The sequence below is a fragment of the Alloacidobacterium sp. genome, from assembly GCF_035631355.1.
Taxonomy (GTDB): domain Bacteria; phylum Acidobacteriota; class Terriglobia; order Terriglobales; family Acidobacteriaceae; genus Alloacidobacterium.
Window position 1 is genome coordinate 1 of the sequence record NZ_DASQIX010000069.1, and the last position, 57,671, is coordinate 57,671.

The window sequence follows — 57,671 nt, forward strand, 5'->3', positions numbered from 1 at the left end:
TCGGCAATGGCCAGCGCCGGCATGATGTGGCCGCCTGTGCCGCCACCTGCAATCAACACGCGCACAGCAGCTACTCGATCTCCCGCGTGATATTTAGCAGTACGCCCATCAGCGCCAGCATGATGAAGAGCGATGTTCCGCCATAGGAGATGAACGGCAGCGTAATGCCCTTTGTTGGGACCAACGCGAGCACAACGCTGATGTTGAAGAAGGCTTGAATGAGAATCGTGGCCGTAATGCCGAAAGCGAGAAAGCGCGCGAACGGATCTTTCGAGAGCATGGCTGCGCGAATACCGCGATAGCCAAGAACGATAAACAGTCCCACGACGATGACCGCTCCAAGAAGACCTAGTTCTTCGGCAATGTTGGCAAAGATATAGTCCGTGTGCGGCTCAGGCAGATAGAAGAGCTTCTGCCGCCCCTCCATGTAGCCAAGACCATGCAATCCGCCTGTGCCAACGGCAATCAGTGACTGAATAATATGAAAGCCCTTGCCCAGCGGATCGGCCTCAGGATTGATGAAGGCCAGCATCCGGTCACGGCGCCACTTGACGCGGAAGAGCATGAAGTAGAGTACGGGCAATGATGCGAACACGGCATAGCCGAGGTACTTCATCTCCATGCCGGCAAGATAAAGCATCAGCGCGGTGACGCCGAAACACACCAGCGCAGTGCCGAAATCCGGCTCCTTCAGGATCAGTGCAATGAAGACAAGACTCGGGAGCGCCGCCGGAAGAATCGTGCTGCGCCAGTCATCGATCGTTTGCATCCTGTTTTGCAGGAACCACGCGAGAAACAGCACCAGCGCCGGCTTGGCCAGTTCCGACGGTTGAAAAGACAGGATGCCGAAACGAATCCAGCGATGGGTATTGTGCGAATCGCGCATGAGAAACGCGGCCAGCAGGCACATCACCGTAATGGCAACTGTGGGGAAGACGACAGTGGGACGGTTGTATTTGCGATAGTCCACCTGCATCAGCAGTGTCATGGCGAATAGTCCCACTGCCGCCCAGATGGCCTGACGAATGACAAACGTGTATGGCGAGCCGAAGCGTTCCTTGGCCATAACCGCCGAGGCGCTGAAGACCATCGCCAGTCCAATGACGACGAGGACCAGCGTCATGCAGAACAGCAGCTTGTCAACGCCTACGCGTTTTGCCATACACCCTGTCTCGCGTGCACCAGTTCTTTGAAGACCTGCCCGCGATGCTCGTAATTTTCAAACTGGTCGAAGCTCGAACACGCCGGCGCGAGCAATACAATCTCCCCCGGCTGTGCGGCTTCGGCTGCTTTGGTCACTGCCTGCTCTAACGTTCCGCAGCTGACCACCGGAACAGAACCATAAATATGGGTCTCTATTTTCTCCGCCGCTGCGCCAATGGTGTACACCGTCCTCACCCGCTCTTCGAGTAATGCGCGAAGCTGGCGGTAATCGGAGTTCTTGTCCTTGCCGCCGAGAATGAGGTGAATGCCGCCGGGAAACGCTGCGATGGCCTTCGCCGCCGCATCGACATTCGTCGCCTTCGAATCGTTGTAGTAGTCAACGCCATTGATCTCGGCGACAAACTCCAGCCGATGCTCGACTGCCTTGAAAGACTCGACCGCCTTGCGAATGACTTCAGCTTCTACGCCTGCAAGCCGCGCAGCACATACGGCGGCTAGCACGTTCTCGACGTTGTGATGGCCCTTGAGGGGGATATTTTCGACTTTCAGAATGAACTCAGGAGCGGCCTGCTCCGAGGCGCGATAGACGATCGCCCCTTCGTGAACAAATGCGCCCTGCCGCACCACGCGCTTTGCACTGAACCAGAAGATGCGCGATTTTGCGCGGGACGCCATGCGCGAAGTCACATCGTCGTCGGCATTTAGGACGAGAGCATCTTCGGCAGTCTGGTTAGCAAAAATGCGTTCCTTGGCCGCGGCATAATTCTCAAACGATCCATGACGGTCAAGATGGTCTGGCGTTACGTTCAGAATCACGGCAATTTCAGGACGGAAGCGTTCGGTCGTCTCGAGTTGGAAGCTTGATACTTCAAGCACGGACCAACCGTCCTCGCGGCTGCCGTCAACCAAAGCAATCACAGGCACGCCGATGTTGCCGCCTACTTCAACCTGCAGGCCGCCGGCTTTGAGAATTTCGCCGCAAAGCGCAGTCGTTGTCGTCTTGCCGTTTGAGCCGGTGATGGCCAGCGATTTGCCTTTAAGATACCGTGATGCCAGCTCCACCTCACCCAGAATCGGCAGACCGAATGCCTTCACCTGCACCAGCTCCGGCGTGTCGAGTGGCACGCCCGGGCTGACAACAATCAAATCCTGACGGCGAAAAGTCAGCAGCCCGTGGCCGCCGGCTTCAACGGCGATGCCTTCTTCCAGCAGCGCGGGAATGTCTTTGCCCAATTGCTCGGCACTGCGAATGTCCGAAACCGTAACCTGCGCGCCTCTGCGCCGCAGAAAGAGCGCGGCCGCCAGGCCGGACTTGCCCAGACCTACCACGAGAACCTTTTTGCCTTTAAATTCCATGCTCTTTCGATTTTCCGGCCCTATTAGCCATTCTGTCACGCGCGCGGTGAAATTTAACGAAGCTTCAGTGTGGTGAGTGCCAAGAGCGCAAACACCAGCGCGCCAATCCAGAAGCGGGTAATGACCTTCGACTCCGACCACCCCAGCAATTCAAAGTGATGATGCAGCGGCGCCATCTTGAAAATGCGCTTCTTGCGAAGCTTGTAGCTGCCCACCTGCAGAATCACCGACAAGGCTTCCAGCACGAAAATGCCGCCGATAAAAGGCAGCAGCAGTTCCTGCTTGATCGCAACCGCTACCGTGCCGATTGCGCCGCCTAGCGCCAGCGAGCCCACGTCTCCCATAAAAACTTCTGCCGGATGCGCGTTGTACCAGAGGAAGCCGATGCTGGCTCCCACCATCGATCCACAGAAGATGGAGAGCTCCCCTACCAGCGGCATGCGCTGCAACTCGAGATAGTCGGCAAAAACCACATGGCCGCTCACATATGTCAGCACCGTAAGCGCGCCTGCCGCGATGATCGTGCAGCCAATCGCCAGCCCGTCGAGGCCGTCCGTAAGGTTCACGGCATTGCTCGAAAACACAATCACCAGCACCGTGAATACAACAAAAGGCAGGAATGCCAGCAATCCAAAGTGTGGAATGTGCCGAAGCGCGTGGATGGCGAAATCAGGCTGCAGGCGCTTGACGAAGGGTACGCTCAGTTTGGTTGAATAGATGCCCCGTGTCTGCATGGCGACCAGCGAAACCGAGATCGCGAGGCTGGCCAGAATCTGATAGCCCATCTTGGCGTGCGCCGTCAGGCCAAGGTTCCGGCGTTTGACGACCTTAATATAGTCATCCGCAAAGCCAATGGCGCCGAAAGCGACGGTTGATCCCATCACCAGCCATACAAACGGATTTGATAGGTCGGCCCAGAGTAATGTGGGCAGCAGAATGGCGATGCAGATGAGCACGCCGCCCATGGTTGGCGTGCCAGCTTTCTTCTGGTGCTCCTTAGGTCCTTCTTCGCGGATGTACTGGCCAATCTGGAACTCGCGCAGCTTCTCGATCACATACGGCCCGATGATTAGCGCGATTAGCAGCGCCGTCATCGATGCAAATGCGGTGCGGAACGTCAGATACCGGAAGATGCGGAATGGTCTGAAGTATGGAAAAAGCTTCTGATACAGGAGCCAGTAGAGCAAACACTTCCTCCGGCGTAATTATGGGTTCCCTGCGTGCGTGGTTTTCGCACGCAGGGGTGGAAAATCGAGGGGTTTCTTGTTCATCTTACAGAACTACTTTGTTTCAACTTATCCAGCACACTCGGGCACCTGAGATCTTTCAAGAGGTTGTCCATTCGATCAAGCGGAGAAGCTGGATGTGGCGAACACACAGTTTTTCCGGAGAGATCGAATAGACTATCACCAGAATGCCCGACTCACGGTGTGGAGTCGAGAGCAAACGGCCCACATGGCGCTTTCGACCGGCTGCACCGCTCACGACTTCTTCGCCAGACCCGCGCTGCTGACCGACAACGGTTCCAGTTACCGCTCTCACCGCTTCCGGGCTGCCTGCCAGATTCTGGAAATCAAACACCACCGCACCAAACCCTACCGCAAACTACCGGAAAGCCGAACGCTTTATCCAGACTGCCTGCGCGAATGGGCCTACGCCAAACACTGGACCCATTCCAACCAACGAAACGCCTGCCTGCAGCCCTGGACCGACTACTACAACCGCCAAAGACCTCATGGTAGCCTCAACTACGAACCACCCATCTCTCGCTCCGAGATCGGGACAACCTCTTAATCTTCTACAGGCACCCCGTCACCCGTCTTAACCTCTACGGGCACCCGGTGCTCTTACGAAATAGTATTCAGGAACTTGGTATACTTATATTTCAGAGGAAAGACTTGTTGTTCCGCAGCGCAAGGCCCTGGTTCAGGGTCTTTTTTGCTGTGATGGTGGAGCATCGGGTCGCGCCCGTTCGCGTCTAATCGAATGGACGTTCTATCACTGAATGGGACATTTACTCGACACCATCCAATCACCGGCTGACATTAAGAAACTCTCCGTCGCCGAGCTCGAATCGCTGGCGCAGGAAATCCGCGAGACATTAATACAGACGCTTTCGAAGACGGGCGGCCATCTGGGGCCGAACCTCGGCGTTGTGGAATTGACGCTGGCCATGCACTACGTCTTCGATACACCGACGGACAAATTTGTCTTTGATGTGAGCCATCAGGCGTATGTGCACAAGCTGCTCACGGGACGGCGCGAGCGCTTTGAGACGATCCGTCAGCCGGGCGGGCTGAATGGCTTCATGCTGCGCACGGAAAGCGAGCATGACATCTATGGCGCGGGACATGCGGGCACTTCGCTGTCCGCCGCGCTGGGCATGGCGGTCGCACGCGACCTTGCGGGCGGCAAGGAGCATGTGGTCGCGCTGGCCGGAGACGCGGCCTTTACCAACGGCATCTCCTTTGAAGCGCTGAACAACATCGCCGACCAGACCAAGCGGCTGATTGTTGTACTGAACGACAACGAATGGTCGATTGACCGCAATGTTGGCGCGATTGCCCGCTATCTGCACAAGATCGTCACGAACGAACACGTGACGCACCTGCACGACAGCGCGGCGCGTCTTCTGGAACGGCTCGGCAAGACGGGCAAGACTGCGGTGAGCGTAGTGCGGCGCGCTGAAGAAGCGGCGAAGGGCATGTTGTGGCCTTCGGTCTTCTTCGAGGAGTTTGGCCTGACGTATTATGGGCCGCTCGACGGGCACAACATTGGCTTGCTGATTGAGACTTTCCAGTTCCTCAAGGCACAGGACAAGCCTGTGCTGCTGCACGCCATTACACAGAAGGGACGCGGCTTTCAACCGGCACTCGACAAGCAGAAGAAGTTTCATGGTCTCGGACCATACGATCCGGAGACAGGCGAGACCAAGCCTGCGGGGCAGCAGACCTATTCGGAGGTCTTCGCGAATACGCTGGTCAAGCTGGCCAATGAGAATGAGAAGCTGGTCGCCATTACTGCGGCCATGCCGAATGGAACGGCGCTTGACCTTTTCCGTCCGCATCATCCTAAGAAGTATTTCGACGTTGGCATTGCCGAAGAACACGCCGTGATCTTTGCGGCGGGCATGGCGACGCGTGGTTACAAACCTTTCTGCGCGATTTACTCGACGTTTTTGCAGAGGGCCTTCGATCCTATTGTTCACGATGTGTGTTTGCAGAAGCTTCCGGTTGTCTTCTGCATGGACCGTGGCGGCTTGAGCGGCGACGACGGCGCAACACACCACGGATTATTCGACATCAGCTATCTACGCGGCATTCCGAATATTGTGCACATGGTCCCCAAGGACGAAGATGAACTGGCGGACATGCTCTACACGGCCATGCTGCATGAGGGGCCGAGCGCGGTGCGCTATCCGCGTGGAACAGGGCCCGGCGCATCGGTCAAGGAGCATCCGGTTGCTCTTCCGATTGGAAAGGCTGAAGTCATTGTCGATGGCGATGACGTGGCCATCTTTGGCCTCGGCGCACTGCTGCCCATGGCGGGTGAACTGGCGGCGAAGCTTGAAACGAAGGGGCATTCCGCCGCGGTTATTAATCCGCGCTTCGTCAAGCCGCTCGACCGCGATGTGCTGGAGCGCTATGCGCGGCGGGTTGGCGTCATTGTTACATTCGAAGATCACGTTCTCATGGGCGGCTTCGGCAGCGCAGTAATGGAAGTGCTGAACGAAATGCAGTTGCCGGTTCCGGTGGTCCGCATTGGCTGGCCCGATCGCTTTATTGAGCATGGCAAAGTTGAGCAGCTTCGGGCGCGTTACGGCGTCAGCGTGGAAGCGGCGATGGAAAAGCTTGCGCCTTATCTCAAGAAGATGTCGCCTGCCAGGGCGTTTGCTGGATAGACCGGCAGTCAGCAACAAAACAGCATCCACTAACGTAGCGGGAGTTTCACATTACGAAGGATTGCCGACGCTCGCGCCCCGACCCACTATGATGAAAAGAGCGCATGACTGAAGTACAGAATCTGAAAGGGAAGCCAGGCGTCAAAACGCGCCACAAGCACGACCGCTGGATCCAATTAATCGGCGGGTTCAAGCTTTTGAAGGGCGTGCTCTTCATCCTGCTGGGGATTGGCGTACTGAAGCTGGAGCACCGTGACATTGTCGACGTGCTGACGCGCTGGTTGACCGACTGGCACTTCGATCCGGAAGGCAGGTTTGTGAACCTGCTTCTGGATAAAGCTGCGCTGATTGACGCGCACCGCATCAAGCAGATCGGCATTGCCATCTTTTGCTATGCGGGCCTGGATTTTCTGGAAGGTACGGGGCTAGTGCTGGAAAAGACCTGGGCCGAATACCTCACGCTGATTCTCACCGCGTCATTTCTGCCATGGGAACTATACGAAATTCTGCGCCATCCAACCTGGGTAAAGGCGACGCTGACGCTGGTGAATGTGCTCGTGGTGGTATATCTGGTGTTCTATGTGCAGCGCAACCTGCGGTCAAGGGCCGAGCATCGGGGTGAAGAATAGGCGAAAAGGCCTAGCGTGACTTTTGTAATCTGGCAAGAGCAGAAATAAATCCTGGAACCAGATTGTTAAACACCTGATTTAGTGGATCGAAGGTGTAATGGGTACTACCCATTGAGGTTTCTCCAAACCTGAATCGGCCACTTCTTTCCATTCCGGGAATTTTCCGAAATCTCCACAGCAAAACGCGCTTTGACGGGCGCATCTACTGAGTTACGATGTCAGTGGACTTAAGTGGTCAGAAATAGATATTTATGGCTATTTAGAACGATTTCGAGTCATAATTGCATGTTCTTGTCCGATAGGGCGAGAGACGGTCGGTTTTGGGGATTAAAGAAAAGCGATGTTTCGTGGGAACCATCCAGCGCGCGTTGACGAAAAAGGAAGATTAAAACTTCCCGTGGAATTCAAGCGCCCGCTGACGGAGAACTACGGATCGCTTTTTTACATAACCAGTAAGGACGGCAAGGTTGCCGAGGTCTATCCGCTGAAGGAATGGGAAAAGATCGAGGAAAAACTGGCGGCGATTCCGAGTTTCCATCCGGCGAAGAAAAAGGTGATGGACCGGGTGAACTATTACGGCCAGACGGCGGAGATCGACGCGCAAGGCCGCTTATTGCTGCCGCAGATTTTGCGCGAGTCGGCGAATTTGATGACGGACGTGGTGGTCTTCGGAATGCAGAACTACCTGACGGTAGCGAACCACGAAGACTTCAAACGGAACATGGAATCGTCTCCGCTGACGCCGGAAGACGAGAAGGAATTAGCTGGATTTGGGCTATAACTGAGGCCCCCAAGGGGGAGCACATGACGGAACGTGAGCGACATGTGCCGGTTCTTTTAAAAGAAGCGATCCGATACCTGAATGTGCGGCCGGGCGGCACATATTGTGACGCCACGCTTGGACTTGCTGGACATTCGTCGGCGATAGCGCGGCAACTGGGTCCGCAAGGCAAGCTGATTGGCTTCGACCGCGATCCCGAAGCAATGGTCTTGGCGCAGGAGCGGCTGGATGATTTTCGCGAAACGCTGGGGCCGGCGATGCCGGAAGTCGTTCTGCACGATGTGGAGTTCTCGCAGGCGGAGAAACTGCTGGAGCCGGAGAGTCTGGACGGGCTGTTGGCCGATTTCGGCGTCAGCTCGTTGCAGTTCGACGAGGCGCACAGGGGATTTAGTTTTCAGGCGGATGGGCCTTTGGAAATGCGGATGAATCCGCGCCAGGGCGTCACCGCCGAACAGGTGGTAAACCAGGCCGGCGAGAAAGAGCTTGCCGACCTGATTTACGAATTCGGAGAGGAAAGGAGGTCGCGGAGAATCGCCAGAGCCATTGTCAGGGCCCGGCCGATTACGACAACGGCGCAACTTGCCAGAATCGTAACGGCTGCGGCCCCGGCGATGAAATCGGACAGAATTCATCCGGCGACGCGGACTTTTCAAGCTCTCCGAATTTACGTAAATGCCGAGTTGGACGAGATTGATGCGCTGCTGAGTGCAGCGCCCGGGCTGCTGAAGCCGGGTGGAAGGCTGGTGGTGATCAGCTTCCATTCTCTCGAAGACCGGAGGGCAAAAGATGCGCTGCGTGAAGGCGCGCGGCAGGGACTTTATGAAGTGTTGACGCGGAAGCCGGTAACGGCGGAAGCGGAAGAGACGGATCGCAATCCGCGGGCGCGCAGCGCGAAGCTGCGGGCGGCGGAGAAAAAGGCAGGGCACAGCGCTCAGGGCGCAGGGCACAGGCGTTAAATCAAAATTCTGTGCCTTGAAACCTAAGCTCTGCGACCTGGAAAAAGATCGGGCCGGGGTCGTCCCACCGTTGTACAAGGCGAAAGTTAGACGACTTCAGTAAGTCCCTCCTCAGATTAGCGACCCAGGCCCGGTCGTTTGAGGAGGATGAGAGAAGTTAGCAGTAGCAGCGGAGAACAACAATGGCGACACAGGTAATCGCAAGCAATGGAATATTGACGGCGCCCCGCAGAAGCGCGGAGGCGATAGCCGCCGAGCGGAACCTGTCCCTGTTTGCGCAGCAGCAGCGCGCGCGGCGGGGGCCAACGCCGGAGGTCTTCTTCGTAAAGCGTTTTGACAATTCGCGGCTGGTAAAGGCCGCCGATCCGCAACGCGTACGTGAGATGCGCACCTTTGCCTGCGTCATGGCGATTTTGTTTGCTCTGGTGATGGTCTATGGCTGGCAGCACTTCTCCTCCATCGAGTACGGCTATCGTGTCGAGTCGGAAAAGCAACAGGTGACACAGTTGGAGGAGCAGAACCGTCAGCTTCGCCTGACCGAAGCGGAGCTTGCCGATCCGGCGCGCATTGACCGCATGGCCCACGAAATGGGCCTCGCCGCTCCGCTGCCCGGACAGGTTGTCCGCCCGGATGCGAGCCTCGACCAGAATGGTCCGGTAATGGCGAAGATGACTCCAGCGGTCCCCCTCCGCTAGACACTGCCTCAAAACATACTGCCGGAAGGTAACACGTGAAGCAGTCCACATTCCATTCCGCGAAAAATCCGGCATCGCAAAGCACACAAACGGCGCATACGGGCCTAGTGACCCCGATGCGCCGTTTGCGTGTGATCTATGTCATCGCCGTCTTCGCGTTCTGGGCTGGGTTGATCGGCATACGCCTGGTCTGGCTGCAGGTGTTTCGCCACCATGAGTTTGTGGAGCGCGCGGCGATGCAGCAGCAGCGCACCTTTGAAGTTGCCCCGCGACGCGGCGTGCTCTACGACCGCAATCTGCATGAACTGGCGATGACGGTGCTCGCCGACTCGATTTATGCCGTACCTTCGGAGATTGGAGAAGCGCGGCCTGCGACAGCTGCGGCGCTGGCGAAGGTCGTCCATGTTGATTCGACAGACTCGTTCACATCCGAAAGGCAGATTCTGGCGCGGTTGAACGCATCGCGGAACTTCGCCTGGATTGCGCGCAAACAGGACCCGGCGATTATCGCCAAAATCAAAGCGCTTAATCTGAAGGGTGTTTATATCCAGAAGGAATTCAAGCGTTTTTATCCTGACAACCAACTAGCCGCGCAGGTACTGGGCTATGTTGGCCTCGACGACACAGGGCTGGGTGGCCTCGAGCTGAACTTCGACGATGACCTGCACGGCACGCCGGGCCGCATGTTGACGGCGATTGACGCGCGCCGGCATGTGCTCGACAGCGAGGAGAGCGATCCGCTGCCGGGTGAAAACCTGGTATTGACGCTTGACGCCAATATCCAGTTCATGGCCGAGCAGGCGCTCGATCGCAACATGGAACGCACCCATTCGCAAACCGGGACGATCGTGGTGCAGGACCCTCACACGGGACAGATTCTCGCGCTGGCAATCCGGCCTACATTTAATCCGAACGATTTTCGCCATGCGACCACGAACCTGCTGCGCGACCATGCAGTGAGCGATGTCTACGAGCCGGGCTCGACCTTCAAGCCTGTGACCTATTCAGCAGCGCTGGAAGAAAAAGCGATTACTCCGGACACCATTCTGGATTGCGGCGGCGGGCAGATCAACATTGCCGGTCACACCGTACACGATGCTCCCGGCGATCATTTTGGATTGATTCCCGCATGGAAGGCCCTTGCGGTTTCGAGCAATGTTTGCGCCATTCGCGTAGGCGAACGCCTGGGGCCGGACCGCCTGTACAAATACATCCGCGCATTTGGATTTGGCGACCGCACCGGCATTGAGCTGCCCGCCGAGACCCGGGGATTGCTGGAGCCGCTCAAACACTGGGGCCCCTCTTCAATGGGTGCTATTCCCATGGGGCAGGAAGTTGCTGTTACGCCCATTCAGATCGTCACGATGGTTTCAACCATTGCGAATGGCGGCGTGTATCTGCCTCCTCACATTTTGCTGAAGAGCACAGAGCTAATGAAAGGCAACCCGAAGCTGCTACCGGCAGCCTTTCACCCGGAGAGCAGTTTGCCCGACCCGCTGCCGGACGGCGCGCACCGTGTGATCTCGGAAATGACCGCGGCGCAGGTGCGAAAGATGATGGAAGATGTGGTGCTCATCGGCACTGCGCACGAGGCAGTCCATCTGAACGGATACAGCGCGGCCGGCAAGACGGGAACAGCGCAGAAAATCGACCCGGCAACACACACCTATTCCAAAACAAAGTTTGTTGCTTCCTTCGTGGGATTTGCGCCCGTGAATAACCCGGCCATTGCCATTGCAATTGTGATGGATTCGCCTGACCACAGCATGCACTTCGGGGCGCAGGCCAGCGCGCCCGTTTTTCAGGACCTGGCGCAGCAGATTCTTGAGTATCTGGGTGTGCCTCACGATAAGGAGATGAAGCCGGAGGCGGAGCTTGCAAAGAACCAGGCGCAGGCTGTGGATGACGATCAATCAGAGCAGAGCGATGCCGACCTGAACTCGCTTTTTGCCGAGGTGAATGATCTTCCCGCGGATGATCCGCTGCGCGCGCCGCAGCAGTCGCCTGGGCAGGCTGCTCCGGTGGCGAAAAATGAAAGGCCGCCTTCCGCGGAGAAGTCTTCAGAAGAAGTGGATCATCCTACGTCATCAACGACGGCGATGGCTGAGACCATTACGCCGAAACCTGCTGAAGAGCCTGTGCCAACGCCGCCAATGCCAACGGCTCCGCTGCCCGCGCCTGTGGTGAATGGCTCAGTGGTGGTAAACGCGGCCAAGAAAGTGGCTGTCCCGTCGCTTGTCGGGCAGTCTGTGCGCGACGCCATTGAGCAGGCCGGTTCCGCAGGGCTTGGCGTGCAGGTGCTGGGCACAGGCATCGCGCGCGAGCAGGCGCCCGCTGCCGGAACGATGGTGCCGGCTGGCACTGAGATTGTGGTGCGCTTTACCCGCTGATCTAAAATTAGTCGGTTGGCGGTCATTTATTGCACTTACAGCAGCAGCGTCAGATTGGGAACTGTTGTCGTCTGGAAGGACATCGGCGGTTCACCCCTTTTTTATGGAAGGAAGAGCTGAGTCGTTTACGTGAATCGAAGAGGTTACAATCGGGGCCATGACGATACGAGGCGACCACAATCGGCTTGTAAAGAGACGGGATCAGCGTAGGGCGGTTAAGCTGCGGACATTCTCTATGTGGTCTGAGACTGGCGAGCGACTTCCGTACAATCCCGGCTGGACGCACGAGGTCTCTGAGGCATCAGATAACGCGGCCAACGCTACAACCACAGCACCTGTTTTCGGTGCTCACAGTTCGCTGGGTTCAGGCGAATGGATAGCGCCGTGGAATGTTCGCTGGAGCGTGCCGACGAAGTAGCTTCCGACTGCAGCGATAGTTCACGGATTTGTGAGGAAGCAGCAGAATCACTGGCCGAGAAACCATGCAACTTAATGCAACAACAAGATCAAAGCTAGAGCGTCAGCTCCTGTCTTTGCAATCTAAAATCAACTTGTCCCTATGCAGATGGAAGAGTTGTTGCGAGGAGTCGGAGTGGTGCGGCGCGCAGGCCTATCGGTCGATGTGAGCGGCATCGAATACGACTCGCGTAAAGTTGTGCCGGGATCGCTGTTTGTCGCCATGCAGGGCGGCACGACAGATGGCAATCGTTACATTGCCTCTGCCATTGAGCGCGGGGCGAGCGCTGTTGTGACCGATTCGGCGATGACGTTTCAGGATGCCGCTAGTAAATATCCACAGATTGCGTTGGCTGAAGTGGCCCATGGACGTAGCGCGCTCGCGGGCATCTCGGCAAACTACTTCGGGCATCCCGAAAAGAAGCTGGCGCTGAGCGGCGTGACCGGGACCAACGGCAAGACAACGACGGCATTTCTGCTGGACGCAATGCTGAACCGCGTGACGCGCAAAACAGTTCTCGTTGGGACGATTGAGTACCATGTCGCCGGAGTGGTTGTTCAATCACCGCACACGACGCCGGAATCGCGTGACCTGTTGGAGTTATTTGCGAAGGGCGTTTCTGCTGACGCGACAGAAGCGGTGATGGAAGTTTCATCCCATGCGCTTGAACAAGGCCGCGTGTGGTCGCTTCCGTTTGATGTGGCCATCTTTTCGAACCTGACCCGCGACCACCTCGACTACCACGGCACGATGGAGAAATACTTTGCGGCTAAGCGCATGCTCTTCGACGGATCGAATGGCGTAGTGCCGCGCGTGTCTGTCATCAACATTGATGACTCATATGGCGCTGAATTAGCAATCAAGGCGCGCGAAGCGGGCTCAGAGATTTTTTCTTATGGTTTGGAAGTAGGCGAATTTCGTGCCGATGATGTCAGTATGTCGGCATCGGGCATGAAATTCAGGCTGGTCGCTCCGAATGGTAGCGCGGCGATTCAGACAAAGCTGACCGGTAAAGTGAATGTCTATAACCTGCTTGCGGCCTCGGCTGCGGCTAATGCTCGTGGGCTTACTTTGAATGAAATTGCGGATGGCGCAGCCTCACTTGAGTGCGTTCCGGGACGCTTTCAGACGGTCGATGCAGGACAGCCTTTTACCGTGGTAGTGGATTATGCTCACACCGACGACGCGCTGCGTAACCTGATTGCGCTGGCGCGCGAGTTTGTGAAGCCTGCAAATGGCCGTGTGATTACGCTTTTCGGATGCGGCGGCGACCGCGACCGGTCGAAGCGTCCTTTGATGGGCCGGGCTGCGGGCGAAGGCAGCGATTTCGTGGTGCTCACTTCGGACAATCCACGCAGCGAGGATCCGGAAGCGATTCTGCGCGATGCTTTACCCGGACTTGAAGCAACGGGCGTCGAGTTTGTCACGGAAGCTGATCGCGCGAAAGCAATTCAGATTGCCATTGAACAGGCAAGGTCCGGAGACATCGTCCTGCTGGCAGGTAAAGGCCACGAGAAGACGCAGACGCTGCGCGACCACGTCATTCCTTTTGACGATATGGAAGTAGCTGCCGGCGCCATCCGCGTGCTGGCGAAGGCGGGAGCGAAACGGTGAAGCTGCCGCTCGACCAGATTGCTCATTGGATGAGCGCAACGCTGCACGGACACGCGCCCGCAGCAACCGGCTACTCCATCGATTCACGCACGCTGAATCCGGGTGACCTGTTCTTTGCCGTCCGCGGAGAGCGCTTTGATGGACATGATTTTGTGACTGCCGCTCTGGAACGGGGCGCATGCGCCGCTGTGGTGGCGAAGACGAAGGTCCTCGACCTGCCGGAAGCGGCGCGGCAAAACGCACTGCTCATCGTTGACGAGCCTCTGATCGCCTTGCAGACACTGGCTGCGGCTGTCCGGCGGCACTGGGGCAGGCGCGTGGTCGGTATAACCGGGAGCGCGGGCAAGACAACGACAAAGGAAGCCATTGCGGTCGTGCTCGGCGCGAAATTTCACGTTCTGAAATCGCAGGGCAATCTCAATAACGGATTTGGCCTGCCGCTGCAACTGCTTCGACTCGAACCGGGACATGAAATGGCGGTGATCGAGATGGGCATGTCGAATGCGGGTGAGATCGCGGCGTTGGCGCACGTTGCGGTTCCCAACTGGGGCGTAGTCACGAATGTCGGCAACGCGCACGCGGAAAATTTTCCGGACGGCATTGCCGGTGTTGCCCGCGCGAAGTATGAATTGATTGCGGCGCTGCCCGCCGATGGCGTGGCGTTTCTGAATTGTGACGACGCCTATGTATCGCAGTTCGGCAGAGATTTTCGCGGTAAGACTGTCTACTTCGGTAAAGGGCCGTGCTCGGATCCTAAGGCTGAATCGGTGGATGAATTGGGCGCGGAGGGTATTCGTATACAGGTGCGCGCGGGCGCGCGCGAGACTCAGGTTCGCCTGCGGCTGCTGGGTCAGCATAATGTAGCCAATGCCATGGCGGCGATTGCTGTGGGTCTGGAAGCGGGCGTGCCGCTGGAAGATTGTGCGCGCTCGCTGACGATGCTGGAGCCGGGTGACAAACGCGGGCAGACGCTGCACCTGCGCGGGGCTACGATTATCAATGACTGCTATAACTCCAATCCTGAAGCGCTGAAGGCGATGATCCGGACGCTGATGTCGGTGCCGGGGCAGCGGCATATTCTCGTCGCCGGAGAGATGCTCGAGTTGGGACGCGAGACGGCTGCTTTGCACGCGAGTTGTGGTGAAGCTGCCCGCGATGTCGATATCGTGCTGGGGGTGCGCGGAAATGCCGTGCACATTGTTGAGGCAGCAAAGCAGGGTGGAGCGGAAGCGCTCTTTATGGAAACGCCCGAGTTGGCGGGAGCATGGCTCAAGCGCAATCTGCGGGAAAAAGATGTTGTCCTGCTGAAGGCGTCGCGCGGAGTACGCCTGGAACGTGCGCTGGATGAGTTGGAGAAGTGATGTTTACGATCCCACCCTTTCGGCAAAGGCAGCCGCAAGGATAGGTCACCTGTGAACTTTCAAGAGGTTATTCCATTCGGTTGGAACCGCTGCCAGGTGGCTTGATCGCTGCTCTCGATGGGCATGAAAATCCGGGAGTCAATCCCTATGTTCTTCAGCAAATCATCCGAGATACCGAGCACGCGGAAAGCGATCCGCACGCAGCGTTGCGCGAAAACAGGACGCCTGCGCTTCTTCTCTATCCTGAATGTAATTACCTATCCTGGAAAGGTGCGGTCGATTATCGGCGAACACTGCCTGATCTAAAAATTTTTTTTATATTCCGCGGGCAGGGCACTACATTCAATTCGAGCAGCCGGAGTTGCTCAAGCAGGTGATTCTGAACTTTCTTCTCGACCAACCCGAACCCATTCCCTCCTATTCCAGCGACGTGGACCCCAGGAAACAGCCATAACCGGGTGTCGGCAACCCACATCTCGCAGAGATGTGGGTTGCAAGACGGACGCAGATCATCGGGATGGATGATGCCGATTTCACTGCTTGAATTCTGAATGTTCAGCGTAGCAGGTCAGGGAATAGTATGTCGCATGATGAAAATTGTCAGAAGGTCTATCGATGCTCGTGTTCATCGGGAGCCAGATGTCTTCCTGAGCCACAGTTCACGCGACAAAGAGTTTGTCCGGCGTCTGAGCGAGGACCTTACTTTTTGTGAAATTGATCCGTGGTTAGACGAATGGGAGATTCAGGCTGGTGACAGTCTTTTCGACCGGATCGGTGATGCGCTGGAGAAATCAAGGTATACAGCTATAGTTCTGGGAGACCATTTTTCCGACTCCGACTGGGCGCGCATTGAACTGAAGCAGGCACTCGCCAAGGAAAGGCGAAAAGGCGCGGTGCATGCCCTGCCGATTATTTGTGGAAACTCCTCGATTCCGGCCTTTCTCGAAGATAAAGTCTTCATTGATTTCCGCACTGACTACCATGCGGCGCTGTCTCGGCTTGCCGCTCACCTGCACGGCATAGAGAGAATACGAATTGAAGACGCGATCAGGTTCTGCCGGCCCAAAGATTTGGGAGGCACAATTGAATGTCTGCGCGATGTTGGCATTGAGCCATACATCGTGCTGGGCGAAGCCGACTTTAATGAAATCATCGCTACCGGGCATGTCTTGAAAATGGGAGACAAGGTCAGGTTTGATCCAGAAGCGGTTTGCGCGAGCGATGTATCTCCGCGTATCCGTCGTTTGATGAGAAAACTGATTGACGAGGTCTGGCGGTAAAAGAGCAGGTGCCTGGCATCTCGAAGAGATGTAGGCTTTGCACGAAGCCGAGTGCAGGGTGTCGGGTGCCCCACATCTTGTAAAGATGTGGGCTGCTATTCCGCAAGCCCCACCAGAGCCGCATCCGCCGGAGCTTCCTTGCGGAACTCACCTTCCCATTGCGCCACGACCGCCGAAGCGAGGCAGTTCCCGACGACATTCACTGTAGTCCGTCCCATGTCCATCAGCGCATCGATGCCGAGAATGAGGAAAATTGGCTCCTGCGGCAGATGAAACACTGACGACGTAGCCAGCAGTACCACGAGCACGGCGCGCGGCACTCCGGCCACGCCTTTGCTGGTAAGCATGAGCACGGCCAGCATGAAGAGCTGCTGCTTCCAGCCCAGTGACATGCCTCCCGCCTGCGCCACGAAGACGGAAGCAATGGCCAGATACAGCGCCGACCCTGCCAGGTTGAAGCTGTATCCCGTGGGAATGACGAACCCGACAATCCTGCGCGGAACGCCGAAGGCCTCCATTGCCTCCATTGCGCGTGGCAGCGCCGCTTCCGAAGTGCTGGTGGCAAAGGCAATCGTCGCCGGCTCGGCAACGGCGGCGAGAAACCCACGCAGCGGCACGCGCGCAATCAGCGCTGCCGGAAGCATGGCCAGCAACGCAAACGCGATGAGCGCGACGTACAAAGTGACCAGCAGCTTGATCAGGCTGGTCATCACGCCCAGCCCGGAATGCGCCACGGTATAGGCAAGCGCCGCGCCTACGCCAATCGGCGCATAATACATCACGAAATTGGTGAAGGCGAACATCACCTGCGTCAGTGACTCGAAGAAGCGCAGCATCGGCGCGCGTGGCTCCTCCTTAACGCGTCCGAGAGCCAGTCCGAAGATCAGCGCAAACACGGCCACCTGCAGGATGTGATCGTCGGCAATCGACTTCGCCAGATTTTCTGGAAAGACGTTCAGCAAAAACTGCTGCCATGAAAGCGCAGGTTCCGGCTGCGGTCCGGTCTCGACGCGGACCTCAGTGCGTGTCTCAACATGAACGCCGACCATCGAAACAGAAAGCTTCTCGCCGGCTTTTGACAGATTGATGGCCGCCAGCCCGATCACCAGCGCGATGGTCGTCAACACCTCAAAGTAGACAAGCGACTTCAGCCCCAGACGGCCCACACTCTTCATCTCGCCATGACTGGCGATGCCGGTGATGAGTGTGCCCAGAATCAGCGGCGCGACAATGACCTTAATCAGCCGCAGAAAAATGTCGCTGAAGACACGCGACTGCAAAGCCACGCCGGGAGCATCAAGCGCCAGCTCGACGCCGGCAAGCATTCCACAAATGATCCAGACCGTCAGGGACCTGCGCCGCCAGCAGAAGTAAGTGAACACCGCCAAAGCGATCAACCGCAGCGGCATCATCTCGGGCTCAAGCTGCGAATGCCATGTCTGCGCCAAAAGCCCCGCAAGATAAATAGCAGCGCTGAACGCGCCCAACCAAAGCAGTGGCCGGCGATTGTTTGCATTTATGGGTCCCGTGGCTTTCATCTCACTCATCGGCCTAATCCGATTCCCGCTGCTAGCATTAAACCGTGAGCGAGGTTATTTGAAAATGCGCGTCTTTGTCCTGCCTGTTTCGCTTGCGGCCCTTCTCTGTTGTTCGTCTGCACTTGCCCAGCAGCTTCCACTCGACCCGCTCGCCAAACCGGCCCCGTCGGCGAATATCTCGAACGCGCTTACCGACCCGACCATCTCGCCCGGCACGGCTTTCCTTTTCCAGCTTGAAGCACAGTTTGCGGCAGACACGGCCAAAGGCGGCGGCAAGGCCTTTGCGTCCTGGTTCGCCGATGATGCTGTGACCCTCGGCAACAAGCAAGCCCCAGTGCTCGGACACGCAGCCATCGCCACGCAAGCCACATGGACTCCCGACCAATACCAGTTGACCTGGACACCGCAGGGCGGACAGCTCTCCCCCGCAGGCGACATGGGCTACACATGGGGCCACTATGAAGGCCATTCGAAAGACAAGAACGGCAATCCCGTCATCACCAGCGGACGCTACATGACCATCTGGAAGATACAGTCGGATGGCAAGTGGAAGGTCGTACTCGACTCCAGCAGCGAAGAACCACCCTCAGCCGGCGATTGCTGCAAAGTGCCTTAGTTGTCGAGGGGCTTTATTTAGGCTCTCCCGTCCATTGGTCGCGAGCAACTTCGGCGGCTTCGAATTCGGCTCTTAGCGCATCCCGCATCGCCCTCACGTCCGCATCCTTGACGGCGCTCACGTGTATGCCTTTCCCGGTGGCGAGCCAGGCCTTCTCCATTGGTCCGCTCTTGTCCCATACCTGCGTAGATTTGCCGACATGGTGCCATGCGCCACCGGTGAATCCCAGGTCGCAATCGTACTCGTTATGGTGATGAACCGGAGAGTACCTCCAACTCATCGTGCCGGCAGTATTCAACAGCTTGGCCAGCGACTTCCCCATGCCGACATTGTCATCGCTGTATCGTTGGATATGAATGTCATCCCCTTCTTTGTTGCTCTTGAACATTCCTAACTGGTCGAAAGCAATAGCGTTGCGCAGCGCCCAGAACTCCGACACCCAGTGCGGATGGGACTTTGTCATCTTGTTGAACCACCAGTCATCGGTTACCTGCCCCCCAGTAGGTGTCATCCAGGTCAATTTGTTGAAACCGATGTCTACGGCCTGGCCGAAGTTGTGATTGCTTTCGCCTGGACCGGCATTGGTCACATCTCCAGGGCCCATCTTCAGTTCATACTGCTTCTGAAAAGTCCTGCGTCCGCCGCTTGGGGTCAAGGTCAGCACGATATCGTACTGATCGAACATTTTCTTCACCAGGTCAGCGACGTTTTTGCGGAATTGTTCATGCAATTCCGTGTTGCTGGAAATTGCTGCTGCTGAATCCGCCGCCTCTTTAGCCAGCATGGACCAATACACTGTATGTACACCGGGTGCGGTGCGGATTTGTTTAAATGCCGCCGGAAGCAAATCATTTAGCTTGTCAATTGTTGGGCCGCCGGGCTTGATGACGCCATATTCGTCCTGCAGCGTGAGCACTGGAATTCCGAATACCGAAGTCTTCTGCGCAGGCGCGGAAGCAGGCATTCCGGCACCCGGCGGTTTAAGAGGCGGAAGCCCGAAGCTGGGCCGACCTGTCGGAGCCATAATCGGGGTTGGTACAGGCGCCGTTCCCTTATCCGCCTGGAATGCTTTGATAGCAGCAACCGTTCCTCTGCTGCACACGCCATCGTAATGCGCCGGCAGGTATGGGTGGCCTTTGGGGTTGCGTATCACATGCAGCATCGCCTGAATCAGAGCGACATCATGGAACTTATTGAGCGACGCTTTGTCACCGACTTTGTCTGTAATATCGGCCAAGATCCCCTCCTGAACCTCACCAGAGATCGATTGAGTCCCTCTTCATGGAGAACAAAGAAATTTCTGCAGTAAAGCCGCACTTCCTGGCTTCAGCCTTAATGGATTTTGCAATTTCACTGGTCGAGGCCACTGTGGCTAAGACATAACCACTCCCCGCCGGCTTCTCGAATTCTTTGGCAGGTAACACCCACAGCCACGGGCTACAGGAATTTTTGGCTGCGTATTGCTTCCGCGCGTCGGCTATCGTGCGAAATGGCCCGATGGCCAGCACACTGAACTCAGTGGAGTAGGGAGCCATTGTGCCGGTTGCAGCATCGTACGCCAATGCCTGAATACGGAGTTTGTCCGGCGCGTCGTTAACGGGGTTAGAAAAAAAGTTGTAGAAAAGGAGCGCCTCCCGACCGCCAGCGATATTCACCGCCGCTGTAGTGCTGTAGGTTGGGCCCGCTCCCTCTGTTCCTTTCCACAACTCGATCAGCTTGTTATTTTTTGCGCCGAGTAGTACATGCCGACGTTTGACATGTTCGAAACCATAACGTTGGTCAATGAGGATTCCGTCGAGTCCCTGCGCAAGGCGGAACGGAAAGATGGCCAGCGTGGTTTCGCTCTCCTCGTCGCCGCTGCTCCAGACAGCTACATCCTGCCTCAGATATGAGGGATCCCCCGCACCATCGCCCTGTTCTAAAGCGTCTTTTTCATAAGAAGCAGAAGAGCTTTCCATGTCCAACGTGCGACGATCCAATGTGTGTCCACCAGACTGCAATGCGACTGAGATCGGGCATTTGTGCTTGACACAAGGTCCCACAGAGACTTCGTACTGTAAGTCAGGGCTGGCGGGAACACGGCTCACAACAACACTGCTCGTCTCTGCCCCACCGAAAGCGCAGACAGGAATCAGCAGAAACGAAAATAAGAAATGCCAGCGCATAAAACTCACCAGATGGTGTGTTTGCTACACGATTAGTTTCAGTGCTCTCGGGGGATGACCAACGGATTAAAACCAGGAGTTTACGGACGCACGAGTAAGCCAGCAGGAGAGGGGTGTCCCACTGTGCCCTGAAGACTATCACATGTGAAAAACAGTTGGTAAGTTACTCGTCCTGCTCCCGCAGCTTCGCGATCACGCTGAAATCTTCAAGCGTAGTCGTATCGCCCTTGATCTCGCCATTCGTCGCCAGTTCGCGTAGAAGCCGCCGCATAATCTTGCCTGAGCGCGTTTTGGGAAGCTGCTCGGTGAAGCGAATATCATCTGGACGGGCGAGCGCGCCAATCTCCTTCGCCACCCAGGAGCGCAGTTCGTCTTCCAATTCTTTTGACGGCTTGTGCTCGCTTTCCAGCGTGACGAAGGCAGCGATAGCCTGCCCTTTCAGGTCGTCGGGACGCCCAACGACGGCAGCCTCGGCAACTTTGGGATGCGCCACCAGCGCCGACTCGACCTCCATCGTTCCAAGCCGGTGCCCGCTGACATTCAGCACATCATCCACGCGCCCCATCAGCCAGAAACACCCGTCGTCATCCATGCGCGCTCCGTCTCCCGTGAAATACGAGCCGGGAATCTCCGACCAGTAAGCCTTCAGATAACGGTCAGGATCACCGTAGACCGTCCTCGCCATCGAAGGCCAAGGCTTGCGAATGACCAGCAGCCCGCCCTGGCCTGCGGGAACCGGCCTCCCGCCCCTCGTCACCACTTCAGGCACAATTCCAAAGAAGGGCCGCGTTGCCGAACCGGGCTTGGTTGGCACCGCGCCTGGAACCGGCGCGATCATGATGCCGCCTGTTTCGGTCTGCCACCAGGTATCGACAATCGGACACCGCCCCTTGCCGATCTTGTCGCGATACCACATCCATGCCTCGGGATTGATCGGCTCACCCACGGTTCCCAGCAGGCGCAGCGAATCGAGCTTATGTTTCTCTACATGCTGGTCGCCCCACTTGATGAAGGCGCGGATCGCTGTCGGCGCGGTGTAGAAAATCGTGACCTTGTGATCGTCAATAATTTTCCAGAAGCGGTCCATCTCAGGAAAATTCGGAGCGCCTTCATACATCAGCGTCGTTACGCCATTCTGCAGAATCCCGTAAACAACGTAAGAATGCCCCGTCACCCAGCCAATGTCTGCCGAGCACCAATACACGTCGTCATCGCGGAGGTCAAAAATGTATTTGCTCGTGAGGTAGGTCTGGACTGAATACCCACCTGTCGTGTGCACCAGCCCCTTCGGCTTCCCTGTTGTCCCCGACGTATAGAGGATGTAGAGCGGATCCTCAGAATCCAGTTCTTCCGATGGACAATCCGGCGCGGCCTTCGCCATCAAGTCGTGCCACCAGTGGTCGCGTCCCGCCTGCATATCTACCTGCGACCCTGAACGCTGATAAACCACCACATTCTTCACCGACGGACATTGCTTCAGCGCCTCATCGACGGTCGCCTTCAGCTTCACTTCGCCGCCGCGACGATAGGCCGTGTCCTGCGTCAACACAGCAACGCACTCCGCATCGTTCACGCGATCGACAATGGCGTGTGCCGCAAACCCTCCGAAAATGACCGAGTGCACCGCGCCGATGCGCGCGCAGGCCAGAATTGCGATCGCCAGCTCGGGCGTCATGCCCATGTAAACGGCAACGCGGTCGCCCTTCCTGATTCCCAGCCTCTTCAGCACATTGGCAAAGCGCTGCACGTCAGCATGCAGATCGCCGAAAGTCAGCTTACGAACCTCGCCCGGCTCACCTTCCCACAGAATTGCCACCTTGTCGCGCTTGTCGCCAAGAGCATGCCGGTCCACGCAGTTGTAGCTCAGGTTCAGCTTGCCGCCGACGAACCACTTCGCCCACGGGAGGTTCCAGTCCAGCACCTTGTCCCACGGTTTGAACCAGTGCAGCTCGCGCGCCGCCTCCGCCCAGAAACCTTCCGGATCGTCCACCGACCGGCGATACATCTGCTCATATTCGGCAAGGCTCTTCACTCGCGCCTTCGCGGCAAACCCGGCAGGTGGAGGAAATACGCGGCTTTCCCGCAGAACAGAATCAAGATTGGGATCAGTGCTCGTGGTCGACGACATAGCCTTTGGCTGTACCTCTTTTGCGTGAGTGAGGGACTTTAGGATGCGAAGAGAAGCAATCTTTCGCTCGCAAACAACGTTAAAGGTTGAGACACACGACAGGCAAGGAAAATCCTGTATATACAGGTAGACATAGCCCGCTCTCGCACCCAAAACACCTTGCTGAATGCGATGAAACTGTTTCGCTGGCCAAACATTTCTTTCTTAGCGAAACCGCCAGGCTGCGCCAAAACTCCAGGAATGTGGCGCAAGGACGTGTGAGGCTGCCAACAACAATCTCATGCAGTCTTTTGATAGTGTTGCTGGTGCCATTTCCACGCGCTCGCTACAATATCGTCAAGGCTGTTGAACTTGCGCTTCCACCCTAGCTCGCGCTCAATTTTCTCTGAACTGGCAATCAGCACTGCTGGATCACCCGGCCTGCGCTCCACTTCTTCCACCGGAATCGGATGCCCGGTGACGCGGCGCGCTGACTCAATCACCTCGCGGATGGAGAAGCCGCGGCCATTACCGATGTTGTAGATCAGACGGTCGCGCTTGCCCAACTCATCAAATGCCAGCAGGTGTGCCTGCGCCAGGTCTTGTACGTGGATGTAATCGCGAATACAAGTGCCATCATGCGTTGGATAATCCTGACCGAAGACCTTGATGTTTTTCCGCCTCCCCAATGCGACATCCAGGATCAGAGGAATCAGGTGCGACTCCGGCTCGTGCGCCTCACCCCGGCCATCGATGGCGCCAGCTACATTGAAATAGCGCAGGCTCGCATAGCGAAATCCGTGAATGCGATTCACCCAGTTCAGCATCTGCTCCACCAGCAACTTTGATTCGCCGTAAACGTTCGTGGGTCGCAGCGGCGCGTCTTCCTTGATCGGTGTTGACTCCGGTTCGCCGTACACAGCGGCAGTAGACGAGAAAACCAGCCGGTTGACGCTTTTTGCCAACATCGCCTCAATCAGCGTAAGTGTTGCGGCGGAGTTATTGCGGAAATATAGCTCCGGGTTCCGCATGCTTTCACCTGCTTCAATCAATGCAGCGAAGTGCATCACGCCATCAAACTTTTTGAGAGAGAAGATTTTTTCAAGTTTGGAGCCGTCTGCAAGCTCTCCTTCGACAAATTCCGCCCGCTCCGGCGCCATCGACCTGTGCCCATGACAGAGATTGTCATAGACGGTGACTTCATGCTCTTTATTCAAAAGAAGTTCGGCGACAGTGCCGCCAATATAACCCGCTCCCCCGGTTATCAAGAATCTCAAGCTGTCTCCTTAGATTGCCACAAAAATTATAGCGATCCGGGGAACTATTTCGTTCACAGAAGAGAACAACCCTCCAGCCGTCGAGACCGTCCAACTGTCACGGACATAAAGGCTTGCCCTAGAAAATTTACATGGATGCAATCATTTTCTGCGGTAATAGTTACGCGATATTTCGGAACAGGCCGTATTGTGCATAGTAGTTACCAGACGCATTACTTCTGTAATATAGAAGTGCACGGAGACAGCACATTCTTAACTTCTGATGGCCTCCCTTTGCGTTATTGTACGAACACTTACCAAGCTCCGAGATTTGGAAGCCATCTTGCAATCTGAGTAGTAAGAGACGGGGAACTGGTGTCTTTCACGTGCGCACTTGGCTCGAAAGACGCTTTAGCCTCGGGAAAAAACAATAAAACCGCACCTTTTGCGTCTGTTTTATGGGAAGACCCACATTTTTCAGTCTGAAACTTTTGAATTGATGAGCTTATGGCGAGTACAAATAACGACCTGCTGAATCACGCAAATCTTGGTCTTCTACCCGAGCCGGAAGGTCGACTTAGATCTTTTGGGGTAAGCACTGCCGCAAACATCCTTGCCGGAGCCATTCTTGTCCTCATCACAATGGCGCAGGTGCATCAGGAGAAGATACATCAGTACCAGACAACCGAGCTGATTTTTCCAGTCGAACTGCCAAAGCCTTACATCCCCCCGGTGCCGAAGGTTAAAGTCATTGCTCCGCCGCCAAAGATAGAGCAGCAGCCGAAAATTTCGATTCCTAAGCCGCAGCCGGAAACACCCAGGCCTCAAGTGGTGAAACTACCCACGCCAGAAACTCCGCATCTGGTTGCCGCTCCGCCTAAAGCTATCGCACCTCCGCCACAGCCCAAAGTTGGGCTTTTCAAGAGCGCAACTCCGACCCATGTCGCCAATAACATGTCGGCCCCAAACGTTAAAACGGGTGGGTTCGGCGATCCAATGGGCGTAACCCCCAACCCCAGTGCCAGTGCCAGTCGACCGACAACTATCGCCGCTGTGGGATCTTTTGGGTCGGCTCCAGGTCTTGGACAAGGCGCGGGCGCCGCCCGGCAGGGCAGCGTGCATGGCACATCCTTCGGCTCGGGCGTCGCGAACGGAGTCCCGGGTGGCAAAGACCGCGGCACAGTAGCGTCGGCCGGGTTCAGCAATGGCGTGGTCGGCGGCACAGGCGCTCGCAATAGCCATGGGACGGTAGCTGCAGCTGGATTCTCAAGCCCGACTGGCGGAGGTTCCGGTGCCGCCCACGTAACCACGGTCGAAGAGCCAGCGTCCACACCGATCGTTGTTGTAGCCAAGCCGCTTCCGCAGTACACGGCGGAAGCGAAACAGCTCAAAATAGAAGGTGACGTTACGCTTGAGGTTCGCTTCACCGCCGGCGGACAGGTACAGGTCCTGCGCGTTGTCAACGGGCTGGGCCACGGACTCGATCAGCAGGCCATGCAGGCCGCCGAGCGTATCCGCTTCAAGCCGGCGACCAGAAATGGTGCGCCAGTCGATGAGGTGAGTGTGATTCACATCAGTTTTCAGCTAGCTTGAGAGTGCTGGACAAAATTTCGTGAAGCATTGCTGTCATTGCTGTGTTCTTAAGAATTGAGAAAGAAAATCGGGAGTAAGGAAATGTCCTTTCGCAAGTTGTGGATGACCGGTCTGACGGTCTCTTTGGGGGTGCTTACAGTTCAGGCAAAAACACCGAAATTCGCGCCTCCCGTCCCACTCAATCCAACGGAGACCGCTCTCATTCAGAAAGCGATTGCTCAGGAGAAGGCGACGGTCAAAGCCATTCAGCAACATACGCCCGTCGTCCAGACTTATATCCAGAACATGCGGCCTGACCCCAGGCTCTATTCGGTGCCGGAATCAGACCAGTACATGCTTGGCCGCGTGGATTTCGGCAAGACCTTCAGCAACAAGGGCTATGAGGTCAGATCCTCCTCCCACGGCTTTTTCAAGGGCTCGCTCAAATTTATGGGAGGCCTGACGAAAGCCTTCGATATCAGTTACTCTCCGACCGGCTTTATGGACATGATGTTCCTCGACCCGGTCAGCTTCGATCAGCAACACTATGATTTCTCCTATGTTCGGCGCGAGTTCCTCGGCAGCATCCGCACCGTGGTCTTTGATGTCCGTCCTAAGCCGAAAACAGGGGCAGGTCGCTTCTTTGGTCGCATATGGGTTGAAGACGAGGGCGGAAACATTGTCCGCTTTAATGGTAGTTACACCAGCAACGCCAACGATGAAGTTGCCCGCTATTATCACTTTGACAGCTGGCGGCAGAACATCCAGCCGGATGTCTGGTTGCCCGCCGCTATCTATGTCGAAGAATCGAACGGGGGCACTGGCAAGAAGGGGAGCGGTTTCCGTGCTCAGTCCCACTTCTGGGGCTATTCGCTCAAGCTGCCCACGCGCGAATCCGACGCTGAATCGATCACCGTTGAGAATGCCCAGGACCAGAGCGAGAATTCGCAGGACATGACCCCTCTGCAGGCGAAGCGCCAATGGGTCTCTCAGGCCGAGCAAAATGTTCTGGACCGTCTCGTGCAGGCTGGCCTGCTCGCACCGCCGAGCGATTTCGATAAAGTCCTTGAAACCGTCACCAACAACATCATCATCGGTAACAAGCTCAACTTACCTAACGATATTCATTGCCGTGTCATGCTCACGGCCCCGCTCGAATCGCTGGCTGTCGGCAATACCATCCTGCTGAGCAAGGGCCTGATCGATGTCCTGCCGCAGGAAGAAGACCTTGCAGCGGTAATCAGCTTTCAGCTTGCCCACATCGTGCTCGGCCACCATATCGACACCCGCTATGCCTTCAATGATCGCCTGCTTTTCCCTGATGAAGCGACCCTCGAACGCATCAATATGAACCACACAGCTGCGGATGACGAAGCCGCGGCCAAGAAAGCGATGGATCTCTTCAACGGCTCCGTCTATCACGATAAAGCGGCCAGCGTCAGCCTCTTCTATCAGCAACTCGTAGCACGGGCAAAAACACTGCCTGCCCTGGTTACGCCGCGTCTTGGCGATTCCCTGCTGAGGGCTGACGGTACTCCCTGGATGGCAGGCTTCCTCAATCAGGGCCCTAAGCTGAACATCGAGGACATTAGCCAGGATCGCGCCGCCCTCCCGCTCGGCAGCCACCTCCGCACCGATGCCTGGGATGACAAGGTCTACGCCCTCAATCTCAAGGGTGACCAGATTCTGAACCCGGGTGACAAGATGCCGCTCGAATTGACGCCTGTCTACTTCCGTCTGCAGCGGTACCAATCGCCTTCTGTGGCCCCTGCGTCGGCAACAGTACCGGCTCAGGACCAGAACCAAACACAGCCGCAGGCTCCTGCAACCAGCAATGCCCAGCCGCAGCAGAACCCGCAGTAGGCCGACCTAAGGCCTGCTGCATCTAAGCGGGAAGGCAAAGCTCGACTTTTTATTGGGAGTGCTCATTCCTTGGCAGATCACACTTTCGGAGATCGCAACGTGGTTCAAAAACTAATCGGTATCGCTCTTCTTCTCATCCCCATTTCAGTATTCGCCCAGGTCGCTCCAGCTACCGAGGGCGGAGGGCTGACGTTATCCGCAGGCGCAGAGTATTCCAATTTCCACCCTGACTGGGGACCGAACCGTCTCGGAGGTATCGCAGCCTTCGTTGACGCCGACCACATCTTCCTGCACAATCTTGGCGCAGAGGGAGAAGCGCGCTGGCTCATCTTCAACGAATTCGAAGGGGAGCATGAAAGTAACTACCTGATTGGCCCCCGCTATCGGCTCATCCGCTTCCACAGACTCTCTGCCTACGCGAAATTCCTTATGGGCGCTGGATTGATCACCTATCCCAACAAGATCGGCAGCGGAAGTTACTTTGCATACACTCCGGGCGCCACCGCGGAATATCGCTTCTTGCATCGCTTCAGCGCGCGTGTCGATTATGAATATCAGTTCTGGCCATCGGCGCCAGGCCTCGCCTTCACCTTCCCCAACCCGAGTCACGGCCTGAACCCTAACGGCTTCAGTGGCGGTGTTTCCTATAGAATCTTCTAGAGCAAGTTTCCGGCAACAACAACGGCCCCGGAGTGATCCGGGGCTCTTGTATTGTGCTGTGAAATCTGAGTTGGCGCTAGAAGTGGTATGCCACGCCGATCGCAGGATTGCTGATGTTGTAGTAGCGATTGGTCCGATACTGCTCCAACCCGAAGTTTGGCGCCTTGACCACAATGCCGCGGTACTCAACGCGAATGTCCCAGCTTGGACTCAGCTCATAAGCAATACCGCCGCCATAGAGCGCGCCTACGTTGGTGCTCTGCTTAGCATCGAGATCGGTGGTCTTCTGGTCTTTGATAGGGCTGAAGATATAACCGCCGACGCCCGCTTCCACAAATGGGTTGAAGTTTCTGAAAGTAAAGTTGTAGATGTATGCGCCGGAGATTTCCTGCATGCGCGCGTGGACACGGATGGAATTGAAGCTGGTAATGTACTTTTCTACATTCTGTTGGTATTGGTAATTCAGCTCGAGCGCTGAACGCGGTGTAAGCATGTAGCGATAGCTTGCCAGCGCGCCGTAGACGCCGATCGTTCCGTCCTGCTGCACCGTATTGCCCACCACGTGCGGTGGAATCAGGGCCGTCCAGCTTAAGCTCGCATCCTGTCTGCTCTCCTGCGCAAATCCAGCCGCTGCCGAAAACGACAGCAACGCCAAAAACACAAAAATCTTCTTCATCCGTTTCGTGAACCTCTTCGCCTGCCGTTAGCTCCGCAGGCGCAACGCCTCTCGGGCCCGTCGATTTTAAAGTTATAGTGGGCGGCAAATGCCCACCTCGCCATTGTACCTGCCAGCGGCTATTTGCACAGCTACCGCTTAAGGTGTTTAGACGCAGCGGTCTTTTTCTCGTCATACAAGAAAGGCGCGCCGCGGTCCTGGGCCAGCGTGCGCACCACGCGCATAAAGGCCAGCGCCGCATAGGACAGGCTTCCCTGCTTGCGATACACCAGCCACAATTGCCGCGAGCAATCCAGTTCCGGGACCGGCACTCCGACCAGTTCTCCGCGCGCGATCTCTGTCTGCACTGAAAGTGCCGGGACCAGCGCCACGCCGTTCCCGCTGGCCACAAAGCGTTTGATGGCCTCCAGGCTGGGCAATTCCACGCCGATATTCAACGGCGTCCTGTGCTTCGCAAAGGATTCTTCCACTAATTTGCGCCGCGGCGAAGCAACATTGTGCGCGATGAAGTTTTCCGCGCCCAGGTCGCGAACGCGCACGCTCTCCTCGCGCGCCAGCACATGCTTCGGATGCACCACGAAAATGAGGTCGTCAGCGTAAACAGCAATTGCGCCCAACTGGTCGTTGTCAGGCTGGAACGAAACAATACCAATCTCCGCCGTGCGCCGCAGCACTTCATCCGGGATGCGGCTCGCCAGCGACCGCTGCACCATAATCGATATCTGTGGGCACTGCCGCCGAAACTCATCAAGCACTGGAAGAAGATACAAACAGGTGTACTCGTTTGCGGCCAGCGTCAGCCGTCCGCGCTCGAGCGATCGTACTTCTTCAAGCGCGCTTGCGGCTTCATTGCGCAGGCTCAGCAGGCGCTCCGCATAATCGCGCAGCACCTCACCCGCTGCTGTCAGTGTCCCGTCGCGCGAAGCTCGCTCGAATAGTGGCTCACCTAATTCTTCTTCCAGCTTGCGGACCACCTGGCTCACAGCAGGTTGAGTGCGATGCAATCGCGTCGCCGCGCGGGAAAAGCTGCGCTCCGTCACTACAGCAAGAAATGTTTCCAGTTGGGATAATTCCATAAGTACATTGCGTCCTAGCGGCGTGGCTACTGGGAATCATAACTAGAATTTATCGTAAATCAAGAAATTAAAAATTTGAATTATGCCTCGGCTTTTGCGAAACTGGTTGCAGTCGAGGTTTCCCCGATATGGCGCAAGAGAAGCTTCTTTTCTTTGACACCACACTCCGCGACGGCGAACAGTCCCCCGGCTGCAGCATGACGCAACACGAAAAGCTGGCCATGGCCCACGCGCTCGACGACCTCGGCGTGGACATTCTCGAAGCCGGCTTCGCTATCTCCTCCGACGGTGATTTCGCCTCTATCCAGGCCGTGGCAAAGGAGATACGCCGTCCGCGCATCGCATCGCTTTCCCGCGCCAAGCGCGAGGACATCGAGCGTGCGGCGGCCGCCCTTGAGCACGCCGAGCGCTCGCGCATCCATATCTTCCTCGCCAGCTCGGACATTCACCTCGAGTACAAGCTGCGCATGAGCCGCGAAGAGGCCCTGGCGGCCGCCGCCGAGTCCGTTACGCTGGCGCGCAAGTACTTCGATGACATCGAGTTCTCGCCGGAAGACTCGACCCGCACCAGCATCGACTTCCTCTGCAAAATTGTTCAGACCGCCATCGAAGCCGGAGCAACGACCATCAACATGCCGGACACGGTCGGCTACTCGGTTCCCAACGAATATGGCGCGATGTTTCGCATAGTGCGTGAGCGCGTTCCGGGCTCAGACAAGGTCGTCTTCTCCTCGCATTGTCACAACGACCTTGGCCTCGCTGTCGCCAACTCCCTCGCCGCCATCGATGGTGGAGCGCGCCAGGTCGAATGCACCATTAACGGCATTGGCGAACGTGCCGGCAATGCCGCCCTTGAAGAAATCGCCGCCGCCCTCATCGTTCGCGCCGATCAATATCCAGTTGAGCATGGCCTCAAGGCCGAACAGCTCTATCCTGCGAGCCAGCAACTAGCCAAAGTCATCAGCTTCGCGCCCTCCCCGAACAAAGCCATCGTCGGCGCTAATGCTTTCGCGCACGAGGCCGGCATTCACCAGCATGGAGTGCTCTCGAACCCGCTGACCTACGAAATCATGACGCCTGCATCCGTCGGCGTTCCCACGAACCGCATGGTTTTGGGCAAACATTCGGGTCGCCACGCCCTGCGCTCGCGCCTCCACGACCTCGGCTATCAGCTTGCGGCAAGCGATCTCGATGCTGCCTACCGCGCCTTCACCGAGCTTGCCGACAAGAAAAAAGCTATCTACGACCAGGACTTGATCAATCTGGTCGCGCACCATAAGCGCCACGAAGATCTGATTTCAACTGAGCCTGTCGGCGAAGCCAGTTGAACGAAATGGTTTGAAGGGGCACGGCTTTAGCCGTGACTGAACGAATTTTTAAGTTGTCATCCTGAGCGGAGTGACCGTAGGGAACGTAGTCGAAGGATCTGAAGTTCTCCCGCCCAGCCGATACAAGGTAAAGCACCGGCTTTAGCCTGGTGAATAAGAACGAATCAAAAAGGGGCTTCAGCCCCGGAAAATTTTCGGAGAACACGCACAGATGAAGCTGAAGGTTCTTGTCGCCGCCGGAGACGGCATCGGCCCCGAAGTCACAGGCGAAGCCGAGCGCATCCTGCGCTCAGTTGCCGAATGGGGCGGGCACGATTTCGAGTTTCGCAAGGAACTGATTGGCGGCGTCGCCATCAAGGCCCACGGAACGCCCCTGCCTCCCGCGACGCTCGATGCCGCGCTCGAAAGCGATGCGGTGCTGCTCGGCGCTGTCGGCGGTAATGAGTTCAATTCGCTTCCGCCGGACCGCCGCCCGGAAGCCGGACTGCTGCAAATCCGCCAGGCCCTCGGGGGATTCGCCAATCTGCGCCCGGCCTTTGCACATCCGGCGCTTGCCGCAAACTCGCCGCTCAGGCCCGAAGTCATCGACGGCGCTGACATCATTTTCGTTCGCGAACTCCTCGGCGGTCTCTATTTCGGTGAGCCGCGCCAGTGGAACCGCGAAACCAACTCAGCATGGAACACCATGCGCTACACCCGCGATGAAGTGGCCCGCGTAGCGCGCATTGCCTTTCAACTCGCGCAGAAGCGCCGCAAGAAACTGACTTCGGTCGATAAAGCCAATGTGCTCGAAGTCTCGCAACTCTGGCGCACGACTGTGACCGAAGTGGCAAAAGATTTTCCTGACGTCACGCTCGAACATCAGTATGTTGACGCCATGTCCATGCACCTGATGAACACGCCACGCACCTATGACGTAGTGCTGACAGAAAATCTCTTCGGCGACATCCTCTCCGACGAGTCCGCCGTCATCACCGGATCACTCGGCATGTTGCCTTCGGCCACCATCGGCGGCCAGGTCAATCTTTACGAACCGGTCCACGGCTCTGCGCCGGACATTGCTGGCAAGGGCATCGCCAATCCGCTCGGCGCGATTCTAACTGCAGCCATGCTGCTGCGGCACTCAGCCAATCTCGAACAGGATGCGCAGGCGATCGAAACAGCGGTCCGCAAAGTGTTGGAGCAGGGCTACCGCACCGCCGACCTCGCCCGCAGCGAGAAGGATAAAAAGATGGTCCTGTCCACTCAGGCCATGGGTAAACAGGTACATGAAGCTTTAAACGAAATCAGCGATAAGCGGCAGGCCATGCACGCCGTTTAAAGAGTAAGAATCGGGCACCCATCAGGAATTGGACAACGAATGAGCACACCAAAAACACTCTTTGAAAAAGTCTGGGAGCAGCACCTCGTCGCCGAACCCGCGAACGAGCCAGCGCTGCTTTACATCGACCTGCATCTCGTTCACGAGGTCACTTCGCCTCAAGCCTTCGACGGCCTCCGCATGGCCGGCCGCAAGCTTCGCCGCGCCGACCGGACAGTAGCCACCGTGGACCACAACGTCCCGACCACGCCGAACCGCCTCATCATCGAAGACGCCATCGCCGCGAAGCAGATCGATGCGCTGCGCAAGAACTGCAAAGAGTTCGGCGTCGAGTTCTACGACATTCAATCGCCCAACCAAGGCATCGTCCACGTCATCGGACCGGAACTCGGCCTCACCAAACCGGGTATGACCATCGTCTGCGGCGACTCGCATACCTCGACCCATGGCGCGTTCGGCGCGCTGGCCTTCGGCATCGGCACTTCTGAAGTCGAACACGTTATGGCCACGCAGTGCCTGCAGCAATCGAAGCCGAAAACTTTCCGCATCTCCGTTGAAGGCGAGCTGCCCGCAGGCGTCACCGCGAAAGACATCGTCCTCGGCATCATCGGCCGCATCGGCACTGACGGCGCTACCGGCCACGTCATCGAATACGCGGGCTCGGCCATTCGTGGCCTTTCTATGGAAGGCCGCATGACCATCTGCAATATGAGCATCGAAGCAGGCGCGCGCGCCGGCATGATCGCTCCCGACGAAACCACCTTCGCATACCTCAAAGATCGCGGATTTTCGCCCGAAGGCAAGGCATGGGACGAAGCCGTAGCCGAATGGAGCCAGCTCAAGTCCGACCCGGATGCCAAGTTCGACCGCGAGGTGCTCATCAAAGCCACAGACCTCGTTCCCTACGTCACCTGGGGCACAAACCCCGGCATGGTTGTTCGTGTGACGGACCGCGTGCCCGGCCCTGTCGAGTCGCAGTCAGAAACTGACCGCCGCGCCATCGACCAGGCCCTTGCATATATGGATCTCCAGCCCGGCACACCTATCGAAGACATCGCCATTGACCGCGTCTTCATCGGTTCCTGTACCAACTCGCGCATTGAAGACTTGCGCGCCGCCGCCAAAGTTGTTACCGGATACCGTGTCCATTCGCACGTCCGCGCCATGGTTGTTCCCGGCTCGCACCTGGTCAAGGCGCAGGCGGAAAAAGAGGGCCTCGACAAAGTTTTCCTCGAAGCAGGATTCGAGTGGCGCGAGCCCGGCTGCTCCATGTGCCTCGGCATGAATCCCGACATCCTTCAGCCCGGCGAGCGCTGCGCCTCCACTAGCAACCGCAACTTTGAAGGACGCCAGGGGCGCGGCGGGCGCACACACCTTGTCAGCCCTGAGATGGCCGCCGCAGCAGCCGTCACCGGACACTTCACCGACATCCGCCAATGGGAATTTAAAGGCGAGGAGGTCCTGGCCTAATGCAGCCATTCCGCAAGCTCACATCCGTCGTCACGCCGCTTGACCGCGCTAATGTCGATACCGACCAGATCATCCCCAAGCAGTTCCTCAAGCGCATTGAGCGCACCGGCTATGGCGAGTTTCTGTTCTTCGACTGGCGCAAGGACCCGCAGTTCGAGATCAACCAGCCGCGCTACAAAGGCTCTGAGATTCTCATCGCGGCAAAAAACTTCGGCTGCGGCTCGTCGCGCGAACACGCCGCCTGGGCGCTCTTCGATTACGGCTACCGCTGCGTCATCGCGCCCTCTTTCGCCGACATCTTCCACTCAAACGCGGGCAAGAACGGCATCCTGCTGGTCACGCTGCCGGAAGAGCAGGTGCAGACTCTGCTCAATCGCGCGGCAAAATTCGAGGACTACCGCCTGACCGTCTCGCTCGAAGACGAAACCATCCAAGACGCGCACGGATTTGAAGCAAAGTTTTCCATCGATCCCTTCCGTCGCTATTGCCTGCTCGAAGGGCTTGACGATATCGGCCTCACACTACGTCACGCCGCCGCGCTCGACGCTTTCGAAAAACAACACAACGAAAAATTCTGGCTCGCCCCCAGACCATAAATTACGGAGAAGAAAACTTTGGCCCAGAACGGCAAGACACACGACCCGAAATGGAAGAGTGGAGCACTCACAGAAGGCCCAAGCCGCGCCGGAACGCGCTCCATGTTTCGCAGCGTCGGCTTTATGCCTGAAGACCTGCACAAGCCCATCATCGGCATCGCTAACACCTGGACGGAAATCGGCCCTTGCAACTTCCACCTGCGCACCATCGCCGAGGCCGTGAAGCAGGGTGTGCGCGATGCCGGAGGCACTCCGATGGAGTTCAACACCGTCACCATCTCCGACGGCATCACCATGGGCACCGAGGGCATGAAGGCCTCGCTCATCAGCCGCGAAGTTATAGCCGACTCCATCGAGCTTGTCTCCCGCGGCAATCTCTTCGACGGCCTCGTCTGCATCGCCGGATGCGACAAGAACATGCCCGGCACCGTGATGGCGCTCGCGCGCCTCAATATCCCCGGACTCATGATCTACGGCGGATCGATTGCTCCAGGCCATCTCAACGGCAAAGACATCACCATTCAGGATGTCTACGAAGCCATCGGCGCGCACTCCGCCGGAAAGCTCAGCGACGCGGGACTCGAAGCCATCGAAGCCAATGCTTGTCCCGGCGTGGGAGCCTGCGGTGGCCAGTTCACCGCCAACACTATGGCCATGGCCTGCGAATTCCTCGGCATCTCGCCCATTGGTTTGTCCGGCGTGCCTGCATTCTCTCCGGAAAAGCACGCCGCCTCGCGCAAGGCCGGAGCGATGGTCATGGAACTCGCCCGCCGCGATCTGCGCCCCAGCCAGATCATCACGCGCGAATCGCTGGAAAACGCCATCACCAGCGTGGCCGCTTCCGGCGGATCGACCAACTCCGTGCTGCACCTCATCGCCATCGCGCATGAGGCGGGCATCAAGCTTACCGTCGATGACTTCGACCGCCTCAGCCGCAACACCCCGCTGCTCTGCGACCTCAAACCCGGCGGCAAATATGTCGCCCCCGACTACTACAATGCGGGGGGCAGCCGTCTGCTCGCAGCGCGACTCATTGAAGCAGGTCTGATGCACAAGGACTGCATCAATGTCACCGGACGCACGCTCGCCGAAGAAGCAGCCGAGGCTGTCGAAGCGCCAGACCAGGACGTGATCCATCCCGTTTCGTCGCCCATCAAGAAAACCGGCGGCCTCGTCATCCTCAAAGGCAACATCGCGCCTGATGGCTGTGTCATCAAGGTTGCCGGACACAATCGCCTCGAGCATCGCGGCCCTGCGCGCGTCTTTGACTGCGAAGAAGACGCCTTCCGCGCCGTCGATTCAGGAAGCATCAAGCCAAACGAAGTCCTCGTCATTCGCTATGAAGGCCCCAAAGGCGGTCCCGGCATGCGCGAGATGCTTCAGATCACCGCCGCGCTCGTCGCTATTCCTGAATTGTCTGAAACCGTGGCTCTGCTCACCGATGGCCGCTTCTCCGGAGCGACTCGCGGTCTCATGGTTGGCCACGTCGCGCCGGAAGCTGCGGTCGGTGGTCCCATCGCAGCCATCCATGAAGGCGACATCATCCACTTCGATATCCCGAACCGCAAGCTCGATGTCGAGGTATCGGAGAAAGAGTTACAGTCACGGTTACAAAATTGGAAGGCGCCCGAGCCGAAGTTCCAGCGTGGCGTCTTCCGCAAGTACGCCAACACGGTTTCATCGGCATCGCAAGGCGCAGTTACGAATTAGCAATGTTTCGTAAGGGCACGGCTTCAGCCGTGCCGTAAATTCAGAACGTTTACGGGGCTTTAGCCCCTGAGGGAATTGTTTCAAGGAGTCACATCATGGGCCACACCCCACAAAACGACTCACCATCGCACACCACCCGCCTCACCGGCGCGGAAATTACCTGGGCCACGCTCGTCGGCGAGGGTGTCAGCGATGTCTTCGGCTACCCCGGCGGGGCCATTCTGCCTATCTACGACGCGATGCGCAAATTCCCCATCCGCCACATCCTCACGCGGCATGAGCAGGGCGCAACCCACATGGCCGACGGTTACGCGCGCGCGTCGGGTAAGGTCGGCGTCGCTCTCGCCACTTCCGGCCCCGGAGCCACCAACATGGTCACCGGCCTCGCCACCGCCATGATGGACTCCGTACCCATCGTCTGCATCACCGGCCAGGTCTCAAGCAAAGTGCTTGGCTCCGACGCTTTTCAGGAAGTGGACATCACCGGCATCACGCTGCCCGTTACCAAGCATAACTACCTTGTCACGCGCCCGGAAGATATTGCGCCTGCGCTGCGCGAAGCCTTCCTCATCGCGCGCTCCGGACGTCCCGGCCCCGTGCTCGTTGACATCACCAAAGACGCGCAGCAAGGCTCCGCCGACTTCAGTTTCGAGGCCGCAGCGCCCAAGGCTTACCGCCCGCATCCCATGCGCGGCCATAACGCCGATTCCATTACCGACGCCGCGCGCCTCATCCGCGAAGCAAAGCGGCCCGTCATCCTCTCCGGACACGGCGTCATCCAGTCCGCCGCATTCGAGCAGCTACGCACGCTCGCCGAGCGCATGCAGATTCCCGTTGCTTCCACGCTCCTGGGTCTCGGCGGCTTTCCTGCCTCGCATCCGCTGTCGCTGGGCATGATGGGCATGCACGGCGAGGCGTGGGTCAACCAGGCCATTCAGAAATCCGACCTGCTTATCGCCTGCGGCATGCGCTTCGATGATCGCGTCACCGGAACGCTTGCCACCTACGCGCCGAACGCAAAGAAGATCCATATCGAAATCGACCCGGCGGAGATCAACAAGAACGTAAAAGTCGACGTCGCCCTCATCGGCGATCTGAAGCAGGTACTCGAACTCCTGCTGCCGAGTCTCTCCAAACGAGCAAATTCTCCCTGGCTGCGCGAGATTACTGAGAGTAAAGGTGAAAGCGCCGTGCGCGACATCAAGAACCTGCCCGACAACGGCCACCTATACGCCGCGCACGTCATCAATGACCTCTGGAACGCGACCGGTGGCAAGGCCATCGTCGTCACCGACGTAGGCCAGCACCAGATGTGGGAGGCGCAGTACTATAAGCACGATGCACCGCGCACTCTCATCACCTCCGGCGGACTCGGGACCATGGGTTTTGCTCTGCCCGCGGCCATCGGCGCGAAAATCGCCTGCCCCGATAAAGAAGTCTGGGTCATCGCCGGCGACGGCGGCTTCCAGATGACCGCCCCTGAGCTTTCCACCATCGCGCAGGAGAACCTCGACATCAACATTGCCGTGATTAACAATGGGTTCCTCGGCATGGTGCGCCAATGGCAGGAGTTCATTTACGACAAGAACTATGCCTCCTCGCCCATCCTCAGCCCTGACTTCGTAAAGCTGGCTGACGCCCACGGCATCTCAGGCGCGACCGTCAGCACACGACCGCAAGTCGCGGCTGCCGTCAAATCCGCGCGTGGCTCCAAGGCGCCGTATCTCATAAACTTTCTGGTGGAGAAAGAAGATTCCGTTTACCCAATGGTTGCCGCAGGCTCGGCCTTGCACGAAATGATCCGCCGGCCCGACAATCCTATGATTGAAACAGCAGAAGACGCATAAGGAAGAATCAGTAATCATGCTGCATACATTTGTCGCACTCGTAGAAGACAAGCCGGGCGTGCTCACCCGCGTCGCCTCCCTTTTTCGCCGCCTCAACGTCAACATCGTCTCGCTGACGGTCGGACGGTCGGAGCGGCCGGGAATCTCGCGCATGACCATCGTCGCGCACTCGTCCACTTCCGCCGGTCATCGCATCATGGCCAGCCTTTACAAGCTCGAAAACGTGCTCGAAGTGGACGACATGGACCAGGTCGCCAACGTCAGCCGTGAGCTCGCGCTCATCAAAGTCGGAGCGACGCCGCAGACGCGCTCGCACATCTTCGAGCTGGTCGAAGTCTTCCGCGCTCGCATCGTCGATCTCGCGCCCGAGTCGCTGATGATCGAAATCACCGGCGTCGAAAGCAAGATCGAAGGACTGATTCAGGTCCTGATGGAAAGCGGTGATCCGATTCTCGAAGTCTCGCGCACCGGACGCATGGTGATGCGCCGCGGCCGCCACACCAGCCGTGTCCTTGAAGCCATGCGCGTCGCTGCCGAACCGGAAACTGAAACCAAGAACACCGCCGTCTTCGACCTGGTGGAGGAAGAATCAAATTTCCAGAAGTAGAATCTGGAAGATGCTGCAAGTTTCTAAGTTTTGAAGGGGCACGGCTTCAGCCGCTGAGGCCAGATTTTCTCAAGCTCTCAATCAAGTTTTCAGGGTAGAAGCACCGGCCTTCAGGCCGGTGAATAAGAGATTCACAAAGAGGGGCTTCAGCCCCGGCATACAACGAAGGGAAACAAAATGGCAAAGACATATCACGACCACGACGCTGACCTCTCCATCATCCAAGGGAAAAAAGTCGCCATCATCGGCTACGGCTCGCAGGGACACGCGCACGCCCTCAACCTCAAGGACTCAGGCGTTCAAGTCCGGGTCGGCTTGCCCGCAACCAGCAAGTCCATCGACAAGGCAAAGAAGGCCGGCCTTGAAGTCACCTCCATAGCCGACGCGGCAAAGTGGGGTGACGTCATCATGATTCTCACACCCGATGAGACCCAGGCCGAGGTTTATGCGAAGGAAGTGGCGCCGCACCTTACGCCGGGCAAGGCCCTCGTCTTCGCCCACGGATTCAACATCCGCTACGGCACCATCAAGCCGCCTGCCGGCGTCGATGTCTTCCTTGCAGCACCGAAAGCCCCCGGCCATCGCGTCCGCGAAGTCTTCACCGAAGGCGGCGGCACGCCGGGCCTGGTCGCCGTCGAGCAGAACGCCAGCGGCAACGCGCTTGCGCTTGCGCTCTCCTACGCCAAGGGCATCGGTTGCACCCGCGCCGGAGTGCTTGAAACCACGTTCAAAGAAGAGACCGAAACCGACCTCTTTGGCGAACAGGCCGTCCTCTGCGGAGGCACCTCGGCTCTCGTCAAGGCCGGATTCGAAACACTGGTCGAAGCCGGCTATCAGCCTGAGCTTGCCTATTTCGAGTGCCTGCACGAGCTCAAGCTCATCGTCGATCTCATGTATCGCGGCGGTCTCGCCTACATGCGCTACTCCATCTCCAATACCGCCGAATACGGCGACTATGTCGCAGGCCCGCGCATCGTCACCGACGAGACCCGCGCCGCGATGAAAAAGCTGCTCGCCGAAATCCAGGACGGCACTTTCGCGAAAAACTTCATCGAAGAAAACAAGACCGGCCGCAAGAAGTTCGACGCAATCCGCAGGCAGGAAGCGAACCATCAGATCGAAACCGTAGGCGCCGAGCTGCGTTCTGCCATGCCTTTCCTCGACCCCGTCGTCGTGAAGGATGGAACGCCGCAAGCCGCCCAACCCGAAACCGTGCAAGCTTAACAACCGCTTGTAGATGGGTGCCCACATCTCGCAGAGATGTGGGGTTTTGACCCTCACTAGATGGCCGGGTGCCCCACCCTTTCGCGCAGCTTGCGAAAGGGTGGGAAAGCAACACACTCACCCAGCGGGGTCTCAAAACACCGCATTTCGCGGCATCATAGAAGTACCGACTCCGTATGACGAAGCATCTTCCCCCACTCGCCATACTCCTTCTCGCCCCCGTGCTGATGCAGGCACAGGCACGTCCCGACTGTGCGCTGAAACCAACATCTCTCACGCAGATGCGCCGTTGTTATCGCCCGCTGATCATCTTTAGCCCAACCGCAACCGATGCGCGCTTAGTCAAACAGCAATCCACGCTCGACAATGCCGCCGACGATATGATGGACCGCTTCGTCCTCCTCATTCCTGTCATCGCGAAGATGGCAAACTATCAGCCGCCGCTCGACACTCCCTACGCTCTGCTGAGCGAGAAAGAACTCGCGGCCATTCGTAGCCGTTTTCATGTTCCGGAAAATCAATTTACCGTCCTTCTGCTCGGCGAAGACGGTACGATCAGGCTGCAAAGCGCTGAACCGGTGACCATCACCCGTCTTAACAACCTGATCGACGCTATGCCCGAACGAAAGATAGAAATGCAGCGCCCGCACGCCAATTAGGTCGATTCAACGGATTCTTGACGTGGATTAAACGCATCCTGGACTACCATGTACCATCAGAACAGGTAAGGTTCCATGAATACAGCCAGCATCGCCCCCGCCCCCGAGAGTCTTACCCCGCGCAACGCGACCCCGCTCCCGGACATCATCGCCGCGCTCAAGCGCGTCATCCCCCTCCACGGCCTGAAAGATTCTGAATACGAGTGGCTTGCCACTCATGCCAGAGAGCGCTTTGCTGAAGCGGGCGAAACCATATTCCATGAAGGCGACGTCGCCAACGAAATGACCATCATGCTCAAAGGCGAGATCCACGTCCGTCGCGAGCACGGCGGTCCCGCCGCCCTATGGGTCGGGCGCTCCGGCATCATCTCCGGCCTGCTCCCGTTTTCGCGCATGAAGACCTACGGCGGCCACGGATACACCGTTGCGCCAACCTGGGCGCTGATGTATCACCGCGATCTCTTCACCGAGATGCTCGACGCCATCCCGTCCATGACGCAGCGCTCCGTCTCCATCCTGCTTGACCGCGTGCGCGAAGTCACGCGCATGGAGCAGCAGGCGGAAAAACTCAACGCGCTCGGCAAGCTTGCCGGCAATCTCGCCCATGAGCTTAATAACCCGGCCTCCGCCGCGCAGCGCGCCGCATCCGGCTTGCTCGATGAGTTGCACGTCTACGGACACGAAAAGTTCCGCCTCGGCAGCCTTTGTCTTTCCGAGGCCCATCTCCTCGTCGTGCGCAAGTGGCAGGAGGCAGTCATCGAGCACGCGCGGGAGCATCGCGGCAAGGCCGAAGACTTTGCCGCGCGCGAGGACCAGCTCGCCGCCTGGATGCGCGCCCACAACATCGAGGATCCGTGGAGGATCGCTCCCGAGCTGGCCGAGGCGGGAGTCGAACCCGAAACGCTCGAGTGTCTACCCGGCTTTCTCGACGCCGACGCCATCGCCGTCATCCTCACGCAGCTTGCCTCTTCGCTGCGCGCGCGCGGCATGACCGAGGCCATGCTCGACTCCACCAACCGCATCTTCGACCTCATCCGCGCCATCAAGGACTACTCCTACATGGACCAGGCGCCCATCCAGGAAGTCGACATCCCGCAGGGCCTCGAAAACACGCTGGCCATGCTCCAGTCACGCCTGCAGCACGTTGAAGTCGAGCGCCGCTACGCCGAAGAGCTGCCGCACATCAGCGCCTACGCCAGCGAACTCAATCAGGTCTGGATGGCCCTGCTTGAAAACGCCCTCGACGCCATCCAGGACCACGGCAAAATCACGCTGAGTGTGCAGGTCTCCGGTGACATGCTGCTCATCGAAGTGTGGGACAACGGCCCCGGCATCCCACCCGAGCTTCAGGACCGCATCTTCGAGCCGTTCTTCACGACAAAAGCTCCCGGCAGCGGCCTAGGGCTCGGCCTCGACGGCGTACAGCGCACCATCCGCAAGCACCGCGGCTTTGTCCGCGTGCAATCCGAACCCGGCGCCACCTGCTTTCAGATTCGCTTGCCGATTGAGCAATTGCAGGCATACTGAAACAGGGCACAGGGCTTGCTCATGTCAGCGGAAGTTGCTTTATCTGGCTCATTCTCAGACGAAGCTGTTGTTTAAAGTTGTCATCCTGAGCGTAGCGTAACGAAGTGAAGCGAAGTCGAAGGACCTGCTTTTCTTGACCAGAGCACGATCTCGGGTGCCCCATCCTTCGCAAAGCGAAAGATGGGAAAGCAAGAACCCCTACTCCCTGAATCTCATTCAGCCCTCAACGCCTCCATAGGATCCACCATGGCCGCCCTCCGCGCCGGCAGATAAGCCGCCACCATCCCAATCACCAGCAAGATCAAAGCAACAAACCCAAGCGTCCATCCATCGCGCGCGCTCACGCCATACAGATAACTCCGCACTACGCGCCCGGAAGCAATCGCCAACGCCAGCCCAATCACCACGCCGGATACCAGCATCACCGAAGCCTGCCGCAGCACCAGCCACAGTAGATCGCCGCGCTGCGCCCCCAGCGCCAACCGCACTCCCAGCTCGCGCGTGCGCTGCGAAACCACATAGGCCAGCAGCCCATACAATCCGGCCACGCACAGCAGCAGCGCCGACCCGCCAAAAATCTCCAGCAGATGCGCTGCCAGCCGCTGGCTGCCAAACGAATCCTCCACCACCTGGTCCATCGTGGTAAAGTTGCTGCCCACCAGCGCCGGATCGGCCTGCCGCAGCACCTCGCGCAGCTCCGAAATCATCATCTTCGGATCGCGGTCCGTGCGGACGGCAAGGTCCATGGCAATCCCCTCCAGCGTCTTGTAAATTCCGCTCTCAGGCGTGAGCTGCGATATCGAGACCTCAACCTCAGGCGTCGATGGTTCAGCGACCGCGCTCTGCCGCATGTCGTCGAGCACGCCCACAATTTCCGCATCTTTTCCCGAGTTAATGTGCCACAGCTTCATACCGATGACTTTGCTCAGGTCCTGCTCATCTGGCGAATACTCTCGAGCAAAGGCGCGATTGACGACGAATATAGGCTGCGACGATGGAGTGTCCTGTTGATTGAAAAACCGCCCCGCTAACATCTTGAACCCAAATACCTGCTGCAAATCAGGTGTCGCAGCCTTAAGCAGGCTGACTACTTTCCACGATTTTCTGTTCGGGGACTGCGAAGCGTCCATCTTCAGTTCAAGATGAATGTTGAACGTCTCTCCCAATGGCACCTCCGTCATCAGCCCCGCAGACTGCACACCCGGCAAATGCTTCGCACGCTCCAGCAACGGCAGATAAAGGTTGTTTGTCATGTTTTGCCCGCCAAATTTATAACCGGGAATCTGCAAATTCGCCACGATGATGTGGTCCGTGCGAAACCCGAGTGGCACATGCCGCAGTGCATAAATCGTTCGCAGCAGCAGCCCGCAACCCACTAGGAGTGTCAGCGAAAGCGCAATTTCGATCATTACCAGCGCGCCGCGCAATCGATTCTGCCCGCGTGCACTTCCAGTCTGCAATCCTCCCTGCTTCAACGCTGGCTCAATCGGCGCATGAGCAGACATCCATGCAGGCCAGATTGACGAAATCATCGCCGAGGCCGCCGTCAGGGCCAGCAACCCAGCAACCACTCGCCAGTCCGGAACAGCTGGTACGCTGAACGGCAGATGGTGCGACATGCCCGCGGCAAAAAGCTTCACCGCCAGCACCGCGAGCCCCAGCCCAATCACTGCTCCGCACCCGCTCAGCAGCAGCCCCTCAGCCATGAACTGCTGCACGATGCGCCATCGCCCCGCGCCCAGAGCGCCACGAACGGCAACCTCGCGCTGCCGCATCATCGCCCGCGCCAATAGAAGATTCGTCACATTCACGCACGCAATCAACCACAACACGCCGGACGCTGCCAGCAACATTTCAAGCGCCCGCTTTGTGCCTTTCTCCACCAGCGATCCTGCATAGGATTCCAGCCATACTCCCGAACGCTCCTGCCGCGTCTCGGGATCGACATATCCAACCGCAATCTGCTTCTGCAGCGTCGACAGCTCCGCTTCCGCTTGCGAAGCCTTCACTCCGGACTTCAACCGCCCAATCACCGTGAACGTGGGAGTATCATCTGTGCGCCCCTTGTCCGCATCACCCAGCTGCCTCAGCGTCCACACCTGCTGGCTTGCCGGATCGAATGGAAACGAGAACCCGCGCGGCATCACGCCCACAACTACATAAGGTTCACCGCTGATCTTGACCGATTGCCCGAGTATCCCCGGATCGCCGCCAAACATCGACCGCCAGATCGCATCGCTGATGACGATGCTCCTCTCATCCCCATTCTTCGCAAATCCATCGGGGCCGTTGCGAAAATCACGCCCCAGTGCAGGAGCTGTCCCCAGTACTGCAAATAGGTTCCCGCTGACCTTATAAAATCCCACCCCTTCTGTTGCCGTTTTTCCTTCGAGAAAATTCCGCTTATCCGCCTGCACAAAATAACCGATGCTCTCAAAGCTTCTATTCCACTTCCGCCATTCCGCAAGATCGAGATACGGCGCGCCGCTCCTGTAATCATGCTCATTCCTCTGGCTCGCATCGCTGATATAAACCAACCGTCCCGCATCCTTATAAGGCAAAGGCCGCAGCATCACCCGGTCCACTACCGTAAACATCGCTGCCGGAGCGGCAATGCCCAGCGCCAGCGTAGCAATCACCGTCACCGCAAATGCCGGTGACTTCCGCAGTTGCCGCAGTGCATAGCGCAAGTCCTGCACGAGCCGCTCCAGCCACACCCATCCCCACGCCTCGCGCGCCACGTCTTTCACCAGAGGAATGTTCCCCATCTCCCGCTCCACCTCACGCCTCGCAGCATCCGCATCCTCGCCGCGCGCCACTCGCTCGGCAACGGCCATCTGAATATGCGCCTCAATCTCCGCATCCAGCTCGCCCTGCTTCGGCCACCACCTCATGACGATTTACCTCTTCCCCAAAAATGTTGTCATCCTGAGCGAAGCGCAGCGAAGTCGAAGGACCCGCACCGAAGGTGCGCCTATTGTCCTTGCGCAGCAAGGACCCTCAACAAGGCACAAATCTCAGGTGCCCCATCTTAGCGCCCGTTTCTGGCGCTAAGGTGGGAGAGTAACACCCTCACTCAGCATGGGTGCGGGTGCCCCATATCTCGACGAGATATGGGTTTACTCCATCCCCAGCACTCCCCCAATCGCTATCACCATCTGCTCCCACCGGCTCCGGTTCTCCGCCAATTGCTTCTTCCCCGCCGTCGTAATCCGGTAATACTTCGCCAGTTGCCTGCTCTCTGTAAGCCGCCACTCCGACGCAATCCACTTCTGCCGCTCCAGACGGTGCAGCGCCGGATACAGCGACCCCGTCTCCACGTGCAGCACCTCGCCCGAGCTCGCACGGATCGCCTGGCTGATGCCGTACCCGTGCTGCGTCCCCCACTGCAGCGTCTGCAGAATCAGCATGTCCAGTGTCCCCTGCAATAGCTCAATTCGGTTTTTGTAATTTTCTTTCTCTGCCATAAGATGCAGACACTCTACTACCATGGAGGTAGGCTGTCTACAGCCAGACGAAAAAAGAAGAAACAAAACAAAAGCCTTGCCGAAGGCAAGGCCAGGTAGAAGCACCGGGCTTCTCGGGGTCCCCGGAACGCGCGATGTTCGCGTTCTGGGGTGATTAGCCCGGTGAATAGAGATCTCGTTAGCAGAAGGGCTTTAGCCCTGGGGTTTTCCGAAATCCCAATAAGCCGCAGAAGTCAGTATCCGTTGGCGATCAGATAATCAACCGTCAATTCAAACTCAGGCGCAGCCTTTTGCTGCTGCTCGAAGAACTTCATCATCACATCGGCTTCCAGATTCACCTTATCGCCGGCCTTCAAGGTGTGCAGATTGGTATGAGCATAAGTGTGCGGAATAATCGCAACCGCGACTGTCTTTCCGTCAAATTTGGCTACAGTGAGGCTGATGCCCTCAATCGCAATCGACCCCTTCTCGACCACATAGCGCCCAACACTCGCCGGAACCGCCACGCGCAGCCACAAGTCAGTCTGAGAGCTATTTGAGACAGGCTCCAGCGCAAGCAGCGTCCCCGTAGCGTCCACATGCCCCTGAACAACATGTCCGCCCAGCGGAGTGCCTGCAGGTGTCGGCAGCTCCAGGTTGACCTCAGCGCCCGGCTGCAGCCCAGCCAGCGAAGTCCGCGCCACCGTTTCCGCCGCCAGATCGGCATGAAAAACAGGAGGATTGACCGAGATATCAAGCGCCGTCAAACAAGTGCCGCTGACTGCAATGGAATCACCTGTCCGCAGCCGCTCCGCCAGCTTCGGCGCCGACACTGCAATCCGCAGCGTTCCCGCGCTCTCGTCAACGCACAAAATCTTGCCCGTAGCTTCAATCAATCCTGTAAACATGAATTACTCATCCCCTTCAGTTGTCATCCCTCTACGCCAGTTGTCATACTGAGCGCAGCGACGGATCTGTTTTTCAGGTAGAAGCACCGGGCTTTAGCCCAGTGAATTTGCAACGTCATTTCAGGGCCTTCAGGCCCGGGCTTTTTTAAGCCCACGGATCCCTCAGATACCCCTCCAAGCAAACATCATCTCCAACAGTCTTCCATGAGATGCGCTCAATCGGAGCTGCGATGCGCCCGCCAGCCAGCAGCGGAACCGCATCCGCTCCAAGAAAACACGGAGCATAGAACAAGCACAGCTTGTCCACGACTCCTGACACGAGCGCTGAGCTGTTCAGCCGCGGACCGGCTTCGAGCATCGCATTCAGCACCGGCCTCTCGCCCAGCCGCTTCATTACAGCCGGCAGCGAGACGTGCCCATCCACCGCCTCGATCCGCTCCAGCCGGATACCGGCATCTTCAAGCGCCCACACACGATCAGAATTAGCCGACGCATGAAAGGCCACCACATCACCTTGCGCCGACTTGACCAGCTTCGACCCGACAGGCAGCCGCAGCGACGAATCCAACACCACACGCAGAAGCGGCCGGCGACGCCGCAATCCGCTGCGGTCTGTCAGCAGCGGATCGTCGGCAATGACCGTGTCAACACCGGTGATGACGGCATCCGAAGCGTGGCGCATTCGCTGCACAATAGTGCGCGATGCCTCGCTGGTAATGTAATGCGTCTGCCCCGCAGGAACCGATGCTGGGGCGATCCGCCCATCGAGTGAAAGGCCGGCCTTCAACGTAACAAAAGGCAATCCATTTCGAATGTGCTTCGCAAATCCGTCATTCAGCGCGCGCGCTTGATCTCGCAGCATATCCGTCGTAACGGAAATGCCTGCCGCGCGCAGCTTGGCAAGCCCCTGTCCGTTCACCGCAGGATTCGGATCGCCCGTCGCGACAACAACGCGGCTGACCTGCGCGGCAATCAGCGCATCGGCACAAGGCCCGGTCCGCCCCTGATGCGAACATGGCTCCAGTGTGACGTAGGCCGTCGCGCCGCGCGCTTTCTCTCCAGCTCCTTTCAGAGCCGCGATTTCAGCATGGTCGAGCTTGTCGTATTCGTGAACACCCTCGCCAACAAGGCTCCCGTCGCCCTGCACCAGAACACAACCGACCGCAGGATTTGGCGACGATAACCCGACCGAGCGTTGAGCAAGCTCAAGCGCTCGCGTCATCCACTGAAGGTCGTCAGGCAAAGCTCAAGCTCCAAGCAGCGAATCGACGAACGCCGCGCTGTCAAAAGGCAGCAGGTCTTCAATCTTCTCGCCGACGCCGACAAATCGCACAGGCAGATTCAGCTCACGCGCAATCGCAACCGCAATACCGCCCTTAGCCGTCCCGTCAAGCTTGGTGAGCACAATGCCGGTCACGCCAGCCGACTCGGTAAACAGCCGCGCCTGCTGCAATCCGTTCTGCCCGGTCGTCGCATCCATCACCAGCAACACTTCATGCGGAGCATCGGGAACAATCCGCTGCGTCGTGCGCCGCATCTTGTCGAGCTCGGCCATCAGGCTGTTCTTAGTGTGCAGGCGGCCCGCGGTATCGACAATCAGCACGTCATTGCTGCGCGCCTTCGCCGCCCGCAACGCGTCGAAGAGCGCCGCTGAAGGGTCACCACCCTGCCGCGTCTTAATAATCTCTACCTCGCTCCGCTGCCCCCAGACCTCAAGCTGCTCAATCGCAGCCGCGCGAAAGGTGTCCGCGGCGCACATCAGCACGCTCCTGCCCTGCGCGCGGAAATAAGCCGCCAGCTTGCCGCTGGTCGTCGTTTTGCCGGTGCCGTTCACGCCCACCATCATGATGACTTCAGGCGGCGTCGCTACCGTCTTCACCGGACGCTGCTGTCCATCAAGAATGGCCTGAATCTGCTCCTTCAGCAGTTGTTTCAGTTCCGCGCCGTCGCGAATCTGCTGCCGTTTCGCGCGCTCCCGCAGCGCGCCGATGATCTCAGTGCTGGTGGTCACACCAAGATCGGAAGCGATCAGGCTCATCTCCAGTTCTTCGAGCGCTGATTCGTCCACCTCGCGGGTGAGCGCGATGACGCTCTCGATCCGCTCCCCCAGGCTGTCCCGCGTGCGCGAGACTGCATCCTTCATGCGGTCGAAAATGCTCTTCTTTTCCGGTTCGTTCAGGCTGCCAAACAGCGTTTGAATCATGCTGTTCTGAGTGTAACAAGCTACTCGTCGCGTCCCGGACGCGCCATCAGGTCGCGCATCGCCTCCACCGGCGGCTTGTCTTCATGCAGAATCGCAGCTACCTGCTCCACAATCGGCATCTCGATGTTATGGCGGCGGGCAAGGCCAAGCGCAGCGGAAGTCGTTCGCACACCTTCTGCAACCTTGCCGTGTAATCCGGCAAGAATCTCGGCCAGCCTCCGGCCTTTGCCCAACTCGATTCCAACCGTCCGGTTGCGCGACAGCGAGCCGGTGCACGTCAGCACCAGATCGCCGATGCCGGAAAGCCCTGCAAGCGTCTCGCTGCATCCACCGCACGCAACAGCAAGGCGTGTCGTCTCGGCGATACCGCGTGTGATGAGCGCGGCAGCGCTGTTGTGTCCAAGTCCGAGCCCGGAGACAATCCCTGCGGCAATGGCAATCACATTCTTGAGCGCCCCGCCCAGTTCAACACCAACAACATCATCATTCGTATAGAGCCGCAAAGACCGGCTGCCGAACTCGCGCTGGATGCGCGCTGTCAGGTCGGCATCTTGTGATGCAATCGTAATCGCAGTTGGAAAGCCCGCTGCAACTTCCTGCGCGAATGACGGCCCGCTGAGAACTCCAACCGGCAGGCTGAGGCCGTACTTTCCGAGCACGTCCGCAATCACTTCGCTCATGCGCAGCAGCGTCGCGTCCTCAATGCCCTTGGTCGCGCTTACAAGTATCTGGCCCGAGCGCAGAAACGGCGTAAACTGCTCGTAGCTCGCGCGAACATGATGCGACGGCATCACGCTCACAACGATCTCCGCATCGCGCAGCGCCTCTTCAACGTTCGAAGTCGCGCGGATGCTCTTTGGAACCGCAAGACCGGGAAGAAACACCGTGTTCTCGCCGCGCTCGACAATCGTCTCGCTTACGTCGGGCGAGTGCGACCACAGCGTCACATCATGCCCGCCGCGGCCCGCCAGACTCAGCGCAATCGCGGTGCCCCACGCGCCGCTGCCCATAACGGCAATGCGGCTCATGCGGCGCTTGCCTTCGTTTTGCCGAAGCGATACTCAGTCCCGTTCAGCAGGCGATGGATGTTCTGATGGTGCTTCGCAATCACGATCAACGGGATGATCAGAATCACCATGATCATGGGCACCGAATATGGAAAGTGCGGAGCCAGAAAGGCAAAAACGGGAAACGACGCGGCAGCGAGAATCGAAGCCAGCGAAACAAAGCGCGACACCGCGAAGATAGCGACGAATACAACCAGTGCTGCTACCGCCGGAAGCCAGGCCAGCGCGATAAACACACCCAGCGCCGTAGCTACGCCTTTACCGCCCTTGAAGTTGAGCCATGCCGGAAATATATGCCCCAGAATGGCAAAGAGCGCTGCAAATGCCATCGCGTTCTGCAGTGGGACCTGCTCCAGCGTATGCAGATTCAACACCCACCCAGCCGCACACACCGCAATGTAGCCCTTCAGCGCGTCCAGCAGAAACGTAAGAGCGCCGAGGCCTTTTGCGCCGGAGCGGACAACATTTGTGGCACCGATGTTTCCGCTGCCCTTGGAACGAATGTCCTCCTTGTGGAAGAGCCGCACCAGCACATATCCAAACGGGATCGACCCGAGGCCATATGCGATCAGACAGACCACCAGATATGTGACGGCAGACATTTCGATTATGAGTTTAGCAAGGGCCTGCTAAATCCTATTAGGGCGGTGAGCGTTGCGCGCCAAAATCCGGTCAGACGAGGCGGAGTCCGAAGATTGTGGCGGAACCACTGTCGAGGACGACAACGAAGTATGGCCGGATTTTGGCCGCAACCCGAAGGGAGAGGGCGGATTTTTTCGATTGCTTCGTCCCTCGTCGCTAAAATACACTCGGTATTCGTCGCTCCTCATTCCTCGCACTCGAAAAAATCCGCTCCTCTCGCTGACCGTCCTAATAGGGTTAGCAGGCCCCGGCTACATCAGCTTGCGGCGGACCATATCCAGCGCCTGCTGGCTCGCGTAGAAGCGGACGCGCTCGCGGTCTCCGGAAAAATTCTTCTCAACAACTTCCGTATGCACGCCGTCGCTAATGGCAATATAAACAAGCCCGACCGGCTTTTCTTCCGTTGCGCCGCCAGGCCCGGCAATGCCAGTCACACCCAATCCGTAGGTGCTGCGGCAGCGACGGCGAATACCTTCGGCCAGCGCGATCGCCACTTCACGGCTCACCGCGCCTTTCTCTTCAATTAACTCCTCGGGAACGCCGGCAAACTCCGTCTTCAGTTCATTGCTGTACACCACCGCGCCACCAAGAAACGAACGTGAGCTGCCGCTGATGCTCGTCAGCCGCTCGGCGATCAATCCGCCGGTGCAGCTTTCGGCCACAGAAAGCGTAGCGCCGCGCATTTCAAGGTAGTACAAAACGATCTGTTCCAGCGATTCCGCCTGCGTCGACGACGAATAAATCAAATCATCCAGCTCTTCTTCAATCAGGCTGGCCAGTTCATTCACCCGCGCTTCCGCTTCTTCTTTCGTCGACTTGGTCGAGATCAGCGTCAGTTGAATGTCGCCGAGATGCGCGAGGATGGTCGTCTCCACATCCGTATAGCGCGTATAGATCGGCGCAATACGGGAATCCGCAAGCGACTCGCCGATCATCGCCGCCTTGAGCGTGCGCGTGGCGATAAACCGCTGCGGCAGAAGCGCGCGCAGCCGCGGAACGCACTCCTCATCGAACATGGGCTTGATCTCGCTCGGCGGCCCCGGCAGCAACATCCCCAGCTTGCGATGCGCTCCGTAAACCGTATCCAGCCACTGCCCCGGCGCCGAGCCGCGCGGATTTTCCAGCACCTGCGCTCCAGCCAGCACATCAGCCTGCTTCAGATTATTTTCCGTGAGCTGCCAGCGTCGCTCCGCCGCGCGCACATAGAGATGCCCGACAATATCAGCGTCACGCCTCAGCTCAATGCCCAGCGCATCGGCCCAGGCTTCGCGCGTCAAGTCATCTTCCGTCGGACCAAGGCCGCCCATCGTAATTACGATGTCCACCCGCCCCAGCGCAGTGCGAATCGCATTCGTCAGGTCTTTTCTGCGGTCGCCGACAATGGTCTTGAACGCAACCTCGACGCCCAGCCCGTTCAGCCGCTCCGTGAGATAGAGCGAGTTCGTGTCCTGACGGAAAGGCGTCAGCAGCTCGGAGCCGATGGCGATAATTTCACATTTCATGCAAGTGCGGAGGGCAGAGCAATGGTCAGAAGAAGCGCAATCCTTCTACTCCCAAAGCTAAATGATACATGGCAGTGTTGGTTGCCAGAATCACGTCGCCTCCAGGGGCAAAGGCAAGCCCTACAATTCCCGACCCAGCCACTGCGAGGGACGCTTCTCCTGATGGAGTAATGCGCACCACTCCCCGCCGTCCGTGCCATGAAGCCGCGACATAAAGATTGCCCGCAATGTCCAATGCCAACCCCTGTGGGCGGCCCAGCCCGCGATAGAAAACGCGTGAATTGCCATCGCGATCAATCGCATACACGGCGTCGAAACTCGATGTCGTCGGGCCAGTTACATAGAGCGTTCCATCGCGGTCAAACGCGAGATGATATGCCGCCACGCTTGGCTCCAACGTGGCAAAAACGAAAATCTGCCGATCCGGAGCGATCTTGAAGATCGTGCCGCTGCGGTCGCCCACATACAGGTTCTGCTCCGAGTCGAACGCGATTCCCGTTGCAACCCCCATGCCTTCGGCAAATTGCGTATAGATGCCGTTCGGTGAAACGCGAAAGACAGTGCCGTCATTGCGCGACGAGACATACAGAAAACCTTCTGGATCGAGCGCCAGCCCGCTCGCGTTTATGATGCCCGTGACAAACGGACGCATTTCCCCGTCTGAACCGATGCGGTATACCGAAACCGGCGTGCTCTGGCCTCTGGAACCGGAGAGCGTGGCGTAGATATTGCCCTCTGCGTCAACCGCAGGGTTTGCGACCATATGAACATCCGTCGCAATCATTCCCGCCACCAGCAGCCTGATGGAATTGCTCTGCGCGCCGTTCTGCAATATCTGCAGCGGTCCGCTCTCCGCCTCATCAGGAACGCGCACCTTCATGCGCCTGCCGCGGCTCAACAGCACCGGCGCGGACAACTGGCCCAGCATCGCCACCGGCTGGCGCGTCGCCAGCGGACCCAGATTCGAGCCGGCTAGCTCCACTTCTCCGCCCGGCAGCGCCGCGGGCGGCGCCACCGTGTCGATTCTCGGCGTGTCTGAAGGGTCCGCTCTTGTCGTTCGGGCCATATCTCGAAACCAGCGACTCATTTCCTATTCTCTTCGAAGCAGAACATTACCACCAGTGATGTATCAGAAGAAATACCAACAATGCGTAAATTCCCGCCGCGACATCGTCGAGCATAATGCCGCCGCCGCCGGGCAACTGCTCTAATTGACGCGCAGGCCACGGCTTTAGGATGTCGAACAACCGGAAAAGGAGCAATGCCAGCAACACATGAGCCCAGTCTGCCGGCGCAGCAGCAAGCGCAATCCACTGCCCGCAAACCTCGTCCAGCACCACATAACCGGGATCTTCGCGTCCGCTCTCCCGTTCAACAATGGTTGCCGCAGGAATGCCGATCAGCAGCGCCAGCACCGCGCCGATGATGGATATTATGGCTGTTTGCGCTGTAGAAAGGTGTGCGAAATGCACAACCGCAAACCAAATCAGAGCAGCCGCAACTGATCCCCACGTTCCCGGTCCTGGCTTTCCAAATCCCGCGCCTAAGAACGTAGCTGCAGCCCACGCCCAGAGGGTCTTACTCTTCGTCGTCATGGCTGCGGCCCGGCTTCAATCCTTTCAAGTCTTCCAACACTTCAGGATCGAGCACCGGCGAGGAAATCCGGTAAGCACCGCTCGCCCATTTCCCCAGATCGATCTGCCGGCAGCGATCGCTGCAAAATGGGAAATCCTCACTGCTCGCCGTCACCAGCGTCCGGCAGGTAGGACAACGCAAAATGCGGTTTTTCTTGGGGGCCTTCTTATTCATGCTTCAGAAAGTACGCGCGCAACCACATCATAGTCGTGCGCTTCTGTAACCTCACATTCATAGAAGCGTCCCGGCGCAATCGCTTCCAGCGGCCCAAAGTCGTTGATATAGACTGTGCCGTCAATCTCAGGCGCGTGAAACTGCGAGCGGCCTTCCCACAGGAGCGGCGTCTCGGCGGATTCGCCTTCCACAAGAACGCTCATCGTTCTGCCAACCCACTGCTGCTTGGCCTTCTTGCTCAGGCCCTTTTGCAGCCGCATCAGTGCGCGCTTGCGCTGTTCAATCACCTTCGCCGGAACTTTCTCATCGAGCGAAAATGCGCCCGACCCCTCTTCATCGGAGTAGCCAAAAACGCCAAGCCAGTCGAAACGCGCCTCACGAACGAAATTTGAAAGCGTCTCGAAATCCGCATCCGTCTCGCCCGGAAAGCCGACGATGAACGAAGTTCGCAGCGCAATACCGGCGACGGCGACGCGGACTTTCTCAATCGTCTTCAGAAAAATATCGGCATTGGCGCCGCGCTTCATGCTCTTCAGCACCGGCCCCGATGCATGTTGCAGCGGAACATCAAGATACTTGCAGATGTTGTCGTGCTTCGCGATGGTCTCCAGCAACCGTCCCGTAATCTTGTTGGGGTAGGCGTAAAGAAAACGCAGCCAGTGCAAACCTTCGATGCAGGCCAGCTTATCTAACAACATGGCCAGACCATCCTTCAACCCGAGGTCTTCGCCATAACAGGTCGTGTCCTGCCCAATCAGCGTAATTTCCTGCACTCCCTGCGATACGAGCCTTTCCGCCTCCGCCACAACCGACTCAAAGTGCCGAGAGCGGAACTTGCCGCGCAGGTTGGGAATCACGCAGAAGCTGCACGGGTGGTCGCAGCCTTCCGCAATCTTGATGTACGCTGAAGGGCCGCGTGTCGCCAGCAGGCGCGGCGTAGTGTGGTCGTAAAGATACTGCGGCAGCGCAGCATCAGCCCCGCCCCATTCTTTACGTGCAAAGCGTCCCTGCGATTCGCGCAGCTCGCCTTCCGCGCGCGCCGCTGCCGTTGCGGAAAGAATGTTGAACGGAGATGCAGGCTGCGGAGCGGCAATCACCGGAGCATCCAGCCCCGCTGCCTCGAGAATCTTTTCCAGCTCTCCGGTCCCGACAACGGCATCGACTTCAGGAATGTTCTTCTGGATCTCGTTACGGTAGCGCTCGACCAGGCATCCGGCAACAATCAGCTTCTGCGCTTTTCCCGCTGTCTTGTACTGTGCCATCTCCAGAATCGTGTCCACCGATTCCTGTTTGGCCGTATCAATAAACGAGCAGGTGTTCACCACCAGAACATCGGCGGTTTCCGGAGACGCGGTCATTTGCGCGCCGGCCCGGTCGAGCAGGCCCATCATCACTTCGCTGTCCACCAGGTTCTTGGGACAGCCCAGGCTCACAAAGCCTACCTTGAGGCGAGGCGTCGGTTTTTCGGTTTTCGGGGATTCGATGACGCTTACACAGGCGTCATCAAGAAGCGTTTCACTCACTCTCTTATTTTACCGGATGGCATGTAAAATCACTGCGTATTCAGTGGTGAAAGGACTCCTTTGCGAACCTCTGCGAAACCTTAGCGTCCTCTGCGGTGAGCTTTCCAGCGATGCCAACACTCCTCCCCGTCAAGGTGGTATCATCACAAGTGTGCCGGGTCCTACGCGACTCAATCCCGCCAATCCCGCCAGGCCCGGAAGGGAGCAACGGTAACGGGCTAGTGTGTGCGCAGTAGGTCGCCCGGTACATGTTGATTTCCGCCTCATCTGACACAGAACTTTTACAATTTCCGCGCGCCGTGATCACACCTTTCATAGACATCGAAGCGCACCCTCATAGAAAATAGTCTTTACTTTGCAGTAGATGGAGATGAGCCTTGAGCCTTACCGTGCGTCCTACCACGTCTCGACGCGCAAAAATCACTGCCCTCGGAACCTATGTTCCTCCCCGCCTGTTGACTAACGCCGATCTGGAAAAAATGGTCGATACCAACGATCAGTGGATCGTTGAGCGCACCGGCATCCGCGAGCGGCACATCCTCGAAAAAGGGAAAGGCACCAGCGACATGGCCGTCGAAGCGGCAAAACAATGTCTGGCCGAACGCGGCATCGAGCCAACCGAGGTCGAGGCCATCATCGTCGCCACCGTTACGCCAGACATGCTCTTCCCGGCAACGGCATGTCTCGTTCAGGACAAACTCGGAGCAAAAGGCGCATGGGGATTCGACCTTTCTGCCGCCTGCTCCGGCTTTGTCTATGCCCTGCAGACAGGTTTCAAACTGGTCGAATCCGGTGCGCACTCGAAAGTGCTCGTCATCGGCGCCGACACCATGTCTGCGATCCTCGACTACACCGACCGCGCTACCTGCATCCTCTTCGGCGATGGCGCAGGCGCAGTGCTCATCGAGCCCGCCGAAGAAGGCGAGATCGGCATGGTCGATTACCTGCATGAAATTGACGGCTCCGGTGGCTGCTCGCTTTATATGCCCGGTGGCGGAAGTCTCAATCCGTCATCGGCAGAAACGGTGGCGAAGAAGATGCACTACGTTCGTCAGGACGGGCAGGCTGTCTATAAATACGCTGTCCGCAAAATGGCGGAGGCAACGGAAAAAGTGCTGACCCGCTGCGGCATCACCGGCGCCGACCTCGGCTGCTTCATCCCGCACCAGGCCAACAAGCGCATCATCCTCTCCACCGCCGAGCGCCTCGGTATGCCGCTCGATCGCGTCATCATCAACATCGACCGCTACGGCAACACCACTGCCGCCACCATCCCCATCGCCATGCAGACCGCGCGCGAAGAGGGCCGACTCAAGAAAAATGACCTCGTCCTCATCGCCAGCGTAGGCGCAGGCTTCACCACCGGCGCCGCCCTGCTCCGCTGGGAAATTTGAGCGATATCACAAATTGATTTGTCATCCCTACAGTAGCAAAGCGATCGGAGGGACACGCATTTTTCTGTTCTCACTTGCAACTGAAAAATTAAGCCACCGTCCCGCTCAACCTAATGTCATTGCTCACGAAGCACCAGCATGTACCCGCCGAGAGCCCCGCCGATCATGCCGGTACTTCCAAATCCCAAACGCAACCGCCGCAACAAGCAACCCGATAAACGACCACAGGATCACATCCGCCCAACCTGACAGATACCGCGACCACAGCCGCAGCACGCGCCTGCCATAGGTCACGCCTAGCCATGCAACCAGGCTGTATCGCGCCGTTCTCGCCAGCCCGAACGACCATAGAAACCGCCTGCGCGAGACCCCCAAGGCGCCTGCCGCAAGCAGAAACGGAAGCAGCGGAATCGGCGGCGGCAGAACGGCGGCGGTGCATACGCTAACCACTCCATGCTGCTTCACCCAGTTCTTCAGGCGCGAATAAAAACGCTTCGGGACGTGCCCTTCCAGCATGGACTCGCCGCCTTTTTTCCCGGCGCCCCATGTCAGATACCCGCCCACCAGACTCCCCGAAACGCCCGCCAGCACCAGCACCCATAGAGTGCTGTGCCTCGCTGACAACAGCAGAATCAGCACGTCCGTGCTGCCTGGAATCGGAAGCGGAACCACCGACGCGTCAAGCGCGGACACCGCAAATATGCCCAGAGCGCCGAAATGAATAAGCCAGCGCGGCAGAGGCAAACCATGACTGTGCGAATGATGCTGCGCCGCT

General features: G+C 58.0%; 48 protein-coding genes and 1 other RNA gene (1 of these 49 running past the window's edge). 26 read left to right on the forward strand and 23 right to left on the reverse strand.

Annotation, left to right across the window (positions count from 1 at the left end):
* Positions 1–70 precede the first annotated feature (70 nt).
* Genes ftsW through mraY form a run of 3 tightly spaced genes read right to left on the reverse strand, consistent with a single transcriptional unit; the run spans position 71 to position 3,707 of the window.
* Complete coding sequence (gene ftsW / locus VEV40_RS12650; RefSeq protein WP_324832772.1) at positions 71–1,162, reverse strand: putative lipid II flippase FtsW; 1,092 nt, start codon at positions 1,160–1,162, stop codon at positions 71–73.
* A complete protein-coding gene (gene murD, locus VEV40_RS12655) occupies positions 1,147–2,520 on the reverse strand; it encodes a UDP-N-acetylmuramoyl-L-alanine--D-glutamate ligase (RefSeq protein WP_324832774.1) in 1,374 nt (457 codons plus the stop codon). Before murD ends, ftsW begins: the two co-directional genes overlap by 16 nt.
* A gap of 53 nt (positions 2,521–2,573) precedes the next feature.
* Positions 2,574–3,707: a phospho-N-acetylmuramoyl-pentapeptide-transferase gene (gene mraY / locus VEV40_RS12660; protein ID WP_324832776.1), complete on the reverse strand. Its 1,134-nt coding sequence runs from the start codon at positions 3,705–3,707 to the stop codon at positions 2,574–2,576.
* Between the two features lie 268 nt (positions 3,708–3,975).
* Between mraY and VEV40_RS12665 the strand changes: the two genes are divergently transcribed.
* The 10 genes from VEV40_RS12665 to VEV40_RS12710 all read left to right on the forward strand — a co-directional run bounded on the left by VEV40_RS12665 (position 3,976) and on the right by VEV40_RS12710 (position 16,584).
* Complete coding sequence (locus tag VEV40_RS12665; RefSeq protein ID WP_414637844.1) at positions 3,976–4,314, forward strand: integrase core domain-containing protein; 339 nt, start codon at positions 3,976–3,978, stop codon at positions 4,312–4,314.
* 211 nt (positions 4,315–4,525) lie between these two features.
* Positions 4,526–6,421 carry a 1-deoxy-D-xylulose-5-phosphate synthase gene (gene dxs, locus VEV40_RS12670; protein ID WP_324832777.1) on the forward strand — a complete coding sequence of 632 codons (1,896 nt, stop codon included), beginning with the start codon at positions 4,526–4,528 and terminating at the stop codon, positions 6,419–6,421.
* Between the two features lie 104 nt (positions 6,422–6,525).
* The gene (locus tag VEV40_RS12675; protein ID WP_324832779.1) at positions 6,526–7,050 is read left to right on the forward strand and encodes a DUF2127 domain-containing protein; all 525 of its coding nucleotides are present in this window, start codon (positions 6,526–6,528) and stop codon (positions 7,048–7,050) included.
* A 340-nt stretch (positions 7,051–7,390) separates the two neighbouring features.
* Entirely contained in the window at positions 7,391–7,831 is a 441-nt protein-coding gene (locus tag VEV40_RS12680; protein ID WP_324832781.1) for a division/cell wall cluster transcriptional repressor MraZ, read from the forward strand.
* 23 nt (positions 7,832–7,854) lie between these two features.
* Positions 7,855–8,787, forward strand: coding sequence for a 16S rRNA (cytosine(1402)-N(4))-methyltransferase RsmH (rsmH, locus tag VEV40_RS12685; RefSeq protein ID WP_324832782.1), 933 nt, complete (start codon positions 7,855–7,857; stop codon positions 8,785–8,787).
* 182 nt (positions 8,788–8,969) lie between these two features.
* The gene (locus VEV40_RS12690) at positions 8,970–9,482 is read left to right on the forward strand and encodes a cell division protein FtsL (RefSeq protein WP_324832784.1); all 513 of its coding nucleotides are present in this window, start codon (positions 8,970–8,972) and stop codon (positions 9,480–9,482) included.
* Positions 9,483–9,517: 35 nt separating this feature from the next.
* A complete protein-coding gene (locus VEV40_RS12695; RefSeq protein ID WP_324832786.1) occupies positions 9,518–11,872 on the forward strand; it encodes a penicillin-binding transpeptidase domain-containing protein in 2,355 nt (784 codons plus the stop codon).
* Positions 11,873–12,437: 565 nt separating this feature from the next.
* Complete coding sequence (locus VEV40_RS12700; RefSeq protein ID WP_324832879.1) at positions 12,438–13,943, forward strand: UDP-N-acetylmuramoyl-L-alanyl-D-glutamate--2,6-diaminopimelate ligase; 1,506 nt, start codon at positions 12,438–12,440, stop codon at positions 13,941–13,943.
* Positions 13,940–15,304, forward strand: coding sequence for a UDP-N-acetylmuramoyl-tripeptide--D-alanyl-D-alanine ligase (locus VEV40_RS12705; protein ID WP_324832787.1), 1,365 nt, complete (start codon positions 13,940–13,942; stop codon positions 15,302–15,304). Before VEV40_RS12700 ends, VEV40_RS12705 begins: the two co-directional genes overlap by 4 nt.
* A 587-nt stretch (positions 15,305–15,891) precedes the next feature.
* Positions 15,892–16,584 carry a toll/interleukin-1 receptor domain-containing protein gene (locus VEV40_RS12710; RefSeq protein ID WP_324832788.1) on the forward strand — a complete coding sequence of 231 codons (693 nt, stop codon included), beginning with the start codon at positions 15,892–15,894 and terminating at the stop codon, positions 16,582–16,584.
* Between the two features lie 95 nt (positions 16,585–16,679).
* On the opposite strand, the gene VEV40_RS12715 is transcribed toward VEV40_RS12710, so the two are convergent.
* Complete coding sequence (locus tag VEV40_RS12715) at positions 16,680–18,131, reverse strand: dicarboxylate/amino acid:cation symporter (protein WP_324832789.1); 1,452 nt, start codon at positions 18,129–18,131, stop codon at positions 16,680–16,682.
* 55 nt (positions 18,132–18,186) lie between these two features.
* Between VEV40_RS12715 and VEV40_RS12720 the strand changes: the two genes are divergently transcribed.
* A complete protein-coding gene (locus tag VEV40_RS12720; RefSeq protein ID WP_324832790.1) occupies positions 18,187–18,738 on the forward strand; it encodes a nuclear transport factor 2 family protein in 552 nt (183 codons plus the stop codon).
* 13 nt (positions 18,739–18,751) lie between these two features.
* Here the strand turns inward: VEV40_RS12720 and VEV40_RS12725 are convergent, their stop codons facing one another.
* The 4 genes from VEV40_RS12725 to galE all read right to left on the reverse strand — a co-directional run bounded on the left by VEV40_RS12725 (position 18,752) and on the right by galE (position 24,287).
* On the reverse strand, positions 18,752–19,975 hold the full coding sequence (locus VEV40_RS12725; RefSeq protein WP_324832791.1) for a hypothetical protein: 1,224 nt from the start codon (positions 19,973–19,975) through the stop codon (positions 18,752–18,754).
* Between the two features lie 16 nt (positions 19,976–19,991).
* Entirely contained in the window at positions 19,992–20,702 is a 711-nt protein-coding gene (locus VEV40_RS12730) for a hypothetical protein (RefSeq protein WP_324832792.1), read from the reverse strand.
* Between the two features lie 364 nt (positions 20,703–21,066).
* Positions 21,067–23,031, reverse strand: a complete 1,965-nt coding sequence (gene acs / locus VEV40_RS12735; protein ID WP_324832794.1) for an acetate--CoA ligase — start codon at positions 23,029–23,031, stop codon at positions 21,067–21,069.
* Between the two features lie 278 nt (positions 23,032–23,309).
* Positions 23,310–24,287, reverse strand: a complete 978-nt coding sequence (gene galE, locus VEV40_RS12740) for a UDP-glucose 4-epimerase GalE (protein ID WP_324832795.1) — start codon at positions 24,285–24,287, stop codon at positions 23,310–23,312.
* A 486-nt stretch (positions 24,288–24,773) separates the two neighbouring features.
* Between galE and VEV40_RS12745 the strand changes: the two genes are divergently transcribed.
* From VEV40_RS12745 to VEV40_RS12755, 3 genes are all read left to right on the forward strand, one after another.
* Complete coding sequence (locus VEV40_RS12745; RefSeq protein ID WP_324832796.1) at positions 24,774–25,859, forward strand: TonB family protein; 1,086 nt, start codon at positions 24,774–24,776, stop codon at positions 25,857–25,859.
* Positions 25,860–25,940: 81 nt separating this feature from the next.
* Positions 25,941–27,701, forward strand: coding sequence for a hypothetical protein (locus VEV40_RS12750; protein ID WP_324832798.1), 1,761 nt, complete (start codon positions 25,941–25,943; stop codon positions 27,699–27,701).
* A gap of 99 nt (positions 27,702–27,800) precedes the next feature.
* On the forward strand, positions 27,801–28,361 hold the full coding sequence (locus VEV40_RS12755; protein WP_324832799.1) for an outer membrane beta-barrel protein: 561 nt from the start codon (positions 27,801–27,803) through the stop codon (positions 28,359–28,361).
* 76 nt (positions 28,362–28,437) lie between these two features.
* Here the strand turns inward: VEV40_RS12755 and VEV40_RS12760 are convergent, their stop codons facing one another.
* Both VEV40_RS12760 and VEV40_RS12765 read right to left on the reverse strand, forming a co-directional pair.
* On the reverse strand, positions 28,438–29,037 hold the full coding sequence (locus VEV40_RS12760; protein WP_324832800.1) for an acyloxyacyl hydrolase: 600 nt from the start codon (positions 29,035–29,037) through the stop codon (positions 28,438–28,440).
* Between the two features lie 131 nt (positions 29,038–29,168).
* Positions 29,169–30,113, reverse strand: a complete 945-nt coding sequence (locus VEV40_RS12765; RefSeq protein WP_324832802.1) for a LysR family transcriptional regulator — start codon at positions 30,111–30,113, stop codon at positions 29,169–29,171.
* Between the two features lie 128 nt (positions 30,114–30,241).
* On the opposite strand from VEV40_RS12765, the gene VEV40_RS12770 reads away from it, so the two are divergent.
* From VEV40_RS12770 to VEV40_RS12815, 10 genes are all read left to right on the forward strand, one after another.
* On the forward strand, positions 30,242–31,441 hold the full coding sequence (locus VEV40_RS12770; RefSeq protein WP_324832804.1) for a 2-isopropylmalate synthase: 1,200 nt from the start codon (positions 30,242–30,244) through the stop codon (positions 31,439–31,441).
* Positions 31,442–31,652: 211 nt separating this feature from the next.
* A complete protein-coding gene (leuB, locus tag VEV40_RS12775; protein WP_324832806.1) occupies positions 31,653–32,762 on the forward strand; it encodes a 3-isopropylmalate dehydrogenase in 1,110 nt (369 codons plus the stop codon).
* A 39-nt stretch (positions 32,763–32,801) separates the two neighbouring features.
* Entirely contained in the window at positions 32,802–34,232 is a 1,431-nt protein-coding gene (gene leuC / locus VEV40_RS12780; RefSeq protein WP_324832807.1) for a 3-isopropylmalate dehydratase large subunit, read from the forward strand.
* A complete protein-coding gene (gene leuD, locus VEV40_RS12785) occupies positions 34,232–34,828 on the forward strand; it encodes a 3-isopropylmalate dehydratase small subunit (protein WP_324832808.1) in 597 nt (198 codons plus the stop codon). Before leuC ends, leuD begins: the two co-directional genes overlap by 1 nt.
* An 18-nt stretch (positions 34,829–34,846) precedes the next feature.
* Positions 34,847–36,538: a dihydroxy-acid dehydratase gene (gene ilvD, locus VEV40_RS12790; RefSeq protein ID WP_324832810.1), complete on the forward strand. Its 1,692-nt coding sequence runs from the start codon at positions 34,847–34,849 to the stop codon at positions 36,536–36,538.
* Between the two features lie 95 nt (positions 36,539–36,633).
* Positions 36,634–38,385 (forward strand): biosynthetic-type acetolactate synthase large subunit, encoded by a 1,752-nt coding sequence (gene ilvB / locus VEV40_RS12795; RefSeq protein ID WP_324832812.1) that lies wholly within the window; start codon positions 36,634–36,636, stop codon positions 38,383–38,385.
* Between the two features lie 16 nt (positions 38,386–38,401).
* The gene (ilvN, locus tag VEV40_RS12800; protein ID WP_324832813.1) at positions 38,402–38,992 is read left to right on the forward strand and encodes an acetolactate synthase small subunit; all 591 of its coding nucleotides are present in this window, start codon (positions 38,402–38,404) and stop codon (positions 38,990–38,992) included.
* Between the two features lie 177 nt (positions 38,993–39,169).
* On the forward strand, positions 39,170–40,216 hold the full coding sequence (gene ilvC, locus VEV40_RS12805; RefSeq protein ID WP_324832815.1) for a ketol-acid reductoisomerase: 1,047 nt from the start codon (positions 39,170–39,172) through the stop codon (positions 40,214–40,216).
* Positions 40,217–40,392: 176 nt separating this feature from the next.
* Positions 40,393–40,875: a DUF4174 domain-containing protein gene (locus VEV40_RS12810; RefSeq protein WP_324832817.1), complete on the forward strand. Its 483-nt coding sequence runs from the start codon at positions 40,393–40,395 to the stop codon at positions 40,873–40,875.
* A 75-nt stretch (positions 40,876–40,950) separates the two neighbouring features.
* The gene (locus VEV40_RS12815) at positions 40,951–42,402 is read left to right on the forward strand and encodes a sensor histidine kinase (protein WP_324832819.1); all 1,452 of its coding nucleotides are present in this window, start codon (positions 40,951–40,953) and stop codon (positions 42,400–42,402) included.
* A gap of 212 nt (positions 42,403–42,614) precedes the next feature.
* Here the strand turns inward: VEV40_RS12815 and VEV40_RS12820 are convergent, their stop codons facing one another.
* The 12 genes from VEV40_RS12820 to rimO form a co-directional block, all read right to left on the reverse strand.
* On the reverse strand, positions 42,615–45,296 hold the full coding sequence (locus tag VEV40_RS12820) for an ABC transporter permease (protein WP_324832822.1): 2,682 nt from the start codon (positions 45,294–45,296) through the stop codon (positions 42,615–42,617).
* 225 nt (positions 45,297–45,521) lie between these two features.
* Positions 45,522–45,869: a PadR family transcriptional regulator gene (locus tag VEV40_RS12825; RefSeq protein ID WP_324832823.1), complete on the reverse strand. Its 348-nt coding sequence runs from the start codon at positions 45,867–45,869 to the stop codon at positions 45,522–45,524.
* A 233-nt stretch (positions 45,870–46,102) separates the two neighbouring features.
* Complete coding sequence (locus VEV40_RS12830) at positions 46,103–46,756, reverse strand: riboflavin synthase (protein WP_324832826.1); 654 nt, start codon at positions 46,754–46,756, stop codon at positions 46,103–46,105.
* A gap of 145 nt (positions 46,757–46,901) precedes the next feature.
* Entirely contained in the window at positions 46,902–47,999 is a 1,098-nt protein-coding gene (gene ribD, locus VEV40_RS12835) for a bifunctional diaminohydroxyphosphoribosylaminopyrimidine deaminase/5-amino-6-(5-phosphoribosylamino)uracil reductase RibD (protein WP_324832827.1), read from the reverse strand.
* Positions 48,000–48,002: 3 nt separating this feature from the next.
* The gene (gene ftsY / locus VEV40_RS12840) at positions 48,003–48,959 is read right to left on the reverse strand and encodes a signal recognition particle-docking protein FtsY (protein ID WP_324832828.1); all 957 of its coding nucleotides are present in this window, start codon (positions 48,957–48,959) and stop codon (positions 48,003–48,005) included.
* A 20-nt stretch (positions 48,960–48,979) separates the two neighbouring features.
* Positions 48,980–49,987, reverse strand: coding sequence for an NAD(P)H-dependent glycerol-3-phosphate dehydrogenase (locus VEV40_RS12845; protein WP_324832830.1), 1,008 nt, complete (start codon positions 49,985–49,987; stop codon positions 48,980–48,982).
* Positions 49,984–50,628, reverse strand: a complete 645-nt coding sequence (gene plsY / locus VEV40_RS12850; RefSeq protein WP_324832831.1) for a glycerol-3-phosphate 1-O-acyltransferase PlsY — start codon at positions 50,626–50,628, stop codon at positions 49,984–49,986. The genes VEV40_RS12845 and plsY overlap by 4 nt, the downstream gene beginning before the upstream one ends.
* 291 nt (positions 50,629–50,919) lie before the next feature.
* Positions 50,920–52,170, reverse strand: a complete 1,251-nt coding sequence (locus VEV40_RS12855; protein WP_324832833.1) for a competence/damage-inducible protein A — start codon at positions 52,168–52,170, stop codon at positions 50,920–50,922.
* A gap of 25 nt (positions 52,171–52,195) precedes the next feature.
* Positions 52,196–53,257 carry a gluconolaconase gene (locus VEV40_RS12860; protein ID WP_324832835.1) on the reverse strand — a complete coding sequence of 354 codons (1,062 nt, stop codon included), beginning with the start codon at positions 53,255–53,257 and terminating at the stop codon, positions 52,196–52,198.
* A 25-nt stretch (positions 53,258–53,282) separates the two neighbouring features.
* Positions 53,283–53,765 carry a phosphatidylglycerophosphatase A gene (locus VEV40_RS12865; protein ID WP_324832836.1) on the reverse strand — a complete coding sequence of 161 codons (483 nt, stop codon included), beginning with the start codon at positions 53,763–53,765 and terminating at the stop codon, positions 53,283–53,285.
* The gene (locus VEV40_RS12870) at positions 53,749–53,979 is read right to left on the reverse strand and encodes a DNA gyrase inhibitor YacG (protein ID WP_324832838.1); all 231 of its coding nucleotides are present in this window, start codon (positions 53,977–53,979) and stop codon (positions 53,749–53,751) included. Before VEV40_RS12870 ends, VEV40_RS12865 begins: the two co-directional genes overlap by 17 nt.
* Positions 53,976–55,502: a 30S ribosomal protein S12 methylthiotransferase RimO gene (gene rimO / locus VEV40_RS12875; RefSeq protein ID WP_414637845.1), complete on the reverse strand. Its 1,527-nt coding sequence runs from the start codon at positions 55,500–55,502 to the stop codon at positions 53,976–53,978. Before rimO ends, VEV40_RS12870 begins: the two co-directional genes overlap by 4 nt.
* 152 nt (positions 55,503–55,654) lie before the next feature.
* Between rimO and ffs the strand changes: the two genes are divergently transcribed.
* Together ffs and VEV40_RS12885 are read left to right on the forward strand one after the other, a co-directional pair.
* Positions 55,655–55,752, forward strand: an RNA gene (gene ffs / locus VEV40_RS12880) — signal recognition particle sRNA small type.
* 127 nt (positions 55,753–55,879) lie between these two features.
* Positions 55,880–56,896 (forward strand): beta-ketoacyl-ACP synthase III, encoded by a 1,017-nt coding sequence (locus tag VEV40_RS12885; protein ID WP_324832840.1) that lies wholly within the window; start codon positions 55,880–55,882, stop codon positions 56,894–56,896.
* Positions 56,897–57,019: 123 nt separating this feature from the next.
* Here VEV40_RS12885 and VEV40_RS12890 read toward each other — a convergent pair whose 3' ends face one another.
* Positions 57,020–57,671, reverse strand: partial view of a YqaA family protein gene (locus VEV40_RS12890; protein WP_324832841.1) — the 3' portion only. It continues 17 nt past the right edge of the window; the window shows 652 of its 669 coding nt (coding positions 18–669); the start codon falls outside the window, past its right edge — the gene reads right to left on this strand; its stop codon occupies positions 57,020–57,022.

Excerpts from the sequence above, each read along its gene's own strand:
- ftsW (WP_324832772.1), bottom strand. The coding sequence starts at position 1,162 with ATGGCAAAACGCGTAGGCGTTGACAAGCTGCTGTTCTGCATGACGCTG.
- murD (WP_324832774.1), bottom strand. The coding sequence starts at position 2,520 with ATGGAATTTAAAGGCAAAAAGGTTCTCGTGGTAGGTCTGGGCAAGTCC.
- VEV40_RS12665 (WP_414637844.1), top strand. The coding sequence starts at position 3,976 with ATGGCGCTTTCGACCGGCTGCACCGCTCACGACTTCTTCGCCAGACCC.
- dxs (WP_324832777.1), top strand. The coding sequence starts at position 4,526 with ATGGGACATTTACTCGACACCATCCAATCACCGGCTGACATTAAGAAA.
- VEV40_RS12675 (WP_324832779.1), top strand. The coding sequence starts at position 6,526 with ATGACTGAAGTACAGAATCTGAAAGGGAAGCCAGGCGTCAAAACGCGC.
- VEV40_RS12680 (WP_324832781.1), top strand. The coding sequence starts at position 7,391 with ATGTTTCGTGGGAACCATCCAGCGCGCGTTGACGAAAAAGGAAGATTA.
- rsmH (WP_324832782.1), top strand. The coding sequence starts at position 7,855 with ATGACGGAACGTGAGCGACATGTGCCGGTTCTTTTAAAAGAAGCGATC.
- VEV40_RS12690 (WP_324832784.1), top strand. The coding sequence starts at position 8,970 with ATGGCGACACAGGTAATCGCAAGCAATGGAATATTGACGGCGCCCCGC.
- VEV40_RS12700 (WP_324832879.1), top strand. The coding sequence starts at position 12,438 with ATGGAAGAGTTGTTGCGAGGAGTCGGAGTGGTGCGGCGCGCAGGCCTA.
- VEV40_RS12710 (WP_324832788.1), top strand. The coding sequence starts at position 15,892 with ATGATGAAAATTGTCAGAAGGTCTATCGATGCTCGTGTTCATCGGGAG.
- VEV40_RS12715 (WP_324832789.1), bottom strand. The coding sequence starts at position 18,131 with ATGAGTGAGATGAAAGCCACGGGACCCATAAATGCAAACAATCGCCGG.
- VEV40_RS12720 (WP_324832790.1), top strand. The coding sequence starts at position 18,187 with ATGCGCGTCTTTGTCCTGCCTGTTTCGCTTGCGGCCCTTCTCTGTTGT.
- acs (WP_324832794.1), bottom strand. The coding sequence starts at position 23,031 with ATGTCGTCGACCACGAGCACTGATCCCAATCTTGATTCTGTTCTGCGG.
- VEV40_RS12745 (WP_324832796.1), top strand. The coding sequence starts at position 24,774 with ATGGCGAGTACAAATAACGACCTGCTGAATCACGCAAATCTTGGTCTT.
- VEV40_RS12750 (WP_324832798.1), top strand. The coding sequence starts at position 25,941 with ATGTCCTTTCGCAAGTTGTGGATGACCGGTCTGACGGTCTCTTTGGGG.
- VEV40_RS12760 (WP_324832800.1), bottom strand. The coding sequence starts at position 29,037 with ATGAAGAAGATTTTTGTGTTTTTGGCGTTGCTGTCGTTTTCGGCAGCG.
- VEV40_RS12765 (WP_324832802.1), bottom strand. The coding sequence starts at position 30,113 with ATGGAATTATCCCAACTGGAAACATTTCTTGCTGTAGTGACGGAGCGC.
- VEV40_RS12770 (WP_324832804.1), top strand. The coding sequence starts at position 30,242 with ATGGCGCAAGAGAAGCTTCTTTTCTTTGACACCACACTCCGCGACGGC.
- leuB (WP_324832806.1), top strand. The coding sequence starts at position 31,653 with ATGAAGCTGAAGGTTCTTGTCGCCGCCGGAGACGGCATCGGCCCCGAA.
- leuC (WP_324832807.1), top strand. The coding sequence starts at position 32,802 with ATGAGCACACCAAAAACACTCTTTGAAAAAGTCTGGGAGCAGCACCTC.
- leuD (WP_324832808.1), top strand. The coding sequence starts at position 34,232 with ATGCAGCCATTCCGCAAGCTCACATCCGTCGTCACGCCGCTTGACCGC.
- ilvB (WP_324832812.1), top strand. The coding sequence starts at position 36,634 with ATGGGCCACACCCCACAAAACGACTCACCATCGCACACCACCCGCCTC.
- ilvN (WP_324832813.1), top strand. The coding sequence starts at position 38,402 with ATGCTGCATACATTTGTCGCACTCGTAGAAGACAAGCCGGGCGTGCTC.
- ilvC (WP_324832815.1), top strand. The coding sequence starts at position 39,170 with ATGGCAAAGACATATCACGACCACGACGCTGACCTCTCCATCATCCAA.
- VEV40_RS12810 (WP_324832817.1), top strand. The coding sequence starts at position 40,393 with ATGACGAAGCATCTTCCCCCACTCGCCATACTCCTTCTCGCCCCCGTG.
- VEV40_RS12815 (WP_324832819.1), top strand. The coding sequence starts at position 40,951 with ATGAATACAGCCAGCATCGCCCCCGCCCCCGAGAGTCTTACCCCGCGC.
- VEV40_RS12820 (WP_324832822.1), bottom strand. The coding sequence starts at position 45,296 with ATGAGGTGGTGGCCGAAGCAGGGCGAGCTGGATGCGGAGATTGAGGCG.
- VEV40_RS12825 (WP_324832823.1), bottom strand. The coding sequence starts at position 45,869 with ATGGCAGAGAAAGAAAATTACAAAAACCGAATTGAGCTATTGCAGGGG.
- VEV40_RS12830 (WP_324832826.1), bottom strand. The coding sequence starts at position 46,756 with ATGTTTACAGGATTGATTGAAGCTACGGGCAAGATTTTGTGCGTTGAC.
- ftsY (WP_324832828.1), bottom strand. The coding sequence starts at position 48,959 with ATGATTCAAACGCTGTTTGGCAGCCTGAACGAACCGGAAAAGAAGAGC.
- VEV40_RS12845 (WP_324832830.1), bottom strand. The coding sequence starts at position 49,987 with ATGAGCCGCATTGCCGTTATGGGCAGCGGCGCGTGGGGCACCGCGATT.
- plsY (WP_324832831.1), bottom strand. The coding sequence starts at position 50,628 with ATGTCTGCCGTCACATATCTGGTGGTCTGTCTGATCGCATATGGCCTC.
- VEV40_RS12855 (WP_324832833.1), bottom strand. The coding sequence starts at position 52,170 with ATGAAATGTGAAATTATCGCCATCGGCTCCGAGCTGCTGACGCCTTTC.
- VEV40_RS12860 (WP_324832835.1), bottom strand. The coding sequence starts at position 53,257 with ATGAGTCGCTGGTTTCGAGATATGGCCCGAACGACAAGAGCGGACCCT.
- VEV40_RS12865 (WP_324832836.1), bottom strand. The coding sequence starts at position 53,765 with ATGACGACGAAGAGTAAGACCCTCTGGGCGTGGGCTGCAGCTACGTTC.
- VEV40_RS12870 (WP_324832838.1), bottom strand. The coding sequence starts at position 53,979 with ATGAATAAGAAGGCCCCCAAGAAAAACCGCATTTTGCGTTGTCCTACC.